General features: G+C 52.4%; 48 protein-coding genes and 3 tRNA genes (2 of these 51 only partly in view). 15 read left to right on the forward strand and 36 right to left on the reverse strand.

The window, feature by feature from the left end; translation table 11 throughout:
- Both Q8902_05505 and Q8902_05510 read right to left on the reverse strand, forming a co-directional pair.
- On the reverse strand, nt 1-603 hold the 5' portion of the coding sequence (locus Q8902_05505) for a hypothetical protein (GenBank protein MDP4199010.1). The gene continues 1,218 nt to the left of window position 1, outside the view; only the first 603 of its 1,821 coding nucleotides appear in the window; it begins with the start codon at nt 601-603; its stop codon lies off the left edge, out of view.
- 193 nt (nt 604-796) lie between these two features.
- Nucleotides 797-1,366: a hypothetical protein gene (locus Q8902_05510; GenBank protein ID MDP4199011.1), complete on the reverse strand. Its 570-nt coding sequence runs from the start codon at nt 1,364-1,366 to the stop codon at nt 797-799.
- A 141-nt stretch (nt 1,367-1,507) separates the two neighbouring features.
- Between Q8902_05510 and Q8902_05515 the strand changes: the two genes are divergently transcribed.
- Nucleotides 1,508-1,579: transfer RNA gene (locus tag Q8902_05515), tRNA-Cys, on the forward strand.
- A gap of 89 nt (nt 1,580-1,668) precedes the next feature.
- Here Q8902_05515 and Q8902_05520 read toward each other — a convergent pair.
- Both Q8902_05520 and Q8902_05525 read right to left on the reverse strand, forming a co-directional pair.
- A complete protein-coding gene (locus tag Q8902_05520; protein MDP4199012.1) occupies nt 1,669-2,601 on the reverse strand; it encodes a hypothetical protein in 933 nt (310 codons plus the stop codon).
- A 332-nt stretch (nt 2,602-2,933) separates the two neighbouring features.
- Nucleotides 2,934-3,695 (reverse strand): SDR family oxidoreductase, encoded by a 762-nt coding sequence (locus Q8902_05525; GenBank protein MDP4199013.1) that lies wholly within the window; start codon nt 3,693-3,695, stop codon nt 2,934-2,936.
- 72 nt (nt 3,696-3,767) lie between these two features.
- Here Q8902_05525 and Q8902_05530 point away from each other — a divergent pair, with 72 nt between their 5' ends.
- On the forward strand, nt 3,768-4,709 hold the full coding sequence (locus tag Q8902_05530; GenBank protein ID MDP4199014.1) for an ABC transporter ATP-binding protein: 942 nt from the start codon (nt 3,768-3,770) through the stop codon (nt 4,707-4,709).
- Complete coding sequence (locus Q8902_05535; protein ID MDP4199015.1) at nt 4,706-5,545, forward strand: ABC transporter permease subunit; 840 nt, start codon at nt 4,706-4,708, stop codon at nt 5,543-5,545. Before Q8902_05530 ends, Q8902_05535 begins: the two co-directional genes overlap by 4 nt.
- Before the next feature lie 2 nt (nt 5,546-5,547).
- On the opposite strand, the gene Q8902_05540 is transcribed toward Q8902_05535, so the two are convergent.
- From Q8902_05540 to crcB, 19 genes are all read right to left on the reverse strand, one after another.
- On the reverse strand, nt 5,548-8,949 hold the full coding sequence (locus Q8902_05540; protein ID MDP4199016.1) for a T9SS type A sorting domain-containing protein: 3,402 nt from the start codon (nt 8,947-8,949) through the stop codon (nt 5,548-5,550).
- Nucleotides 8,950-9,527: 578 nt separating this feature from the next.
- A complete protein-coding gene (locus tag Q8902_05545; GenBank protein ID MDP4199017.1) occupies nt 9,528-10,100 on the reverse strand; it encodes a cob(I)yrinic acid a,c-diamide adenosyltransferase in 573 nt (190 codons plus the stop codon).
- 43 nt (nt 10,101-10,143) lie between these two features.
- Nucleotides 10,144-10,374: a hypothetical protein gene (locus tag Q8902_05550; GenBank protein ID MDP4199018.1), complete on the reverse strand. Its 231-nt coding sequence runs from the start codon at nt 10,372-10,374 to the stop codon at nt 10,144-10,146.
- Entirely contained in the window at nt 10,371-10,607 is a 237-nt protein-coding gene (locus tag Q8902_05555; protein MDP4199019.1) for a hypothetical protein, read from the reverse strand. The genes Q8902_05550 and Q8902_05555 overlap by 4 nt, the downstream gene beginning before the upstream one ends.
- A gap of 14 nt (nt 10,608-10,621) precedes the next feature.
- On the reverse strand, nt 10,622-11,629 hold the full coding sequence (locus Q8902_05560) for a glycosyltransferase family 9 protein (protein ID MDP4199020.1): 1,008 nt from the start codon (nt 11,627-11,629) through the stop codon (nt 10,622-10,624).
- A 2-nt stretch (nt 11,630-11,631) separates the two neighbouring features.
- The gene (locus Q8902_05565; protein MDP4199021.1) at nt 11,632-12,459 is read right to left on the reverse strand and encodes a lysophospholipid acyltransferase family protein; all 828 of its coding nucleotides are present in this window, start codon (nt 12,457-12,459) and stop codon (nt 11,632-11,634) included.
- Nucleotides 12,460-12,462: 3 nt separating this feature from the next.
- Nucleotides 12,463-13,908, reverse strand: coding sequence for a GWxTD domain-containing protein (locus tag Q8902_05570; GenBank protein ID MDP4199022.1), 1,446 nt, complete (start codon nt 13,906-13,908; stop codon nt 12,463-12,465).
- Between the two features lie 97 nt (nt 13,909-14,005).
- Complete coding sequence (locus Q8902_05575) at nt 14,006-15,061, reverse strand: PorV/PorQ family protein (GenBank protein ID MDP4199023.1); 1,056 nt, start codon at nt 15,059-15,061, stop codon at nt 14,006-14,008.
- 36 nt (nt 15,062-15,097) lie between these two features.
- Nucleotides 15,098-19,165 (reverse strand): hypothetical protein, encoded by a 4,068-nt coding sequence (locus Q8902_05580; GenBank protein MDP4199024.1) that lies wholly within the window; start codon nt 19,163-19,165, stop codon nt 15,098-15,100.
- Between the two features lie 70 nt (nt 19,166-19,235).
- Nucleotides 19,236-22,244: a carboxypeptidase regulatory-like domain-containing protein gene (locus tag Q8902_05585; GenBank protein MDP4199025.1), complete on the reverse strand. Its 3,009-nt coding sequence runs from the start codon at nt 22,242-22,244 to the stop codon at nt 19,236-19,238.
- Nucleotides 22,245-22,378: 134 nt separating this feature from the next.
- Nucleotides 22,379-24,424, reverse strand: a complete 2,046-nt coding sequence (locus Q8902_05590; GenBank protein ID MDP4199026.1) for a T9SS type A sorting domain-containing protein — start codon at nt 24,422-24,424, stop codon at nt 22,379-22,381.
- Nucleotides 24,425-24,605: 181 nt separating this feature from the next.
- Nucleotides 24,606-25,193, reverse strand: a complete 588-nt coding sequence (gene yihA / locus Q8902_05595) for a ribosome biogenesis GTP-binding protein YihA/YsxC (protein MDP4199027.1) — start codon at nt 25,191-25,193, stop codon at nt 24,606-24,608.
- A 41-nt stretch (nt 25,194-25,234) separates the two neighbouring features.
- Nucleotides 25,235-25,678 (reverse strand): 50S ribosomal protein L9, encoded by a 444-nt coding sequence (rplI, locus tag Q8902_05600; protein MDP4199028.1) that lies wholly within the window; start codon nt 25,676-25,678, stop codon nt 25,235-25,237.
- A 24-nt stretch (nt 25,679-25,702) separates the two neighbouring features.
- Complete coding sequence (locus Q8902_05605; GenBank protein MDP4199029.1) at nt 25,703-26,257, reverse strand: single-stranded DNA-binding protein; 555 nt, start codon at nt 26,255-26,257, stop codon at nt 25,703-25,705.
- Between the two features lie 36 nt (nt 26,258-26,293).
- Nucleotides 26,294-26,686, reverse strand: coding sequence for a 30S ribosomal protein S6 (gene rpsF / locus Q8902_05610; GenBank protein MDP4199030.1), 393 nt, complete (start codon nt 26,684-26,686; stop codon nt 26,294-26,296).
- 126 nt (nt 26,687-26,812) lie between these two features.
- Nucleotides 26,813-28,762, reverse strand: coding sequence for a hypothetical protein (locus Q8902_05615; GenBank protein ID MDP4199031.1), 1,950 nt, complete (start codon nt 28,760-28,762; stop codon nt 26,813-26,815).
- 302 nt (nt 28,763-29,064) lie between these two features.
- The gene (locus tag Q8902_05620) at nt 29,065-31,656 is read right to left on the reverse strand and encodes a sodium-translocating pyrophosphatase (GenBank protein ID MDP4199032.1); all 2,592 of its coding nucleotides are present in this window, start codon (nt 31,654-31,656) and stop codon (nt 29,065-29,067) included.
- Between the two features lie 368 nt (nt 31,657-32,024).
- Complete coding sequence (locus tag Q8902_05625; protein ID MDP4199033.1) at nt 32,025-32,405, reverse strand: DUF190 domain-containing protein; 381 nt, start codon at nt 32,403-32,405, stop codon at nt 32,025-32,027.
- A gap of 41 nt (nt 32,406-32,446) precedes the next feature.
- Entirely contained in the window at nt 32,447-32,836 is a 390-nt protein-coding gene (gene crcB, locus Q8902_05630) for a fluoride efflux transporter CrcB (protein ID MDP4199034.1), read from the reverse strand.
- Nucleotides 32,837-32,997: 161 nt separating this feature from the next.
- On the opposite strand from crcB, the gene Q8902_05635 reads away from it, so the two are divergent.
- From Q8902_05635 to Q8902_05655, 5 genes are all read left to right on the forward strand, one after another.
- Complete coding sequence (locus Q8902_05635) at nt 32,998-34,071, forward strand: WD40 repeat domain-containing protein (GenBank protein MDP4199035.1); 1,074 nt, start codon at nt 32,998-33,000, stop codon at nt 34,069-34,071.
- 218 nt (nt 34,072-34,289) lie between these two features.
- Entirely contained in the window at nt 34,290-36,584 is a 2,295-nt protein-coding gene (locus Q8902_05640; protein ID MDP4199036.1) for a hypothetical protein, read from the forward strand.
- A 142-nt stretch (nt 36,585-36,726) separates the two neighbouring features.
- Complete coding sequence (glmS, locus tag Q8902_05645; GenBank protein MDP4199037.1) at nt 36,727-38,616, forward strand: glutamine--fructose-6-phosphate transaminase (isomerizing); 1,890 nt, start codon at nt 36,727-36,729, stop codon at nt 38,614-38,616.
- Nucleotides 38,613-39,116, forward strand: a complete 504-nt coding sequence (locus Q8902_05650; GenBank protein ID MDP4199038.1) for a GNAT family N-acetyltransferase — start codon at nt 38,613-38,615, stop codon at nt 39,114-39,116. Before glmS ends, Q8902_05650 begins: the two co-directional genes overlap by 4 nt.
- Nucleotides 39,117-39,203: 87 nt before the next feature.
- Nucleotides 39,204-39,857 (forward strand): hypothetical protein, encoded by a 654-nt coding sequence (locus Q8902_05655; protein MDP4199039.1) that lies wholly within the window; start codon nt 39,204-39,206, stop codon nt 39,855-39,857.
- Nucleotides 39,858-39,904: 47 nt separating this feature from the next.
- On the opposite strand, the gene pgeF is transcribed toward Q8902_05655, so the two are convergent.
- The 4 genes from pgeF to Q8902_05675 form a co-directional block, all read right to left on the reverse strand.
- Nucleotides 39,905-40,639 (reverse strand): peptidoglycan editing factor PgeF, encoded by a 735-nt coding sequence (gene pgeF, locus Q8902_05660; protein MDP4199040.1) that lies wholly within the window; start codon nt 40,637-40,639, stop codon nt 39,905-39,907.
- Between the two features lies 1 nt (nt 40,640).
- Complete coding sequence (locus Q8902_05665; protein ID MDP4199041.1) at nt 40,641-41,345, reverse strand: MtnX-like HAD-IB family phosphatase; 705 nt, start codon at nt 41,343-41,345, stop codon at nt 40,641-40,643.
- Nucleotide 41,346: 1 nt separating this feature from the next.
- Nucleotides 41,347-42,666: a Clp protease N-terminal domain-containing protein gene (locus tag Q8902_05670; protein MDP4199042.1), complete on the reverse strand. Its 1,320-nt coding sequence runs from the start codon at nt 42,664-42,666 to the stop codon at nt 41,347-41,349.
- A 275-nt stretch (nt 42,667-42,941) separates the two neighbouring features.
- Nucleotides 42,942-43,727 carry a hypothetical protein gene (locus Q8902_05675; protein ID MDP4199043.1) on the reverse strand — a complete coding sequence of 262 codons (786 nt, stop codon included), beginning with the start codon at nt 43,725-43,727 and terminating at the stop codon, nt 42,942-42,944.
- A gap of 240 nt (nt 43,728-43,967) precedes the next feature.
- Between Q8902_05675 and Q8902_05680 the strand changes: the two genes are divergently transcribed.
- The 3 genes from Q8902_05680 to Q8902_05690 all read left to right on the forward strand — a co-directional run bounded on the left by Q8902_05680 (nt 43,968) and on the right by Q8902_05690 (nt 44,823).
- On the forward strand, nt 43,968-44,177 hold the full coding sequence (locus tag Q8902_05680; GenBank protein MDP4199044.1) for a type II toxin-antitoxin system HicB family antitoxin: 210 nt from the start codon (nt 43,968-43,970) through the stop codon (nt 44,175-44,177).
- Complete coding sequence (locus Q8902_05685) at nt 44,170-44,385, forward strand: type II toxin-antitoxin system HicA family toxin (protein ID MDP4199045.1); 216 nt, start codon at nt 44,170-44,172, stop codon at nt 44,383-44,385. Before Q8902_05680 ends, Q8902_05685 begins: the two co-directional genes overlap by 8 nt.
- Before the next feature lie 90 nt (nt 44,386-44,475).
- Nucleotides 44,476-44,823: a hypothetical protein gene (locus Q8902_05690; protein MDP4199046.1), complete on the forward strand. Its 348-nt coding sequence runs from the start codon at nt 44,476-44,478 to the stop codon at nt 44,821-44,823.
- 6 nt (nt 44,824-44,829) lie between these two features.
- Here Q8902_05690 and Q8902_05695 read toward each other — a convergent pair whose 3' ends face one another.
- The 5 genes from Q8902_05695 to Q8902_05715 are packed head-to-tail and all read right to left on the reverse strand — an operon-like array spanning nt 44,830 to nt 46,793.
- Nucleotides 44,830-45,372, reverse strand: a complete 543-nt coding sequence (locus Q8902_05695; GenBank protein ID MDP4199047.1) for an HNH endonuclease signature motif containing protein — start codon at nt 45,370-45,372, stop codon at nt 44,830-44,832.
- A gap of 18 nt (nt 45,373-45,390) precedes the next feature.
- Nucleotides 45,391-45,807, reverse strand: a complete 417-nt coding sequence (locus Q8902_05700) for a hypothetical protein (GenBank protein ID MDP4199048.1) — start codon at nt 45,805-45,807, stop codon at nt 45,391-45,393.
- Complete coding sequence (locus tag Q8902_05705) at nt 45,804-46,142, reverse strand: hypothetical protein (GenBank protein ID MDP4199049.1); 339 nt, start codon at nt 46,140-46,142, stop codon at nt 45,804-45,806. The genes Q8902_05700 and Q8902_05705 overlap by 4 nt, the downstream gene beginning before the upstream one ends.
- Nucleotides 46,132-46,467, reverse strand: a complete 336-nt coding sequence (locus Q8902_05710) for a hypothetical protein (GenBank protein ID MDP4199050.1) — start codon at nt 46,465-46,467, stop codon at nt 46,132-46,134. Before Q8902_05710 ends, Q8902_05705 begins: the two co-directional genes overlap by 11 nt.
- Nucleotides 46,464-46,793, reverse strand: a complete 330-nt coding sequence (locus Q8902_05715; GenBank protein ID MDP4199051.1) for a hypothetical protein — start codon at nt 46,791-46,793, stop codon at nt 46,464-46,466. The genes Q8902_05710 and Q8902_05715 overlap by 4 nt, the downstream gene beginning before the upstream one ends.
- 251 nt (nt 46,794-47,044) lie before the next feature.
- Between Q8902_05715 and Q8902_05720 the strand changes: the two genes are divergently transcribed.
- A complete protein-coding gene (locus Q8902_05720) occupies nt 47,045-48,628 on the forward strand; it encodes an LptA/OstA family protein (protein MDP4199052.1) in 1,584 nt (527 codons plus the stop codon).
- A 4-nt stretch (nt 48,629-48,632) separates the two neighbouring features.
- Nucleotides 48,633-49,385, forward strand: coding sequence for an LPS export ABC transporter ATP-binding protein (gene lptB, locus Q8902_05725; GenBank protein ID MDP4199053.1), 753 nt, complete (start codon nt 48,633-48,635; stop codon nt 49,383-49,385).
- Nucleotides 49,386-49,517: 132 nt separating this feature from the next.
- Here the strand turns inward: lptB and Q8902_05730 are convergent, their stop codons facing one another.
- The 4 genes from Q8902_05730 to Q8902_05745 all read right to left on the reverse strand — a co-directional run bounded on the left by Q8902_05730 (nt 49,518) and on the right by Q8902_05745 (nt 56,990).
- Nucleotides 49,518-51,986: a M1 family metallopeptidase gene (locus Q8902_05730; GenBank protein MDP4199054.1), complete on the reverse strand. Its 2,469-nt coding sequence runs from the start codon at nt 51,984-51,986 to the stop codon at nt 49,518-49,520.
- 111 nt (nt 51,987-52,097) lie between these two features.
- Complete coding sequence (locus Q8902_05735) at nt 52,098-52,886, reverse strand: hypothetical protein (protein ID MDP4199055.1); 789 nt, start codon at nt 52,884-52,886, stop codon at nt 52,098-52,100.
- Between the two features lie 214 nt (nt 52,887-53,100).
- Nucleotides 53,101-56,799 (reverse strand): multifunctional oxoglutarate decarboxylase/oxoglutarate dehydrogenase thiamine pyrophosphate-binding subunit/dihydrolipoyllysine-residue succinyltransferase subunit, encoded by a 3,699-nt coding sequence (locus Q8902_05740; GenBank protein MDP4199056.1) that lies wholly within the window; start codon nt 56,797-56,799, stop codon nt 53,101-53,103.
- A gap of 118 nt (nt 56,800-56,917) precedes the next feature.
- Nucleotides 56,918-56,990: transfer RNA gene (locus tag Q8902_05745), tRNA-Thr, on the reverse strand.
- Between the two features lie 193 nt (nt 56,991-57,183).
- Here Q8902_05745 and Q8902_05750 point away from each other — a divergent pair.
- Nucleotides 57,184-57,255 (forward strand) — tRNA-Gly (locus Q8902_05750).
- A gap of 2 nt (nt 57,256-57,257) precedes the next feature.
- Nucleotides 57,258-57,671, forward strand: partial view of a glycosyltransferase family 9 protein gene (locus Q8902_05755; GenBank protein ID MDP4199057.1) — the 5' end (the start) only. 576 nt of this gene lie beyond the right edge of the window; only the first 414 of its 990 coding nucleotides appear in the window; its start codon is at nt 57,258-57,260; its stop codon lies beyond the right edge, outside the window.

Below are 57,671 nucleotides of genomic sequence, written 5' to 3' on the forward strand. Positions count from 1 at the left end.
AGGCACAAGCAGCAAACCGACTTGTCGAAAGATAGCGGTGACCGGTTGCCGGCGCATCAATCCCCGGACGGAAAGCAACGCAATTGCGGTCACGGGAAACAGAACGCCATCCGGCCGCGTGAGGCAAAGTGATGCAAGAACTAAACCTGTGAGGAGTAGCCGTTTCTGCTCAGGATACTTTGAATAAAACCAAAGATAAAATGCCGTCATGATGAGCATAGTGAAGAACGATGTCTCCAATCCGCCACTCGCCCAAATCGCGGAGTCATAATTCATGGCGAATAATCCGGCGGCAACCGGCAGCCAAATTACTCTTGGATTCTTTGCATGCTCGACAAACGATATTCGGAGCAAGAGCCCGAGCACACCGGCATAGCACAAGATTCCAAGCATTATGCTTGCATCTGCCGGATCGAATCCAAGCCACTGGACCGCCGCTAAGAGAAGAAGCCACAGAAAGTGAGTATACCCCTCGACCCGTTCGCCGACGTTGTAGACCAATCCCTTTCCTTCAACGAAGTTCTTGACGTAACGAAGCGTGATGAACGCGTCATCAGATATCCAACGCAGGTCGAACGCCCGATAGAGGCCAAGACCAAGCATGCTTATGCTTGCGATCGCAGGCCAAAAAGATTCAATGAGCCTTGACGTGGCTGGGGATTTTACGTCTTTCTTACGGCGAAGATCGGTGGACTTTGGATGAGAATCGTTCCGTGTGGGGCGTGTGGACATCGATTGGTACCGTCCGTGATGGGTTACATTTCAACTTGACCGACGGGCACAACAGCCACCTGCCCTATTTCCTTCCCATCTCCGGCTGGACCACGACTTTCGTAAGGTGTCCCCGCTGAATTTTTACGATTTGGACGGGCTTTTCATAGAGTTGCTCATCGGCCTTGAGTTCAACGGGCCCTTCATCGGTCACCGCAGTTCGAGCAGCGGAACGAGTGCCTTTGAGATGGATGGGTTCGATTGCAATCTCTTTCGAACTCGACTCTCGCAAGTGTCCGTGAAGCGTATGATGGTCGTCGCCATCCCGATAATGGACCTCTACCAAATGGCCAATGGACCTTGCAAATTGCCAATCATAAACGAGTGGTTCCTCGATGCCCGGAGACATGACATCGAGTCGATAATTGCCCTTGACGAGCCTCTCCGCATCGATAATAGTGGCAAGTTCTTTACTTACGGTCTCGCAATCCGAAATTGCAACGAGACGGTCACCATCGAGCAAGACTTCAATGACAGGATTCTGTTCCGTACCGCGAACCTCTATGCGGAGCAAGTGAAGACCTCGTTCTCTTGCTAAATGACCCGCTTTCGCGTTTAGAGTATCAGCAATCTTTTCCTTAAATGTGGTCGCCATGCAATGTAAAGTTTAGGCTGCAAAGATAAGCAGTTCTTGTGGAATCCCAAGAAATGTGCCGAAATGCTTCTGAATGCTTGCTCGTGGGAACCGAAAGTGTCAAGAACTCGTAGAATCGCACTCACAATCCGTGAGAAGCACGGTGCCGTGGCCAAGTGGTAAGGCGAAGGTCTGCAAAACCTTTATTCCCCGGTTCGATCCCGGGCGGCACCTCAGACTGAATGGTTGAATTCGAAAAATCCCCGAGCACGCTCGGGGATTTTTGCATTTTTCGAAGTAATTCGCGATGCATCGCGCGGACTTCAGACAGCGACGCCACCGTTGTGCTTTACGGTGTAAAGGCCAGGGGCACCAGCATTCGCACCCGCATTATCAGCGGGCTTTTGTACCAGGTCCTGACGTGTGCAATGGTAAAGGCCAGACTCATCTATTGGGAAGAAGTCCTTGTAGCCCTCCATGGTCGTAGTGAATTCGTTAAGATTACCCGCGCCAGGAATAAGAGCATAGTCGCGATTCTCCGTCAGTTCATCATATACTTGCATGGCACTGAGGGACTCGAATCGGTGACTCTTGAAAATGTTCAATACAGTCCGGACAAATAGATTGTCCTCACGATTGACAGTTAACTGATGCGATGAGATTATTCGGGTACCGTCACCCTTCTCCAGAGCTTCTCGCAGCTTAGTCTTGGGGCTTCTGTCCCGCAAGGTCCAGGTTTTGGAGCCTCGATCATATTCAATATAGTCCTGTCGAATATTGCGCAAGGTAATCGCAAATGATTTATATGGCATTTCCGTATCGATTCGCTCCATCAGACCCTGGGCAACAAGATGCTCATACAGCTCGCTTGACTTGACTGGGCGATTGGAGCGCTGAACATAGTATGACATCGCAATCAAAGCATCTTCTGAAATTTCAGGCTTTTTCAACGGACCGACTTTCTTTGCCGGACGGCCCGGCGAGCGGTGGGCAACCATATCCGGAGATCCAGCAGCAAGTTGTTCTCCATGTTCAAGTCCCAATTCCGTTATTCGGGGTAGCGACATCCAGCGTGGATCACCAGTAGAGCCATCGCCAATCAATGTCGAGAGCGCTTCTGTGATGCGGGTCGCTCGCGATTCCAATGCCGGCTTTCGCAAGTCGATCACGCGAAGTTCTTCTTTGATGACGCCCAACTCGGCGCGAAGACGCTCGATAGCATCTGTTAATCCGTCTCCCTTTGTGCGATAGTTCATAGTATTGGTTTCGGTGGTATTAGAGGTCGTGGGTATGCGCCGGTTGCCTGAAGCTTATCCAGGATCGGAGCGATGTACTTTAAGAAACATCAGCCAGATTGTCCTGTTGTCTTATTCCTCGGTACGCCTGAGAAATAGTCCGCCTTCCTGTTGTGGAAGTGCCATGGTTGGAATGACTGAGGTTGCTGTGAAATGGTAAAGAATAACTGGCAATACAGGTCTGCAAGGTTGCTTCAATAATCGCTTGACAGACCCCTGAGTTCGTCACTACCTGACACTTCTCCTCTTGCAAATGTTCCAGCAAAAATGAGCATTTATCCACTTTGGGTAAACTAATGCCGGGCCACGCCGCCATCCACATTTAAAGTCTGTCCGGTGATGATCGTGGAGGCATCTGAAGCCAAAAAGGACACGATGCGCGCAATATCCTCAGGGGTTTCCGGATGTTCAATCGATTGAGGTGGCAGTAAATGTTCCAAAATATTCCCTTGAGTCAATCGAGCGCCAGGAGGACGCTGTGTTGCGGTCAATCCAATGGTAATGGCATTTACGGTAATTCCGTATTTTCCAATCTCGCTGGCAAGCGCCCGTGTGAATCCCACAACACCCATTTTGCTGGTCACATAATGAACGAGGTATGGAGTGCCAAGCCAAATTGTATTACTGGAAAGATTGATGATGCGACCATATCCTTGTTGCTTCATGCTTGGAAGCACGGCCTTGGTTGCCAGGAAGAGACCAGTCAGATTAACATCCATAACCTGTTTCCACGACTCGAGCGAGAGCAACTCAAATGGCTCTTCATCATAGATGCCCGCATTGTTGACCAGAATATCAATTCGTCCGAATCTCTCTCTGACTTGAGCTGCCATTGCACGAGTCGAGGATTCGCTCGTCACGTCAAGATCGATGACAAGGGGCTCCCTCGCCCCGGGAATACTGCGAAGGTGTTCAACCGTTTCGATCGGTTCAACAATATCACCGAGGACGACCTGCGCCCCCGTGCGGGCAAATTCCGCCGCAAATGCGCGACCATTGCCGATTGCGGCTCCCGTTACAATAACGACCCTTCCCTCGTGAAGACCTGTATCCATTCTGAATGATTCTCGTATGCGGTGGCAAAGTTTAACGTAAATTTGAGTTCATCGTTTCGTATATCGTCTACGGTGCAATTGCCCATTATGGAAGCAGCAATCTCGACCATCGCACTCGTCAAGACCTTCGGGTCCGGCTCCAAGGCCGTCCACGCTCTGCAATCCGTCTCGTTAGCAGTCGGACGGGGCGAGATATTCGGGCTGCTTGGCCCGAATGGAGCAGGCAAAACCACGCTCATCAAGTGCGCGCTCGGAATCGTATTTCCATCCAAAGGCGCCGGGACGATCATGGGCTACCCGTTCGGGTCCGTCGCCGCGAAGGAGCACATTGGCTACTTGCCGGAGAACCACCGCTATCCCCCACACCTGACCGGCGGCCAGGTGCTCCGGTACTTTGGCAAGCTCTCCGGACTCCAGGAACCGGTGCTCTCCGAACGCATCAGCAACACGCTCAAGATCACGGGCATGTCCGATTGGCGTGACACAAAGGTCCGCAAATACTCCAAGGGCATGATGCAGCGCCTCGGATTGGCCCAGGCGCTCATCAACGATCCCGATCTGATCATGCTTGACGAACCGACCGATGGGGTCGATCCCGTCGGGCGCAAAGAGATTCGTGAGGTGCTGCTGCGCCTCAAGAGCGAAGGAAAGACCGTGTTCCTGAACTCGCATCTGCTCTCGGAAGTCGAGCGCATCAGCGATCGAGTTGCCATACTCGATCACGGCAAAGTTATCCGCGAAGGCCGGGTAGAAGAACTCACGCGTGCAGGCGAGACCTACGAACTGAAACTCGACCGGCTCGATGATGTGGTGCTCGAGCAGCTTCACGCCCGCATCACGAATGCCGAGGAGCGCGCGATTGAGATCGACTGCGCATCCAGCGATGATTTGAACCGCGCAATGGACACGCTTCGCGCGGCAGGCATCAACATCGCGAGCATGGCGCCCAAACGATCTTCGCTCGAAGATATCTTTGTCGATCTCATCCAGTCCAGCGACATAACACACCAATGAAATACTTAGCCATTATCGAAGATACCATCCGGGAAGGTCTTGCGAAGAAGACGATTCTTGGCATGTTCATCGTGTCCACTGTCGCGATTATCGTCGCCGCACTCCTATTCCAAATGGATGTGATTCAGCATGGACTGCTCGCGCCAGCGCAGGGACATGTCCGGACGGGTAACGGTGCGCCGACCAATATGCTGGGAGTGACGGTCCTCGACATGGTCTGGACTGGCGTCGCCAATCTTCTTCTTTGGGTCGTCGTCCTCGTCGGGGCCTTCGTAACGACCGGCTTCGTGACATCCATTATGGAGAAGGGCACCATCGATCTTCTGCTTTCAAAGCCGGTCCCGCGCTGGCTCTACATCGCCGGACGGTATTCTGGCTCCGTGCTGATCATCCTCGCTGAGGTTACATTTCTGATCCTCTGCCTGTGGCTTGTGGCAGGAATTTCTCTCGGCACATGGGACGCGGACTTCCTCTGGAGCATTCCGATTATCACGCTCGCCTTCGCCGGCATCTATGCCGTGATTACCCTTTTCGGCATCCTCACGCGAAGCAGTTGGTTCGCGCTCATACTCGCACTGGCGCTCTATCTCGTAACAGGGATCATTCTTCCCGCCGGCGCGTGGATCAATCGCCTGCTGACCGGCGAAACCGACCGGGGCGCCACGTATGTCATTGCCAAAATCCTGAACTACGCCGCTCCATCCCTGCTCTCCGGCTCACTCACATCAACGCTGGTACACCGGCCTGTTGAGCCCACGCCAATCCTGCTGACAGCCGGACTCTCGCTCGCCTATCTCGCGCTGGCAAGCTGGGCCTTCTCGAAAAAGGAATTCTAACGCTACTTCCTGACCATAAACCGCTTCATCGAAGCAAACCCGGCGCTCCGCGCTCGGAGGATGTAGACTCCACTCGCAAACCCCGAAACATCGAGCGAGAGCGTTGCCTCCGTTGTCATGCCGTGCGCGCGAACGATGCCAAGCGCATCCAAGACTTCGTACACAACCGGCGTTGACGTGCTGTTCTCGAAATTGATTCGAACCTCACTCTGCGCCGGATTGGGTATGATGCTCTCGATCGTAAACGACTGATAATCGATATAATGCGAAAGCAGTGAGTCCCCGCAAGCGGGATCGAGTGCGAACGTGATCGCCGGACTTGCACTGTCAATCGAAAGACAAGTTGTTTGAGATGAGATGGTTGGCTGCGTTACGCTGATGGATGTTCGCATCGTGTCCGTTACAAACGTCTGACAATCCACGTTTGCAATAACTGTATCGACCGAAAGGGCAAACCCTTGCGGAAGTGCGACTGAAATGTTGACACCAGAATAATCCGATTGGCCAATTACAGCCTGCGCTCCCACAATCGGCGATGACACCGAAAGGGGTGTCAGCAAGTCTGTTCGCATGTTCAGCCGGAAGGCAATAATATTGGCATACGCGATCGCGCTCGTGGCGTTTGCACGAACCGGAATTGTCACATGCTCTTGTTTGGAAGCGGAGAAGGCAGCTTGTACCAGATGCACATTCAACTGTGGCGGAGCGATTGCGCTTGCCGAAAGCGAATACGTTGTGTCGTGCTCCACTCCATCGGCTCCGTGATAATATGCTCTAACGATACAGGCATCCAATCCGGCACTTTGAGGGATGTAACTCACTCGCAGGTGGCCGCTGCCCGAACTTGGGATGGTATCGCCAATTCCCGACAAGACTCGGAACGGCACGCAAACGCCGGTCACCGAATCGATCACGATGCCTGTACAGGAAAGATTCGGAAGATCGATCTGGCCGGTATCTCCACCGCACGAGGCAACGACTTGTGGCATCGCGAGTGAGCCACCCGCAAGGGCGGCAGCATCCGCCAATGCGAACGCTTGCAGAGGAACAATGTCCCTTCCCGCGTTGGTCATGATGACGAGCGTGTCGTAGAACAGCCCCGGCGCTGGCGAGGCGAATGTGACGAGCACCGTATCGCGCGCGCCAACCGGGAGGGCGGCGGGGTCACCACCTACTACGCGGAAAGGTGGTGTCAAAACTGAGCCACTACAAGTCAGGGTGTCGCAGCCTGTGCTTTGAATCACCACCCCCAATGTCTTTGATGAGCAAGTCGAGACCGTATCGAAGAGGAGCCCGTTCGTGGATAATACCATCGCTGGTGTCCCACGCGAGATATGGACATTTAGAGTGACCGTCGTATCGAACGGCGAGGTGCCTACAACATGAATCCTAACCGCGAGCGCCGTATCGCCGACATGGAGCGGTGCAATACCAGAGCCTGGGATCACGCGAACACTGAGCGTGCTTGTTGAACCTGTATCCAGCCTGACAGGAAGTGAACTCAGCAGCGTGAGACTTGCTGGCAGAGAGATCGAATCAATCTCCATCGAATTGCATGTCGGGTTCTGTAGCGTCAAGGTCCCCGTGACTGAATCGCACATGCGTGTAGTAAGAGTGTCGCTCGCAATCACGAATGACCGCGAATCCGCAACCGCGGAGCCACGGGCGAGAAGAGTATCCGTATGATGCGCTGTACCATCAAAGGAAAAGATCACAATGCGTCCGCTATCCATTTCGGCTTGCGTGGGCTTATACGAAACCGGAAAATGTAGCGCAACCGTCCCGGTTGCGGGCGCGGTGAAACTCTTGACCTTCTTGAATGTAAAGCCCGATCCACTAATCGGTTGAAACACAATCGAATCCACCGTGACCGCCTCGCACCCATGCGCGCTCACGCTGAACGAATCGGTTACGAGACGTGGCTTGCACATTGACTGCACCCCGAAATCATAGAGCGGTTTCGCAGCCAAATTCAGCACGCCGGGATTATCGTGGATAACGAGAGTGAGATGGAATGTGGTGTCGATCTCTAGCCAGTCCTCGCGCCGCAGGCGGCCATGCACGGTGAGCGGGTATGTGCCGGGCTGCTTCGGCAAAATTGTAATCAACGCCGTGTCGCTCGGCTGCCCATCACCGATAAACCGATTGTGGAGCACGGTATAGTATCCGTTCGGGCCGATGCTATCGATCGCAACCGAATCGAGAAAATATCTCAAGCAACCGGCATTTGTAAGCGTAAACTGAAATCCCGCCGAATCGCACAGCTTCGTGATGAGCGTATCCTTCGGCGCGCCAAGATGCGCCACGGCGAGGCTCGGCCAGTCCGAGGCCGAGAGCGCGCCATCGCCGCCGTCGGTCGTCTTCCAAATATTGTGGTAAGCATCCATCGCAAACACCGTTGCGCCGGTGCCGACGGCGCACAACCGATGGTCGAGCAGCCCAGATGGACCCCCAACGGGTATCCATGTTTGGCCGTGATCTGTGGTGCGAATAAGTCCGCTATCAGGAACCGCTGCTCTTTCACGCTGCGCGTATACTGCTTTGCAACCGCCAGCCGTTATGCCGCCCGTGAGATAAGGCTGGCCCGGCACATGCTGGGCGCTCCACGTCGCGCCACCGTCTGTGGAGTGGCCGATCTCACCGCCGTTAACTTTGACGTATTGCCCGGGCTGAGCGTTGGGATCGAGGTACTCTTCCTCAGCCCGAAAGCACTCCAAATTATGTGGTAGCACGCACGCTGAAAAGGCAGCATGGAGCTTCGTTCCACGCGCCCAGGTTTGGCCCCCATTTGTGGTATAGATTGCGCCTGAATCGTCACCGTGCCCTCCGTCAGGACTTATGACTACCTCATCAAAGTTGCCTGTAACAGAACCTTGAAATCCGGCGGGTGGGCCAACTTTCGTTCCTATGGATTGCAACCACGTAGAACCACCATTAGACGAAAAATAAAGTACCGGATTACTGGCATAAAGTGTATCGTGCACCGAATACACGCCGGACGTATAGGTCATAAACGAAGGCGTTATTCTCTGCCAGGAGACTCCGCCGTTTGTTGTTTCAAAAATACCACCACCTTGAGAACCGTTCCATGCGTTAGTATTGCAAGCTGCATAGCCATGGAACGGACTGGTGAAGAACAAATCAGCAGTGTTCTCCGGCAACTGGCCAATTGCCGAAGACCAGGTCATTCCGCCGTTCGTGGATTTGTACAAATTTGGATACCCAGGATTGCCACTGCCTGGCGGGCCAGCTATGCCACCATAGTTATTATATACGAACCCAACACTATCGTTCAAGAAATAGGGACACATGGTCCCATTGAATCGCCCAACGATATTCCAATGCTGCGCAAAAGCAGTTGAGGACCAAAGGAGCAAGAGCACAGCAAAGATTGCCGTGCTCACGCGATTGTTGGAACGGTCAGGGTTCATTCTTGCGGGAGTCTCCGTATTTAAAACGCTCGAGATCCACTCCGGTTACAAAACTATTTTCAAATCGCCGTTACTGGGTCAGAATCGGATATAATGAAACGCTTGAGCTTCAGCGAACATTCGGGGCTTCGAGGCTCGCTCAAAGCGTGAATGTAGCGCACGCTTCAGCTTGCGCGAATATTCGGAGCGTCGAGGCTCGCGCAAGCGTGCGCTAATCCTCCGCGACATTTTGAAGAACCAAAGTTCGCGCAAGCTAAAGCGTGCGCTACACTTGCGATGCTCGCGCAAGCTCATAGGGCGCGCCACATTTTTTTTTCGATTATTTTGAGGAAGGGCTTGCATCCCGTCGTTTGATGTGCTATATTGGTTGTGGGGTTACAGGCACCCATTGCTCATTGACAAAAGACTCATCGCTGCTCATGGGAGCGGGGAGGGCGTTCATTAAATGACAACTCAAAAGAGAGAATTAAAGTACTACTTTAACTTCCGGCACCTATTGCAATAGGCAAGCTGAAAATACAGCGCGAAATGCCGCTGCTTTGCCGTAGGAATTAGACTTTTCTGGCGGCATCCGTAGCAGCCGCTCCTGCCCACTCGATGTCGCGCACGCCAGCAAGCTGGTTTGCGCGGCGGGCAAGGACGAAGAGCAAGTCCGAAAGGCGGTTCAGATAGATGATATCGTTGGGACCGATCTTCTCGCGTGTGGTAAGCGTAACGAGCAGCCGTTCGGCGCGGCGGCAGACGGTGCGGGCATGGTGCAGATGCGCAGCGAGCGGTGTGCCGCCCGGCAGTATGAACCGTTTGAGCGATGGCAATTGTGCATCGTGCTCATCGATCGCGAGTTCGAGCGCTCGAACTTGCGATTCCCCAATGCGGGGGACTTCGTAATCGGACCTGGTTTCGAGCGGAGTGGCAAGATCGCCGCCGAGCACGAACAACTCCTCCGATATGCGCTGTAACAAATCAACGAACAGCTCACCGGACGCTGCGCGGACTAAGCCAATGCACGAATTCAATTCGTCAACGGTGCCGTATGCTTCGATGCGGGGCGAGTCTTTTGGAACGCGGCCTCCGCCGAAGAGTCCGGTCGTTCCGTCATCGCCCGTCTTGGTGTAGATTTTCATCGGTCGTTATGTGTTCCATGAATACATGGGGCGCACGGTAAGATCATGGTTGCAGGGATTCATGTAACAGGCGTTTCAAGTATTCGATCTTCTCCCGAAGCGCAGCAATTTCCTGCGGCGCCACAGCTTTGGAGGCTGGCTTCTGGTAGTAGATTTCGAGAGCATTTAGTTCGATGAGCATGTCAGTCAGCATGGTTAGCGCCGTCTTGAGATTGCCCGAGCGCTTGCCGTGCTTGAATTGCTCGTCTTCAAGAAGCTCTGAGTATTCTTTCATGCACTCGGGACAATTTGAGGGACAAATGGTGATTGTAGGATAGCTCCATATCGCCGGTACAACGCGCGGCTGCGTTGGCGCTGATTAATGATGCGAGTAATCGGCGTACGCCGCCATTGCTTCTGCTCTATCTCAGCAGCGGCATAGACGACTGGTCCGACGGAAATGAGAAACAGGAAAAAGGCTAGCTCAGCAATGCGCTTGCGAAGCGGAATCGACTTCGATTGTATCACGAATTCCTTGAACGTCAACTATTTAACGATAATGCCGTGATCACTCGTTCGAAGACTACTTCCGGGGTAATCTCTTTCATGCAGGCATGAGTATAGACCGGACAAGCGTTACTACCATGGGATGCGCAGGGCCGGCACCAGAGGTCTGCCATCTCGATGACCTCTCCCCTGCCTTTTGGGGGTGCAAATCCGAATGCCGAAACCGTCGGACCAAAAATGGTTAGTACCCGAGTTCCAACAGCAATGGCAAGATGTGCCGGTGCGCTATCATTCGAAACCAAGAGGGATGCCGCGGCGATCGCGGCTCCAGATTGGGCAAAGCTCGTTTTGCCCGTTAGGTCCAACACATTCGACTCACCGGCCAGTGCACTAATGTCATCCGCGGCATTTCGTGAATCGGCGCCACCAATAATTATGATACCTATCTTGGCGGATGAAAGTGCTTGCGCAAGCGAAGCAAAACTTGATGCACCCCATTGTTTGGTGGCCCACACGCTTCCTGGCGCAAGTGCAACGCAGCGATCGAAGCGGGTAGCGAACTGGGAAGCTTCGGGAAATACGCCACAATCCAGACGAGGTAGGCTACTATGTTCCACATTTGCGAAAAGAGTAGTGAGCGGAAGAATGGCTCGTTCATATCGATTCGACCACCCGGCGTCGGCAACCGTATGCGTGAGTCCGGCGCTGCGCATTGGTACAAATCCGAGCTTTCGTATGGCGTCCACCCGTGAGACTAATAGTTGGCTTCTGCGAGATCCATGTAGGGCAATGATGGTATCAAAACCCATTATGTTCAACTCAGCTGCTTTCTTCAACACTCCGGACCGGCCAGAATCTGCGCCATACTTGTCGAAAATGATAACATCATCGACATCGGGGCATACTTTGACAATCGCCGCTGCTTCGGGTCGGACGAGATATGCTATGAACGCATCGGATTGGATGCGCTTAAGCTCACGCGCTAAGCCGAGAGAGACAATGACGTCGCCAACAAATGCCGTCTCGATAATTAATGCACGCATGTTCAATCCGACTTTGCATGCTTCCATCGTCGGTGCTGCCACAGCCAGAGTTCTGGCTTCTGACGAATCGCCTGCTCAAGCAATGTTGTGTGTCGAGCGGTAAGAGTCAGGATGTTCTCCTTCGTGGCACCGACGAGATCGGAAGATTCAACGAGGTGAAACAGGCACTCATAGCCGCGCCGAGTTCTGCGAACAGGTTGAAGAAACAGAATTGGCGCACCGGATCGCAACGCGAGGCGAGCCGTGCCTTCAAATGTAGGGACGTCACGTCCGAAAAAAGTGACGCGCATATCATTCGCCCCGGCTGTTTGATCGCCCAGAATTGCCAGGAACGCCCCACCTTGAAGCGCTTTGAAAATAGCGCGAACATCGCCAGCATTCAGCATCTTGTTGCCAAAGCGAGTTCGCATTCGCCCAAGAAATCGCTCAATAAACGATGAGCGCTGATTCTTGATGATTACGCTCAAATGGCGCTGAACCCGCAATCCACAGCCGATAGCAAGCCATTCCCAATTCCCGATGTGGCCTGATAAAAGAATTGCGCCTTTCGAACTCGAAAGTATCGGATTGATGCGATCAAGGTTACTGATTGTCAGTCCCGAGCGAAGGGCCTTCGCGCGTGCAAATCGAAGGTAGAGCATTTCCGCGAAGACAATCCCTAAGTTCGAAAAGCTTCGTCGAGCGATCGAACGAAGCTTCGAGGATTGCATCGTCGGAAAAGCTCGATGCAGGTTATCCAATGTTACATCGCGGCGCAGTCCTAGGAAATAGGCTAGTTGACCGAGAAGGGAGCCCAAAAGACGAAGTAACAGGAGCACAGCCCCAGACATCACTCAGTGAGTAAGGCGGTACGCCTCACGATTATACCAGTCTGGCTCGTAATTCTCGCCAACTACCGTAGAATGGACAAGAACGAAATTGCCTCCTCCTTGGCGGTCCACGAAAACGAACATGGGTCGCGTGCTGCCGGCAGTAAGTCGCATATTGGGAGTGGGGTCGTATTCCCAGACGATGTATGGCTTCGATTCTGTTCCCACCATATGGGTATCATCGAGGGCCGATGGCAAGCCATAGATGATGAACACCCGACCTCGTCCGCTCTTCCATCCCGCCGTCTTCATGTGCGTATATAGTTTATTGGCAGAATCGACCCGCGACATGAAGTCGTGATATGCGCCAAGAGGCTTCACAGCGTTGTGGGCGGCATCCTGTTTACGCCAAAAATCGTAGAGGAAATGCCGTTTTGCCTCGACATCCTTCAGGCTTTTCACGTTGCTATGATCCGTTTCCGAACCCATATAGAGCGACTGCGCAATCCGCTCGTCGGCTTCTGACTCGGACAATTTTGAGAAATCGCTGGCAGCAAATAAGATGCTTTCATCAACAGCAGACTGAGATGGGGCTTCCTCCGAGAGCTTCATCTCTGACACAAAATAGAATGGCTTTTCAATTTCCGCCACGACGGCATCTTCATGTCGGATGCGGATGCGAAGCTTATAGGAATCTCCCGCCAGCCCATCAATATCGAGTGCACCGACGACTGGAAGAGTCTCGCCGGCAATTGATAGTTTCACCGACCCGGTAAGTACCTCCCTACCTGTGCCATCGACCACACTGGATACGACTTCCATACTTTGGGAAGGATCAATCAGCGGACGGGGCACATATACTTCCGTGTAATAGTAGAGTTTTGTGTAATTTTCACCAAACACCGCAGATGGATTCGGAGTCAATATCTCTCCTGCCTTCTCGAATGGACTTGTCTTTCCGAGTGACTTCTTCGCGGAGGACGCCATTTCAATCCCACCGAGCGCGAAGTGAGAATTCTCACGAGACGGAAGAGAAAGCGGAATCAGAATTGTATCATAAATTGGCTTTCCATCTTTTGCGCCTCGCTGCCAAAGAAATGCCGCGTTTGTCGTCGGTGCATATGGGATAGTAAATCCAGCGGCGCCCAAAAGCTTATTCGCGCCTAAAGAATCAACCTGCGCCTTTGTGCCAGTATGGCGCAGAGTATCGTTAATATCCTTGTTCGCAATCAATGCTCCGTTTTGCCAGATTTCGGTGCGCGCCCGGACCAATGCTGTCCAATTGTTGCCACTTTGATGGAATGCCAGCGCACGCTCTAAGACACCATAGAAGATTTCGACTTCACAGCGGGTGCTGTCATATCTGAACGCTACCGCATCAGCTTCGACAGGCCCTTGCTGAGCGCGAGTAGCGGTGATGAGAACGGAAAGCGTCGCGAGGGCGAAAAGAATAGAGCGAGTTGAGATCATAATTATACAAAACGAGTCCCAATGTATCTCGCGAACAGAGAAAATGGTTTCAGCATCCCGCCTATCCAAACAACAAGGATAAGCGGGAATCGAACTCTTATTGGAAGGTGGCGCTAAGTGAAATCCGATGAATCGATCCGAGCGCCCTTGTCAAATTGATCGAATAATCAACGGTGCCGGAAAAGTCTTCGCTCTTGTAGTGGTATCCAGCACCCGCACCCAGACCAAGCTGATCCTGATTGAACGCATAGCCAAGCCGGAACGCCGCCATATCATTGTAGATATACTCACCACCAAGGTTGAATTGCTCCGGACCATCAGAATGCGTCGAAAAATCGAAGTCAACATTTAACTTCTGATTTTCAACATTCCCTTGAAATATGTCCGTTGCCGCGCCAATTCGAAAGATAAGTGGCAATGCAAAATTGGCCGTTCGGAGATCCGAAGAAAGCGGAGTGCTCTTTTGATTGACTCCGCTTCCATTGTTGATCAGGACTGACAATGAATTGCCGGTGAAATTCCGATCGGACCCCAAATTCGCCAGATCCATCGAGATCCTCATGTGATAGAAGTCGGTCTGGTATAAGGAGCCGGCATCGAATGCAAATCCGTCGGCAGCCATGTCTAAGATTGCACTTCGAAGGTACTTGACGGTCGCACCATAGGAAAAGCGATCCGTCAATGCACCCGCAAGAGTAAGCGCAAAGGATAGATCGTTCGCATTGAACGTTCCGGCATTCGCGTCGTTTTGAATGGTCGAATACGCCAAGCTGCCGTAATCGACAAGAGTCAGCGCGGCGCCAAGACGATATCGATCGCTGATCGGCATGGACATACCGATGAATTCATGGGAAATGTCAGCAAACCAGATGGTATGCGTTGCTTCAACATTGATACCTGGCAGCCGGGCGATACCCGCTGGATTCCAGTACAGCGATGAAATATCGTCCGCCAGTCCACTATAGGCACCGGCCATACCAGAAGCACGGGCTCCGACCCAGATCTTTGTGAAGACCGACCCGGAGGCCCCAACGTTTGTGAAATTCGCAGACGTCGTCCCCGTCGTGGAAGCTCCTTGCCCGAACGCTAGATTCGAAACGGCAAGGAACCCACAAAGCAACGCAACGGCCCGCATCATATTTCTACGGCTCATATTAGACGCTCGGTTCATGTTCAGTTCTCTTCCTTACTATTTTGAAATACCGACGACGACCGCGAATTTCGTGGTTGTTTCGCCGATGACGGCGTCATTATTATTCGGATCCTTGGCAATCACTCGAGCGATTAGAACTTGACTTCCAATACGCTGGCGGCCGGATGTCAGGAGATTCCATTCTTCGACCGAATTCCGGTCACCCGGTCCACGGTTGTAGAAGTATGTCGTTGTTGTTTGTGCCGGATTACCAGGATCTTGATAAACAGAATCCTGATAGCCATAATGCTCAAGGGTGTTGATCAGCGTTCCATCGAGCGCATAAATCTCGATCGTCGCGCGTGGTGGAAGCCGTGTAAAGAACAGTTTGGCATTGTCAGTAGATGTTTGTCCTAAATGCGTCACGACATACGGGTTCGGTACAACCTGGACCTGATCGAGCACATTTTGTGTGTACAAGCTTGCATTCGCTGCATCGACGGTGCTGCCGCCAGTCGTCAGGATCCGGAACTTCGCGCCAGGGAACGGCAGGTTCTTTGTGATCCCGCTGAAGGCAAGTGTCACTTTGTCGCCCGGCTGGAAATCACGTAGATGCGGGGTACCAAGCGTTGTGCGACCACCTGTTTGGAGGTCGGATTTTGCCTCGGGTGCATTGAATATGATCTCGGCACCGGCAACCTTCAAGCGATGGACAACGAGGTGGTTGTATCCACCATTCATGTTGCCACTTGTGTCAAATCCTCCGCTCACCGGCACGTCAATCGGCCAGTAGAAGGGGCCGACGGTCGTTGCGATAAGAGTTGGCGAGGTGTGATTTGTTGTAAATGGATTTGCATCATCATAATGATACGCATCCATTTCGTACCAGCCTGGATTGGGCACCTTCATAGTGTCAGGATCGGCAGGATGTGCATGGTTCGGATCGTTGAACCAAGGATATACGAAACCAGCAGAACCAAAGGTATCTTTATAGTAGAGACCATTGTATTCGATTGTATAATTGATGAGGCTGTCCTCAATATGGCGCAATTCTGCGGAAGGACATCCTGCGATGCGCACGTGTAACGGAAGCACCTGTGGACTAAATGTCACATTGTGCTTCGTATCGGTGATTGTTGGAGCCACGAAGGACACCTTTTGTGAAGGAGCAAGATCGTGTGGCACTGGAGCGACGGTCGCAGGAGTCTGTTGGAAGTTGTCAAATGACACTTCATACGCAACATTTCCCAGCGCGCCCATAAATGATGGTCGCGTGTTGCCTTTCGTCGCATTCGAAATCGCACCATAATTATCACTCAAGAGTGCGGTGCGGAGCGACATGCTCATAATCGACGTATCGACGCCAGCCGATGCCGATACTCCATCGAGCGAATAACCTGCGCTATCCTGCGTGAAAGTCAGGTCGGCAAGTACCCGAAAGGTCCGATCGATTGTTTGTTGCGGTGCGAACGCAGAGTTATCGGTTGTGAAGGCCGAAGAAAATGTCGTGTCAGGTAGAACCTGTCCCAGTTTCTGCTTAACGACGATCGGCAATCTTGGTGAAACCTGCGGGAAGTTATAACCTTCCGTTGAGGCTGGCGGATTATGCATACGCGCATACGTATTGTCTAGTCCGTTCTTCGTATCCGTTACATCCACCCACTCCTGGAGGTAGCTCTTGAATAGAGCAGCCGGCCCATATTCTGCCCACCGAGGCTGGAAGGCGACGTCGATTTCATCATTGGTGTAGACGGAAAGGAATCGTCCCGAATCGATAATATCGAGCCGCACATCCTCAAGCCCACCGGCCATGCAATTGTTCGCAAGATCGTTCGAGGCGTTATCAGCGAAATGCGCAATGAACGGTGGCTTTGAAGGGATCTCCTGCACAAAATTCTTGTCTGGAACGATCGCAGTGAAGAGTGGCCCGACCTGGTTGATCGAGTCAAACTCATCGTACGCTACGAGATAGTAATAATAGCGCACCCCATTCAACAAACCTTCGCTCCCGTTGATGACACCGTCGTGGTTGTCATCGCCCACATCAAGATAATGATGAGGAATATCATGTGGGGTGCTATTTTTGCGCCGATAATGCCAATGGCTAAAGTGTGCCTGCAATGAATCGATTCGCGTCCATTTATGCAAGGTTGAACTGTACAAGCCGAATGTATCGATGGCGAACACAGAGTCTGTTGCAAAATCGTAAAGCTGCCATTGCTTCAAAAGCACATCCGGATTAATGCCATCTGGACGAATCGTGCTATCATGATCGCTACGTGTCGAACGCCACAGTTGATAGCCAAGAAATGGCAGAGTGGTATCCAGCTTCGTCACACTGCGTCGGAGCTGTGGCACGAAGATCGTGTCCCGGGTAATGTTGTGCAATCCCGTTACGTAATCAAAACTCTTTTCAGCCGTCGAATCCCATGTGACGAGAACCGCACGGTCGAGAGACTTCGTCGTTATAGTTGGAAGTGAAGGCGGGACCGGCGACAGAAAGTGATCCACAACGGCGACATAATTGGTGTCAAAGGCTCCGTTGGTGTCCTTCGTGATTGTACTATCAAGTACCTTTGGTTCTCCAAAGACTTGATGTGCAAAATCGGTCAGTTGGAGCAAAGCACCAAAGTTGGCTCTGGCATCGGTCGGGCTGACTCGCGCGACTGTGAACGCCACCGTTGTCTCTACATGCTGCCCTGGTGGCAGGGTAAACGGTCCAGTGCCCATACACATACGCTGATCGTTCGCGGTCGCGGCAGCGACGTCGCGGGAGCCGGCGGATACGAAGTCATATCGGAGATCTTGCGTCGCAGGATCGTTGTTGATATTCCATGCTCGGAACGTCACAAGTCCCTGTTGATTTGTCTGGAAGAGACTCTTCGAGCCATAATAACCGTTCAGTGCAGCGCTATCGTCATTCGGAATGATATTGCCATTTGGCCCTTTGACAGGACTCTCAAGGAAACTCATTCCCAGCATTCCGTGTGCTTGGCCCTTATAAGGAGCGGTCCGATATTGATAAGCCATGTTCAATGCAGAAGGATGCGTATGATACGGCTCCCGAAGCTGTGCAAGATCGGAAACATTTGCATTTGTTGTGGCGACTGCGTCCGATACGTAGCTATTAAAATCATTTCCAGCCCCACCGTCTGCAGTACCAAGATCAACATCAAACGCGGGAGCGATCCAGCAGTCTAGCAGACTGTCTGAAGATGAGTTTATGATTCGATAGCGGACAAACACCATATCACGATATCGGCCAAAGCTCCAAGAATAAACGACCTCCTGCACATCGATCCCAAACGGATATCCTTGGCCTTCTCGAAACTCCGGATTATTTTTGGTGTCGGCGTCCGTGTAGAGATTCACAATGTCTTCCTCGGAAACAATTGCCGGCTTGGCCGTCGGCTTAATTTTTTGAAGCGTGGCCAAATCGCGCATGGATACATCAGAGATGTAATCGCCGAAATAGAAATTGCGGAAGAGTGTTTTACCGGTCGCAGTATCCCAAAGTGGCCACGCACAGTATGGTGGCGGCACGACGGTAGAGCTCCCAGAAATGAACTTACCGGTGGTCTTATCATATCGGGGACTGACGTAACTGATGTACTTAGAATCATAATTCGTCTGATCGGTTGCAGTCTTACCGCCACCATCCACAGCCGCTTTTTCGCCTTCGACGTACCAACCAGCACCCGAGTTCGGATTATATCCGAGATCACAGAGTTTGCGTCGCTTCCCCTGAATCTGCTTTTTGGTTGCGAACCAAATTCCGCCACCAAAAATGTAGCTATCGCCGGATCCACGTGGCCAGAAGAGGCCTTCATCATTTCCATTGCCGGCGTAAAATAGCATCCCACTATTGGTATAGTAGAACGACATGTTGCTATAGACATTGAGCTGACGCCGGAAACTCAGCGGCGTCGAACTTCCCTTTTTGCCTTTCGGGACCAGACGCGCCGAAGAATCCGATGATGTGCATAGCACGAGCGTGAAAACCGCCAGAAGTCCAGCAAGCATAGAGCTTGCCGACCAAAGCGATGTCAGTCTGCGGATGCGCATGCTGTCAAGCGGCACGCCTGCGCTGAGGGCCGGTGCGCCCAATTGAGTGCGAATTGTCATACAGGTCTTTCGATTCTAAACTTTTCTTTTTCGTTAAAGCGGGAATTCAATCGTGTTGAGCGACGCTCCGTCAAAACCGAACGATCACGTTGAAATATGCGCGGCGAGGAATTTGATAGAAAAGATGCCGCGAGAGATTGTCATTGCGAAGCCGAGTGAAAGATGCTTGCTGATCGGCAACGGTGACAACGTCGCTCACATTGCCAATTTTATCATGCTGGGCGATTCTTGCATTATAAAGTGGCTTGCCGAATTGATCGAACGGTCCATTCACCGGGTCGTTCACGTAATCAATCGTACTGCCCCAGACGCCGAGAGAACCGTCATTATCACCCTGACCCGTCGTCGGAAACACCTCCAAAGGAGTAGTGCGATTGAACACGTTGGATATTTCAAGTTGGAGATCCATCGACAGGGACTTGAAACTCGGTCCGAGCAAGTCCTCGAATGGAATAGTGCGTGTCAACGTGGCATCCGTCTGGAAGTAATCTGGCTCGCGATCGCCATTGAAATCACCAATTTGCGCGCCACGGAGATCGTATCGCGTATACGGCACTCCGGACTGATATTCTGTTGTAGCAGCAAGCGAGAATTCCTCCAGGAGCTTCGAACCAAAGAGCGTCGGACCTTCGCCTTTATTGTAATTCAGGTTGAAGATGAGCTGCGCCACATGAGGCTTATCGAAACTAAGCGGGAACGGCTGGAGCGGAAGTACTGCCTGCTCCGAATTCGGATCGGCATTGATCAGCTGTGCATAGTTCTCTGTCGCGGAGGTCGATGTTCCTTTCGCGGATGAATACGTGTACTGGAGTTTGACCGAGTAATTATCTGACATTCGTTTCTCGAGGATGACTTCGATCGCGCGAGAGTTGCCGTATTGATCGTCTGAATAGAGTAAATAGCCAGTTGCGAGCAACGGACTGGAAATGCGTTGAAGACCAGCATCATTGCGAAGGTCCTTATAAATGCCGTGAATTGAAAGTGAAACGACGTCTGAAACCTGCGTAGAGAATCCAACGCCGACTTCCCTGGTGCGTTCCGCTTTCAAGCCACCATTGCCAATGAGATTATTCCCACGCAGCAAAGCCAATCGAAGCAATGCATCGTTACCGGCTGCGTTCTGCAATGCAGAATAAAGATTCGGTTGCTTGAAATACCAGTTGTACCCAAAATCGAACGTCGTTTGGTCCGTGACGGCATAGGTGATAGCCAAACGCGGCGACAACTGCGTTTGCAGCGGCGTTGCTGTTGTGCCCGTACCGATCGGATCATAGATATTATTGATCGTCTTGGTCCCGGGCTGATACATGTCAAATCGAAGCCCTGGGTTGAATGTAATGTCACTGAACTCCATCTTATCCGAAACGTTGATCGCCCCGGTATACGGATGAACGTAAAAGGAGTCCTTGAAAGGATTCGCATCCCACGGGAGCCCGTTAGAATATTGAAAGAGTGACATATAATTGCCTTCGACTCCGCCTGATAGATAGTGCGATCCGATTTGCACCGAATACTGACCCTTAAATTGGCTCTGTCCGGTATTTTCCTGGCTGATCCCATAGACATTTCCTACCGTAGGAAATATGCCAGGAAGCCCGTAGGCGTTATTGGTTGTATACGTAATCGGTGGTCCTTCAATATGACCAGTGAAGGGATTCACTCCGGGCACGGAATTTCCGTATGGCTGAGTCGGATTCGCTGGATTCGGAATCTGTTGCGAAACTTGCGTGAAGATATCGATGATCCCGTCGCCGCCCTTTATGACACTCTGATCCTGATCGTTCCATGTGTAATTATCCGCGATGGACATGAACTTCGGTGAGTGAAGCGCATCGACGGGCTGGGATTGATCGTACTTGCCAGTCTGCGAATTGATGATGCTATACGCCCCGGTCAATTCGAGAACTCCATCGCCGATCTGACCGCGAGCATTAAAATCATAGACATTATTGACTGTGTTCGAAGCAGGAAGGTAGTAAGGATCTAAATAGAGGAAGCTCGCATCGTTAATGAGATCGGTTTCCGAACTCAGTTCCGCATCAGCCGACATATTAAAGCCGAAAGCATCGAATGTCAATTTGGCACTTCCATAGCGGCGCCATCGGCTATCGTGTGGGAGTTGACCAACATTGTTCCCCAGCGGATCGGTAACTCCAAGTCCATCATTGACAAGAGTCGGATCCGTAAAAACATTATAATACTTGAAGGAATTAAGTTTTGCGGTCACAGCATATTTTACCGCGTCCGTCACAAGTGGTCCGCTAACGGAGACTTCATAGAGGTTATCCCCTGCCGGCATCTGTTTAAAGCCGTTGGAAGACGTACCAAACAACGCCGGGATCTCGGTTCGATAGTGAGCCGACACATCCAGCGTATTGGTCCCCTGTTTGGTCTGCGTATTGACCATACCACCGGTAAATCCACCTTTCGAGGCATCGGCATTGCCTGTTACAACGTCAACTTCGGAGATAGCCAGACGCGAAATTGATTGCTGGAGTGTGCTCGTGCGCCCAGTCAAGGGATCGCTGATTTCGACATTGTTAATCTTAATAGCGTTCTGAGTACCACGGCTGCCATGGACTGAGAATCCGCCATTCGAATTGTCCTGGACCAATCCGGGAGTCAGCAAAATAACTTGATCGAGCCGCTGTCGTGAAGGCATGCTCATGAGGACTGACGGGGCGAACTTGGTCGAAATGTCAGTTTTCGTCTTGTCTACTTGTTTATCACTGGTGACGATAATAGTGACATTCTTGGAACCGAGCTTGAAGTTGAGTGAGGTCGTAATGTCGGACTGAACCTTTACATGGTAAGCCGTATCCGGTACGTAACCGGCGTACTTTGCTACCACGGTGTAATTCTCGCTCGGGGGGAGATTGATGATTGTCGCAACCCCGTTCTCTTTGCTGTACGCCCCCTGCTTGGTTTCGAGAACCTGCACGCTAGCATGGAGGAGCGGCTCGCCAGTCTTAGCGTCGACCAACTTCGCGCTGATCTTACCGTACTGCGCCTCGGCCGTTCGAGCGGTGCAAAGACCGACAATTGCCAGTGCCCCAAAGAGTAGAATTCTATGTCTCATACCAGTTTGAAATTTCCGTTTCACGAGTCTTCGCATTATGATCCTCGTTCTTTGTCGCTATTTGATTCGAAGCAAGAACACATGAAGGCACTCGGAGTCGCGGCCATTTCGCCGCGACTCCCTTTCGAAGCCAATTATTGGAGATACACTACTTTTTCGGTCGCCACAGATGCACCGTTGCTAACAGTAACGAAATACACACCCGGCGCGAGTCCTAACAGATTTGGGTTGAGCGTATAGCTTCCATTGGATGTAGCCCCAAGCTTGTGAGCATCGATGCTGAAGCATTCACGACCCAGTGCATCTCGAACATCGAGGACGGTGCTACCGGATGTTATCGACGACCAGGAAATGGTCGTCGAGCCACTAAATGGATTCGGGCTCGCAGCGATTTGAGCGCTGGCAGTTGGGACTGCAGACACCGCCGCAGGGGCGGTAGTAACCGTAGCATGCCCAAAGTTGATAATATCGAAGCCTGGCGTCACACCATTTTGAACGACCCAGCCTGCTGCGGAGTCAATCGATGTGAGCAGGTGATACGTCGGGGCACCTGATGATATCGGGTTATAGTAGGATGTTTGCGGATAGCGGTAATCATACTTCTGACCAGTACCACTATTGACTAACCAAGGGGTCGGTGTTCCCCATGTCAAACCACCATCCTGGCTTTCTGAATAATAAATGCTTCCGTAGGCCAGCGTGTCAAACGTGGAGCCGTCGTCAGTTACGAGGGCGCTGTCGCCGTTCGCATAGGTCTGATAGACGACAGCAAGACGCCCCGACTTCGGGGTAAGGGCAATGGCCGGGAAGTTAATCATCTCGCCCTGAATGTGAACTTGACTACCAGCCGGAAGATGCATGACATTCGGGATTGGATTGTCTACGGTTGTGGTCGTATCAGCATGGGCTATTACCGTGCTATCGCCTGTCAGCATATTCTTATAATAGAGAATTGCCGAATTCGGGTAGTACGTAATGGACGGTGCATTGCTGAAATTCCAGATCGAACGCTCGAGTACGAACTTTGGCGTCTCGCCGTCAAACCAAAAATCAAAATTATCGGTCGGCGCAAACTGATTAAGAAGTTGATCCGTGTTCGGATCAACAGCCGAGACTACATCAGGATCCGCAGTCCAAGTCGCGCCGCCGTCTGTGGATTCCGAATAAAAGATAGTAAGTGTCGGATCGTCCGGCGAAGTTGGATACCCGCCGGAGCTCGCAAGGCACTCCCAGGCGACTCCAATCCTTCCGGTGGCAGAAACCTGAATGCGATAGGCACCTCCGTAAGTCAGTCCGTCACCGGTTGCTCCAGAATAATCACCTGGTTTCGAAAGCCATTGGGACTGACTGGTATTCTGCCCGAGAAAATATGCGCTATCTTTAGATGGCGTCAATGCAAATTTTCCGAACTGCAATTGATCAGAGGCGTTGCCATTCGAAGTAGGAGAAATTGACGCAAGCGCGTAAATAGTGTCATTCGTGGGATTTATCGCGAGGACCGGCCAAATAATATCAAGATTTCCAGTGCCGTCCGCGTTGATGCGGCTTGCAAGGCATTGAGAGAAATTGCCCGCTCCAGGCTGCCCCTTCTCAATATAAAGGGCGGTATAGAGATTGCCGTTGCCTCCGGGATAGTAGCGGTGGGCGATAATAATCGGCACCCACACATCACCGCGTTTCATCAGCGTCATATCGGCATATCCCTGACGGGCGCTCGAGAGCAAGACCGGATTGTTCCAATGAACACCTCCATCGCTGCTGAAGAGATAGAAGCAGCGGCGTCCGGTATCGGCAGTAAATCCTGGGCCGGCAGCGGTCGCCGTATCAGACGCGGAAAGATCCAAATTCGCGGTGACGACGGCATGAACGTTCATTGGATTCGAGGGATCAACCTGAATATTGTGGAGTGAGCGCCCATTCGATTGCTGCACCCACGTGCCCTGGATTGGCAGAGTATTAATTCCTGGAATCGAAATGGAAGCCGGAAGCGGGTCCATCGGAACGGAGTGATACGATGCGGACTGCCCAACAAAATGACCGCCAGGGGCAGCGCTCTCGTTCGGAATGGAAATTCGTGAAGCTCGAGACGATTGGAGTACCCGAGACTGCTGGGAGTAGCCAGCGACGGAGCAAACGAGCACAATCGCAATGGATGAGATACTTAGTAACGACTTCTTCATAGACTTTCTCGACGGTTGTTGAAAATCACTCTTCGGCTGGTCGGAATGCGACACGCGAACGGCGCGGCAGCCTTAGTCCTGCAAAAATACGGCAATTTTTGTCCGGACATGGAAAAGCTGGTCAAAAAGTCCGGATCGCGATTACTTATTTCTCAGACGAGCACAAGAACCCATGAATAGATCACTCGTCGCTCGATAATGCCGATTTTTTTATGAATTCTCGTAGCGGAGCGATCCCTCGTCCAAGCCGGCTCGATGTTGCCAGCACGGACCGCTCAGAACCGAACTCGGAAGTAATTGCTGATTTCAGCGATGCAAGATCTCTCTGTTTTGCATGATCGGATTTGGTGAGAACCACAAAAAATGGTACTGAGTTTTCCTGCAGCCACTGCATGGCCTCGCGATCACTGGACATGAGCGAATGGCGGGCATCGATCAACACGCCAACGGCACGAAGCCGCGTATTGGTCAGAAGGTACGATTCAATGAGCCTTGCCCATTTCGCCCGTTCCGTCTTCGCTCGACGAGCATACCCATACCCAGGCATATCGACCAGATAGTATTCCTTCCCGATCAGAAAATAATTCAGTACCTGGGTTTTTCCGGGAGTCCCGCTAGTCCGGGCGAGTTGCTTCCGATTCGTCAGCGCGTTAATCAGCGAGGATTTACCTACGTTCGATCGGCCTGTCAGTGCAACCTCTGCCAGACCATCCGCAGGGCAGTCCTCAAGTTGAGCGACGGAGCGGACGAACGAAGCACTCAGAGACATATCAGGCCTATGGGACCTATAGGCCCGGACGAAATCAATGGTTACTCAGCAATCACGTTCACACGGATTTTTCCAACGACGCCGTGCTTGAGATGGACTGCCACCTCGTGCACACCTAGCGTGCGAATCGGATCCGCGAGGACGATGGCACGGCGGTCGATTTCATAGCCCTGGTTACCAATGCTATCCGAAATCATCTGACCGGTAACCGAACCGTACAATCGGTCTTCCTCACCAACTCGCATCGGGATCGTGACTGTCACTCCTTCGAGTTTTTGTGCGAATTCGGTCGCACTCATTCGTTCGCGTTCGATGACACGCGCTCGGAGCCGCATTTCGTGCTCGATCTTCTTGAGCGCGCCGGATGTGGCCACATAAGCTAGTCCGCGGGGAACGAGATAATTTCGTGCAAACCCATCGCGCACTGTAACCGCATCGCCTGGATTACCTAATTTCGTAACTTCTTCTCTTAGAATGACTTTCATCGTTGCTCCTAATTCAAACTTCAACTATGCGTGCTTTGATTTCAGCTTGATCTCGATACCGATCGGTGCTTCCGCCACCTCGGCGAATAAGACTTCTTCAGCGCTTCCCTCGTCGAAACCTGCGGCAATGCGAGATTCCATTGACGGCTCCGAAGAATGTGGTTCACTGTGCGGAGATCCAATTTCAAAGTCGTCCGTTAAATCGACGAACTCCTGCGCGAACTCCGGATGCTCTTGCTTGTTCAGAAATTGTATTCGGTGCGCTTTGATCTCAACAACCGTCCGAGCAGTTGCATCGTCTCCATGCCATGTGCGGCTTTGGAGCTCACCATCAACAAGAACCGCACTCCCTTTGCGAAGCTTAGCCATGCAGCTATCCGCGAGTTTGCTCCAGGCGACTACGCCCACATAGCAGACATCCTCGGACCACTGGTTGCTTGCATCTCGATACCGATGGTTCGATGCAAGACAAAAATTGATCACCGAAATCCCGTTCGTCGTCTTGCGAATTGCCGGATCCTTGGTTAGGTTACCAGCGATCATCACATGATTGACCTCGGGCATTTTGAGACATGCCATAGCGATTGCTCTCCTCGCTTTCCCTTCCTTGGGGAATTACATCGTGGATCCACCCGCTGCGAGCGCCGCTGCTTCCCGACGCGCATGGACTTCTTCCGCTCGCTTGATCATGGCGATTCGACCCTTGATGGCCGATTCGGGCGTGACCAACGTCAGCCAGCGAATAATATTATCGTCGAGATCATACATTCGCTCTAAACGAGTGATCATTCCACCCGGCGCGGTAAAATGTGCCGAAACGTAAAAACCTTGCGTTTCACGACCAATTTCATACGCGAGCTTTCTGCGTCCCCATCGCTCCATTTCGATGACTGCGCCACCATTCTTGGCGATGAAGTCCTCAATTTTGGAAATGGTCGCGTCAATTTGCTCGTCCTGTAGTGATCCTTTGACGATAACGGTCGATTCGTATCTCTTATTCTCTGCCATTAATTTTTCCTATGGATACCGAAGCAGCCCCACAAGAAGCTGTGGAGCAGGAAACCACGAGATGGATTCACGTGGCGGGGCTAAACAATAATTGGGGAAAGAGGTTTCAGGACACAGAGCAATTCACTATGGCACAAAGAAACTTGCGCCGATTCGCAGGCCCGCCGGAATGCCCTGATAGAATGGGGATTGGTGGTCGAAAGCGTCTCGCCAGGAGAACCGCATTAGTCCAAGGGTGACATCGGTGTGGGTCAGTAGCACAGTAACTCCAAGCGTTGTCTGAATGTCCCAGTGCAGGTCTCCTGATGGGTGGGGATCGCTACCCAAAAATGACTTCTCGAAATTTATGGGTTCAGTCGTTATAGCGAAATGTGGCGAAAAATGGTACCGCAGGACATACCCGAGTTCCGCAGAGAGAGAATAGTCCAACTCCACTCCATTAGCAAATCCGGGATTACGTTCTCCACTACTATTCCTATCCCAAAGGACTTGGAGTGATCCCCCATAGAGTCGATTTGCGAATTGGGTAAATTCGAAATTGATTGGGGTAATAGAAAAGCTCATACCAGTGCCGATGTGTGCACTCTTGATCTCAGCAGCCGCCGGTACTTTCCATGCCTCGCCTTTGAAGGGCATCGGTTCTCTGGTGCCGATCAATTCGGAGAACCACTCGCCCAAGTCCCAGCTATCAGACCAGCCAGCCGAGAAGCCAAAATCATTCTTAATCCAGCCGGTTGTCGTAAACCGCGGGATTTCAGCACGAAGCCAAAGCCTGCGATCGATGATGCCTTCAATTTGAAAGAACGATATCAGATTCCGGGTTTCCCCAATATGCGTGCCGAACACGAACTCCCGTTCGAAGGGAGTCACGCGAAGATCGAAGTCGTCGGCAAACTGAAAGACCAGTGAATAGCCAAGCCGAAGTAATGGCGCAGTCGAGTGATCAGCATATTCGCGGATACCGTAATTCGCAATCAAAGCGGGTGTAACAGGTCCGACTGTCGGGACTGGAACGTCCAGATTAAGCACAAGACTATAGTCACGCGCTGTCCCATCTCCTGTTGGAGCCGTTTGGTGGAAATCAACTCCGGCATGAAGCAATGGACGCCATTCGCGTTCATCCTCCCGCAACTTCCGCTCACGCGCCTGACTCTTCCAGCCTACAAAGAACTCATCGAGGTAGCGTTGCCAGGATCTTGCCTCGTACCCCGTATCGATGCGATGATCCCGTTGCTCATGGAGAACATTTTCGCACAGTACTATTAGTAATTCCTCCAGGGCATCCGCAGCGCGCAACGCTCCTTGTGAAAGGCAACTATCATCGACCTGGTAAGGATTCTTAGCTGAAGAGCAATCCACTCCATAAGCGATTTCTCTCCAGTACTCGGCGTCACGATGATCTGTGAACTTATGGTGCCATGGACCGAAATAGAACCGCTCTGCCGAGGGATGAAGAAAGAACGGAATGATCGCCGTCGGCTGCCAGAACCGGCAATAGACGATACGGCCGAGAGAATCGCGTTCAACATGTGCTTCGGAGTACGAATCGGCAACGGAATGCATCAAGCCGTAGACATCATGATCGCCAGCGCGAGCTGCGAGCGCATTGTTCAAGACCTGTTGAAACATCGAGGTAATGAATGCAACGCAACGTGGATATGCCGAGTCGTACAGCATATGAGGGTAGCCACGAATCGGGTCTGTCGTCGTGTCCCAATACACGTCGCTGGATCGCGCAAGGAAATGGAAACACTGGGAATTGCCTTCGAATTGTCGTGAAAGCACCATATCAAGATTTCCGCTCCGAACGATCGGCAAAGAATTCAGCGGATCGGCGACAGCATTCTTACCCCACCGTCGCGGCTGATCCAGTATGCGATATGCAATAAGCGCATCGAGCGCGTCTTTGCCAGAGAACGTCCGACCAGCTATCGCAGAAAGCCGCTCGATGTTCGCTCGCGAAAGTAGATGCCGATAGGCAGTAGCCTCGATGACATTATGGCCATTAGCCGTGAATCCGGCGCATCGGGCAGTTACTAGACTACTCAGAAGCACGGCAAATCGAAGGCTCCGCATGAGCTGTTGGCAAGCGAGCGGCGTGCCAACGACACTACCTTATGGGTTCTCGAATAGAGCCCGCGCTGCAACTCCCTGATTGGTACGAAGTGCAAAACATTGACGTACGCGAGACATCCGGCTTGGGGATCCATCGTATTTCGCGGACGCCCGCGTGCAGATTGCCACCATCAATTCTATCCAACAGCCTTCGGTCCTCATTCCAGAAGTAGATATCGACTGGTCCGGATTTATCCAAAGGAAAGGACGTGCGATATCGCACGTCCTTTTGAAAAACAATTCAACATAGAGTCGCCTGAATGTTATTCCATTCCGATACGCATGCGATAGAATGAACGCCACACGAAGGTCGCTGAGATCAGAAAGAACACGAGAGCCAGAACTCGACTAATTCCCGGACCGGTCTCCACAGTAAGCTTGACTGCTAACTCGACTGCGAGCAATCCGAACAACGTGGTAAACTTGATGACGGGATTGAGAGCAACCGACGACGTGTCCTTGAAGGGATCGCCAACGGTGTCCCCGACGACGGTGGCATCATGCAGTGGCGTCCCCTTCTGTTTCAATTCGACTTCGACAATTTTTTTCGCATTGTCCCATGCGCCACCGGCATTCGCCATGAAGATCGCCTGGTACAAGCCAAAGATTGCGATCGAAATCAAATAGCCAATAAAAAAGTATGGCTCGACGAATGCAAATGCAAGCGTTGCGAAAAAGACAGCGAGGAAGATATTGAACATCCCCTTCTGTGCGTACTTCGTACAAATCTCGACAACCTTCTTGCTATCCTTGACAGAGGCCTTTTCAGTGCTTTCGAGATTGATATTGGCCTTGATGAACTCCACTGCACGGTATGCGCCCGTTGTCACCGCCTGCATGGAGGCACCGGTGAACCAATAGATCATCGCTCCGCCAGTGATCAGTCCAAGCACAAATGGTGCATGCAACAGCGAAAGATACTCGGTATTTACCGTGAGTCCATTCGTGAGTGCCATGATGATCGAGAAGATCATCGTCGTGGCACCAACGACCGCCGTACCAATCAATACCGGTTTCGCGCTTGCCTTGAACGTATTGCCTGCACCGTCGTTCTCTTCGAGCATGTGCTTGGCCTTTTCGAACTGAACATTGACATTGAAATCGCGCTTCAATTCCTGCTCGATATTCGGAACTTGCTCGATGAGCGAAAGCTCGTATACCGACTGCGCATTGTCCGTCACAGGACCATAGGAATCAACGGCGATGGTCACAGGGCCCATGCCGAGGAATCCAAATGCAACGAGTCCGAATGCAAACACTGCGGGTGCAAGCATAAGCGGGGTCATCGTGTTCGGCAACATTCCACCAAGGCCGTGCAAGCTGACTGTGTAGCCGAGCGCCATCAGGATTACCATGGTGAGCCCCAGCCAATAGGCCGAGAAATTCCCGGCTACCAGCCCTGAGAGAATATTGAGTGATGGACCGCCCTCACGTGAAGACGTGACGACCTCTTTTACGTGAGTGGATTTTACCGAGGTGAATATCTTCACCATTTCCGGAATGATCGCACCGGCAAGCGTGCCACATGAGATAATCGTCGCAAGTTTCCACCACAATGTCGTGTTGCCACCCAGACTCGGGATCATCACCGATGAAACAACGAACGTGAGTCCGATCGAAATGATCGAAGTCAGCCATACCAATGATGTGAGTGGTGCCTCGAAATTCATCTCGTCGGCCTTGCCATATTTCGCTTTGGCCCAAATGCCATTGAGAAAGTAGGCACCGGCGCTGGAAACAAGCATCATGATGCGCATCGCGAAGATCCAGACGAGGAGCTGTACCTGAGCAGTAGGATCCTTAACCGCCAGCAAAATAAACGTGATAAGCGCAACACCAGTCACGCCGTATGTCTCGAATCCGTCAGCAGATGGCCCGACAGAATCTCCGGCATTATCGCCAGTGCAATCGGCAATAACGCCAGGGTTACGCGCATCGTCTTCTTTGATCTTGAAGACGATCTTCATGAGGTCGGCTCCGATGTCAGCGATTTTAGTAAAGATACCACCGGCAATTCTCAGTGCTGCAGCACCAAGGGATTCACCGATCGCGAATCCGATGAAGCAGGGTCCCGCATAATAAGCTGGGACAAAGAGCAGAATACAGAGCATGATAAGCAGCTCGACGGAGATCAGCAACATGCCAATCGACATACCGGCTTCGAGCGGAATTGCAAAGATCGGATACGGCTTGCCGCCCAATCCGGCAAAGGCCGTGCGCGAATTGGCGAAGGTATTGACGCGAATGCCAAACCAGGCCACGCCGTAACTGCCGAGAATACCGACAATACTAAAGAGCAGGATGATCGTGACTGTTTGACCCACCGGGTGTCCGGGCGTAGGAGCGAGTACGCCGAAATAAAGGCCAATTACAATGGCGATGAAAATCCAGAGAACGGCGATAAACTTTCCTTGAGTAATAAGGTAGGTTTTACACGTCTCGTAGATCAATTCCGAAATTTCGCGCATGGAGCGATGCACCGGTAGCTTCTTAAGATGCATGTAAATCATGAGGCCGAAGATAAGTCCCGCCGCACAAAAGAGGAGGCCAATGAGCAACAGGTTGTGTCCACTCATGCCGAGAAATTGAACGCTCGAAAGATCGGGTAGAACCAGGTTCGCCTCCCCACCCGGTTCGTTGGTCGGAGCAAGCTTTTGGGCTGGCGTTTCCCCGTGACCTGCCAACTCTGCGCCGGGCTGCCCTTGCGCTGGTGCCGGTTGCTGCGTGACGACAGGGGCCTTTGCAGATGTTGTGTCGGTCTGCTGCGCCGAGAGCGGCGAACTGAATGCCATTAGCATCAACGCCAGCACGCTGAACAGGGTGGTGCGGATCGTAGAAGTAACTCGAGATTTCATGCGGTCCTTACAGTAACGTTCGTGAATGTGCGACTTGCACGGTACAATAAGCTACAAAAATACGCATATTTTGCCCGCAAGAATCAAAAAGGAGCCTGAACTTCATTCCTGCTTACTTAAGCTTTCGAGATTCTAGCGCCCAAGATTCGTTTTTAGCGTATTTCAAATTCAACTTCGTTGAAGTTTCCAAATCAATTTTGCAATTCGAGCCGAAAGAATTCACAAAGCCATTACCTCAATCCAATTCACTGCATGCCTTCCATCACTGCACAAGATTCTTCTTTCAGAATTGGGATGCGATCGAATAGGGAAATACGACTTTGACTTGTGGATTGAACAGCGCCAAACCATCTCATTTGGCATGAGTCCTACTTCCCCTTAGGATGCCGATAAATCACAACTTCGACCGGCTCAATTGTTACCATGCCGCCGGTGACGATCTCGTCGATCTCGGGCAGGATCGCGCGAATCCGGGACTCGCGATCAATCACTTCGACGATGATTGGAAGGTCGCTCGAAAGATATTCACTCAGGATGCTCCGCCGCTTCGCGCTCGCTCCGAATCCGGCAATCGCACGCTCGACGGTTGTGCCGGCCATACCACGCTCGCGAAAGTCATTCAGCAGCGCTTCCCACAGCGGCTTACCCTTCCATTCCCCTTCTTCGGCGCGATCGGACTCGCCGATGAAGATGCGCATCGTCACGAATGGATCGTTTGAATCGGCGGGTTTAACATCTGTTCCTTTCACCTGGATTACGCTGATTATGTTTTGATTTCGCTAATGGACTTCTATAGTATTGCTTCCGCGACAGCAAATCCTACCATACATGCCGCCGGGGCGAGCACCATTGTGCCACCCATGTAAAATGCCGCCGTCAAGTATTGACGCTCGGTCATTAGTGAAATGAACTCATAGCTGAACGTGCTCATCGTTGTATAAGCACCGCAGAAGCCTGTTGTGAGCATGAGGCGAACGTGCGGCGTCGAAGCAACACCAGTCAGATACCGCATCAGGAATCCAAGCAGAAGCGAGCCCGTGACATTGATAATGAACGTCGGCCATGGAAAGTCAGGTGGAGCGAAAGACCACCGCGAGAGCCACATGCCAATAGCATAGCGGCCCGTGGTGCCACACACGGCGCCGACAGCGAGGAATGCTAATGTTCGTAAACTAAACACTGGTATGCTTTGAATGCCTCAGTAGCTTCGAAAACGGCGATCTGCTATCTTTTGTCTCTTTTCTTCCCGATTAACGTGTAACTATTTGGTTCGAAATGGATTATTAGGAAGAACGGTTAACGGAGTAACACCCGAGGATGAGCTTTATTCTTCTCAAAACGATGAGATCAGCACAACTAAGCGTCTCGCATCGCACGGGGTACCTCGCACTCCTTTCGTTGCTCGCGCTCGGAGCCCTCACGGCGGGATGCAGCCAGTCAACAACCTTAACGACTGAACCAAGTATAACTCAGACCAGCCATGTTCACATCGATATTAGTGGTTCTTTCAGTGGATCCATGTGCGGTCGAAACGTTGTGGCATTCAGTCCTGATGGGTCGAAAATCGCTCTCTTCCCATCATACTGTACTCCCGTGGTTATTTTCGATGTCAGCGCCGGAAAGCCGCTGGAAACAGATTGGCCATTCTCTAGTGAACCAATGGGCAACATCTCTCTCCAATTTAGCCGTGACGGCAACACGTTTCTGGCATACGGACAACGCTCTGGTATTGCTGGTGAAGGTGCGAACGTGAGTTGCTGGAAGAGCGACGGTACTTCGCTAGGGGGGCTCAATTCCAATCACTCAAATTACATTTATTCTGCAACCCTGACGCCGGACGGTGCCTCGGTCATCATCGCGGATGTTTCCGGCGTATATAAATACGATATTGCCTCGCGCACTATCACGGCAAGATTCGCAGTTCCTGGATCCGTTAAGGTTGACGGTGTCACTGCAAATGGTACCCGGTTGGTTGTATCAAGCTCGGACACCGTCTACATTTGGGACATGGCCTCGAATCGGGCAGTTTCTAGCTTCAAAATATTAAGCGTTCGTGAAGGAGAAACTGGAATTCTTTCCCCAGACGGGGCAATCATTGCCTTCACATATCCTTCGCTGAACTTTTATAGCCTCACCTCTGGCACGGCTATAAACCCTGCCCCAATCATAGGCTACAATTTTGTCGGCATCCATCCAGACAACGCTCGATTCTTGGCATGGCACACCGGCCAGGGGAATGGTCCCGGCTTATTCAGCATCAGTGACGGTTCTGCCTCGCAGCTATTCGATGCGCCGGACAGTCTCGGATATCATTTCGGCGCCGCTATCAGTGCGAATGGGAAGTTGGCTGCGTCAGTCTATGGGAGTGGGAATGGATACGATGGAAGTGTGCTACGAATTTGGGACGTAAAATAATCTAGGAGCTTCGTTCTTTCAGCCAACCACCGCGAGAACGCCGATGGCATAGCGGCTTAGGTGCTACATAAGGCGCAATCCGCGAGGGATGCGAGAGTAGTCCTTCATAATTCATATTTTCCCCTTCCGCGATGTAACTTCCGGACCTTTGAAGGGTTCTTGGTAGGGGCGGTATTGAGGGTTTCGCCCACCGATTGATTTATTTCATTCCCAAGACCATGAAATCAGCACATTCCCGAGTCTCGTTTCGGACTGGTATTTATACCTGTTATATCTTACTGACGGTTGCGGCGTTTGCATCCGGTTGCCGCCGCGCGCCCACGACTCCGCCAGAGACATCTTACATCTCAACGACGATCGCCGGTCAGATCACCGATGAATCGGGTGCTCCACTCGCAGGAGTATCGGTCACTGCCGGGCCGTTAGGATCAACTGTCGCAATGACTGATGCCAACGGACTATACTCCCTGCATAATGTTAGTGCCCAGGCCGACCACGCCTTTATCATTACACGGAAACCGGGCTACTTCAACGGCGCGCGGGCTGGTATTCCAAGTATGAACGGCGTCACATACCTGAATCTCTCGATGGCGAGCAGCGCCACGATCGGAACTATAGATGCTGCGTCGGGCGGGACCGTAGCGCTTCCATCCGGCGGAAGCATCAGCCTGCGATCCGGCGGTGTCGTGACCTCCTCCGGTTCGGCCTATACAGGCATGGTCTCCATCAGCGCGAAGCATCTCGATCCGACGAGCGCGAATTTTTCGAAGCTGTTCGCAGGCGATCTCAAGGGTCAGCACAGCGATGGCACTTCAGCAGAACTGGAATCGTATGGTGTGATCCTGGCGGAGTTACATGGCTCGAATGGGGAAATGCTGCAGCCAGCATCCGGCAGCCCCGCCACGTTGACGATGCCAATTGCGGCTACGCAACAAGCTTCCGCGCCAGCCACGATCCCACTATGGTATTTCAATGAAACGATCGGCCTTTGGAAGGAAGAAGGTAGCGCTACGAAGCAAGGCACAATCTACGTCGGGACCGTTAATCACTTCTCTTCGTGGAATTGCGATTGGAGTGGACCATGGGGTCAGGTGAAAGGCCAGATCCTTTGCAGTGGTGTGCCGATTCCAACCGTAGTCGTGAATTTGGGTGCGCCTGGTGAGCAAGTAATCACTGATGGTGGCGGATTCTTTACTGCCAGAGTGCCTGCTGACCCTGCGCGAATCCCTATTGCGATTCAAGTGATTGGAACTGATAATCATGGTCTTTTCTACATGCTTCATCCGATTCCCGTCAATGTACCTGCAAACGGGACAGTAGATATGGGACAAATTACACTCGATTCGCACTGTCCGAGTTATTTAGCTGGGACATTGGAGAATTGTAGCAATCGGCCGACTCCTGGGATGGTCATGGCCAATTACAGTGGCGGGATGAGTTACGTCTATACCGCCGACGGTAATTTCAGGATTACGGCGCCTGCGGGCACAGCCGTTATTTTGTCTGCAACAGCGAGCACGGGAGATATCGCGCAGCCGCAATCCATGACGGCCGGCCTCGAAGGCATCATAACATCGACACCAAATCTGGTCGCGTGCAGCAGCCAGACAAGCGATATTAATCTTGATATTTCGGGCACATATACGGGTAAGGCTCTCGCATTTAGCCCGGACGGTTCCAAACTTGCAACCATCGCTTCGAATGGGACAGATGTCGTCTTGCTCGATGCCACGACCGGCAACACGCTTGTGACACTTCCTGCTGCGTTTTCTAAGTATGCGTATTCTCCATCGATTCAGTTTAGCGGTAACGGGAATACGATCCTGACTACTGCGGGGTATTATGGCGGATTTGACTGCTGGAAGCTCGATGGGACCCGTCTGACGCCTTCGACAGTAAGTTCAATCTCTGCTGTGCCCTCGATTGATGGCGCATCTGTAATTGGAAGCGACCAAGCTCACGGCGTCTTCAAGTATGATATCGGAACACATTCATTTGCGGCAACTTATTCCGTCCCTTCGACCAGAGGGCCGGGCATGGTAATGGGTCTCATGCCTTCTGGGACCCAGTTTGTCGTGTCCTCTGCCAATACAGTGTATCTCTGGGATATGAATACAAACCAAGCTGTATCAAGCTTCCTGACGTCAAGTAACGTTCAAGACAGCATGGCACAAGGGAGTGCCCTCTCGCCAGACGGCAGTATTATCTGCCTGAGTGCATCGAGCATGAAATTCTTTGGAATCGCTACAGGCACGGCGATCAACACATCGACGATCAGCCAGTCGTATGGCCAATCCTTCGGTATACTTCCTGACAATTCCCGATTCATCGCGCAGTATCGATCCGGCCTGGGCAATACCGTCGGCTTGTTCAACATTACTAATGGTATTCCGTCGTATTTATTCGATGCGCCGAGCAGCTTCGGGAATTCATCCGCAGTGGCGATCTCTCATAACGGAAAGCTCGCAGCGGCGGTCTATGCAAACAACTTGCGCATTTGGAGCGTGAAATAATCTTAGGGTATTGCCATCGTCCATCCTGTGGAAACGCAGGAATGATCGGGTATCGGAGTTTTTCCGGTACCCGATTCTTTTTTAGGAGCCGGAACATCGAACAAGATTGTTCGTCTCAACGGAATCACCAGAACACCAGATTATGTGTGGAATTGTCGGATATATCGGTAATCGCGAAGCAACCCCAATCCTCCTCTCAGGCTTGAAACGCCTGGAATATCGCGGCTATGATTCGGCCGGTCTGGCCTTGCTCGAAGATCTGCCTCGAGCAATCTCCAGCAATGGACACGGTACGGAACTTGTCACCGCCACGCGACTCGTAATCGAAAAGTGCAAGGGCAAGGTCGCGGACCTTGAAGAACTTTCGGCGCGCAATCCTCACCATTCCACGGTTGGCATTGGCCACACGCGCTGGGCGACCCATGGTGTGCCGAGCGATGCGAACGCTCATCCGCACAGCGATCAGAATGAAAAAATCGCTCTTATCCATAATGGGATCATTGAGAATTACTCCCAAATCAAGCGGCGACTAATAGATCGAGGCCATACCTTCCGGACCGAGACGGATACGGAGGTTCTGGCACATCTCATCGGAGAATTCTTCGAACAAAATCATAATTTGACGGAGGCTGTAAGGCTTTCGCTCAATGAAGTCATCGGGACATATGGAATCGCCGTTGTGGCTGCCGACGATCCGAATGAAATCGTCGTTGCTCGCAAAGGCTCCCCACTCGTCATCGGAGTCGGCGCGGACCATGAGTATTTCGTCGCCAGCGATGCTGCAGCAATCATTGCACACACGCGGCAAGTGATCTATCTTTCGGATAACGAGATGGCGACCATCTCTCGAAGTGGAATCAAGACCCGCACGATTTCGAATATCGAGATCACGAAGCCCATCGAGCACATCGAGATGGAGCTCGAGGCGATTGAAAAAGGCGGATACGATCACTTCATGTTGAAAGAGATCCACGAGCAACCCCGCACAATCACCGATGGCATGCGTGGCCGCCTCATCGAAGAAGAAGGCAATGTAGTACTCGGAGGACTACAAAATCATTTACGAGAACTACGCCGCGCGAAACGCCTCATCATCACTGCCTGCGGTACGAGCTTCCATGCCGGACTCATCGGCAAATACATGATCGAGCAATACGCGCGAATTCCGGTTGATATTGAATATGCCAGTGAATTTCGATATCGCAATCCCATCGTCGGCGATGACGACGTCATGTTCGCGATCAGTCAATCCGGAGAGACCGCCGACACACTCGCCGCGCTTCGTGAAGCGAAACGCAAGGGTGCACTCGGCCTTGGCATGGTCAATGTCGTTGGTTCGACAATCGCACGGGAATCCGATGCCGGTGTTTATGTCCATGCCGGTCCGGAGATTGGCGTCGCATCAACAAAGGCGTTCACCTCGCAGTTGACCGCGTTCGCGCTAATAACGATCATGCTTGGCCGCATGCGCCATTTATCCGTAGTCGATGGCCGCGCGATGATCCGTGAGTTACTCTCCTTGCCAGAGAAGGTGCAGCGCACCCTCGAACGCACGGAAGCACAGGTCAAAGAGATTGCGGAGATTTACAAGGATGCAACGAACTTCCTTTATCTCGGTCGCGGGTATAATTATCCAGTCGCGCTCGAAGGCGCTTTGAAGTTAAAGGAGATTTCCTATATCCACGCGGAAGGCTATCCCGCCGCCGAGATGAAGCACGGTCCTATTGCGCTCATCGATGAGAATATGCCGGTCGTCTTTGTCGCGCCGCATGATGATGTCTATGAGAAGATCCTTTCGAACATTCAGGAAGTTCGTGCCCGCAAAGGTGTCGTGATCGCCATTGCGACGGAAGGCGATGAGCATATCAAGGAACTGGCCGAGCATGTGATATTCATTCCCGAAACCCTCTCGATGCTCACACCCATCCTCTCCGTCGTACCATTGCAACTACTCGCGTATTATATTGCAGCGGCTCGTGGCTGCAATGTCGATCAACCTCGAAATCTGGCAAAGTCGGTAACGGTGGAATGATCGATCTGGAGATTCGTGAATTTGGAGAGCATGATTCAATCTCCGAACTCACCCAGTTGGTGCGAATAGCATACAAACGGCTTGGCGATATGGGCCTCCAGTTCTGGGGCACCTGGCAGACGGACGATGTCACGCGGGATCGAATCTCAGATGCAGATCAGACTCTAATTGCACTCCGAAATCGCGAGATGATTGCAACGATCTCACTCTATCCATCTAGACCAGAAAGCAGATGCGAGTACTACCGGCAAGCGTGGTGCTTCGGACAGTTCGCCGTAAAACCAGACTTGCAGCGGACCGGCATTGGCTCTCACCTTCTCAACCTGGTCGAGGAACGCGCCAGAATGAAAGGTGCATCTTACATAGCTCTCGATACGGCTGAGACAGCATATCATCTGATTGAATACTATGAGAAGAGAGGCTACTCCTTCGTTCAGCACCAGCAGTGGGATCGTGTGAACTATCGAAGCGTCGTGATGAGCAAGAATCTGCAGCTATAAAACAGTTTGCAGAAAGCTCAGCCATTCGCGACTGGAACGCGATTCGCTACATGATGGGACAACATAAAACGCTTAGGAGTTTCCATCATGAAGTCATATCGACTATTATCACAGAACGCATCACTTAACCTCTGCTCATGGGCATTGCTTGGACTAATCGCCGCTGGAATTGCATCCTGCAGTTCGGCGCCATATACAACGACCTCGACTATGTATTCATCGGCCGCGACGGCATACCTAACACCGCCATCATGGGCACCGGCTGCAACGGGTATCAATCAGGTCCGCTATTATTACTTGCCGGATTGCGATTCATATTATGATGCCAGCACTCAACAATTTACCTATTTCTCACAAGGAAGTTGGATTTCGAGTACTGGTACCCCTCCTGCATGCGCCACGAGCGATCTCAGTACCTCATATATCGTGCTGCTGAACCGAAATACTGTAAATCCCTGGCTCAATGCGTCATATTATCGGAAAAATTACCCGATCCACTCATATGATGAGTATGGCAATATCGTCGTGTCTAATCATTTGATCCCCGACATGCCGACCAACTACACCATTCTGCCTCGGGCCTTCAATGAGAATGCAAACTCGCTCGTAGTCATCGAGCAACCGGTTTATAATGGCAATTACGGCTATGTCACACGAGAGATTCCGATGAGTTCCATTGCCACCTATATGCCGCCGGAATCCAAAACTTTCAATTATGGTAGTGGTTATCGAAGTCGCTGAGCATTCGCCACCTAATCGCATCTGCGTCATTAACAGGCAATGAGGGTTCAAGCGCGTCGCAGAATGGCCGCGAGCATCCTTCCAGCTCGCGGTCCATCGCGGCGATAGGAATGCAGCCGTTCATCCGAAATCGTACAGAGCTCAGAGATTTCGATTTGCTCCGCTGGTATTCCAGCAAAAAGAAGCTGTTCATGATTTGCTCCTTTGACATCCAGCATGTATTTCCCATTCTCGAGTTCAGTCGAGTGCTTGCTTTCGAACAGCGTTGCTACGTCAACACCAACCTCGTACTTCTCTTTTGAAGCGCTTGCACCGATGAAGGCATGAAGGTTTTTGGGTTCCGATCCTAATTCAACCATCCTCCGAACTGCTGCGAGTGCGATCATTTGCTCGGTTCCACGCCAACCGGCATGGACAGCAGCGATGACTCTTGTTACAGGATCATATAACAGAACCGGCGTGCAATCCGCGACCGTCACTCCAAGGAGAACGTTGGCTTCGTACGTGATCAATGCATCCGATTCCTTCACGACACCTTCATCACCACGGACAAGATTCACATTGGCTGAGTGAACTTGATTCTGATAGACCGCTCTCGCACCAAGAGGTACACCCATCGTTTCGAAGAACCTGCGGCGATTCTCATCCACATTCGCCTGGTCATCGCCAACATGGCTGCTCAGGTTCATGCCATATGGATTGGGCGATACGCCACCCAGCCGCGTTGATTGCGCAGCGATGATTTCTGGAAATTGGTCGAAAATAGTCGGGCGAATGATCATCTCACTCCATCATTATCAATTCTTTGCGTCTTCGGTGCGCCTGCTCACGGCGATACTTGGGGCGCTCCTTCAAGTAGGTCGAGAGAATCGCTTTCACCTCGTGAAAATCCTCAAATGGATGATGCGGGATACCGTGCTCCCCACACTGGCGCTTCAGATCGCGCGTGGCAAACACCACGTCTGCCATCAGCGCCGGACACCAATCGGAGTAGCCATCCCCGATATAAACAATCGTGTCCGCATCGTCGCTCGTGGTCAGCAGTCCGGCGCATTTGCATGAAGCGCAACGCGGACAGCCTTCCCGCTGATTTTGAAAAGTGACGGCAAGTGTCCCATCCTCATTGCAGTCAATCTTGTTCGTCCACACCGGGATCGGGAGCCGATGCTGGGCAAGAATCGAATCAATGTAGAAGGAGAACCCATCGCTCGTAATCCTCAGATCGACGCTTTGCGCCGAGCAGAACGCTACGAATTCCCGAAAGCCATCACGCAGATGCTGTTCGGCAACTAATGCCATCACATGTTCGGGATTTGCTCCCGTCATCGTCGCACACGCAATGCGTAGGCATTCGGCGGCAGTCTTTTCGCCACGGTCGAACTCCCTCCATACCTCGAAAGCTGCTGGTGTCCCGAACCGTGCTAAAATTTGCGAACCAACATCACGAGTCGTGATCGTTTCGTCGAAGTCGGAGTATACTTTGTACATACTAGACCGTCGCTTGCTCCCGCCGGAGTGCCTCACGCTCGATCTCGAGCGTACGGATTCGGCGCTCGATCTGATCGAGTTCGACTGGCATCGAATCGATTTCGATGCGGAGCTTGCTGGCGGCCTCATCGATCAGATCGATCGCTTTGTCCGGCAAGAACCGATCGGCTATATAGCGATCGGAGAGCTGCGCAGCAGCGATGAGCGCCGCATCGCGAATGCGGACGCCATGATGCACTTCATATTTCTCCTGAAGGCCACGCAGGATCGAGATCGTGTCTTCAACCGATGGTTCGCCAACGAAGACTGGCTGGAAGCGGCGTTCGAGTGCAGCATCCTTCTCGATATGCTTATGATATTCGTCGAGCGTTGTGGCGCCGATGGTGTGCAGTTCGCCACGGGCTAAAGCAGGCTTCAGGATATTCGCGGCATCCATGGCGCCTTGTGTCGCGCCTGCGCCAATGAGGGTGTGAAGCTCGTCGATAAACAGGATGATCTCCCCTGCCGACTCCTGCACCTCCTTCACGATTGCTTTCAGCCGCTCCTCGAACTGCCCTCGAAAGCTCGTCCCGGCGACGAGCGTCCCCATATCGAGCGCGACGATCCGCTTGCTTTTCAGTCCCTCTGGCACATCGCCTGAGGCGATGCGGTTCGCGATGCCTTCGACAATCGCGGTCTTCCCCACTCCCGGATCGCCAATCAGGACCGGATTATTTTTCGTCCGTCTGGCGAGCACTTGCATCACGCGGCGCACTTCTTCCTCACGTCCGATCACCGGGTCGAGCTTTCCTTTCCGGGCAAGTTCGGTCAGATCCCGCCCGTATTTTTCGAGCGACTGGTAACGCTCCTCGGCATTAGGGTCGGTCACGCGTTGGGTGCCACGCACGGATTGCAGCGCGGTCAGAATCCCATTCTTGGTGATTCCCTGCTCTTTCAAGAGCTTCGCAACCGGAGAACCTCCATCGATCGCGGCCAGCAGCAAATGCTCCGTCGAGACATACTCATCTTTCAATGCTTCGGCCTCTTGTCGCGCTTGGTCGAAGAGTTTATTCAAATTGTTCGATGCAAACTGCTGACCGCCCGTCGCGCCACCCACTTTGGGAAGCTTTTCGAGCAACCCGGTGGCGCGGATGCGGAGTTGATCGATATTCACACCCATCTTCCGGAGCACGCTGGTGGCCGCGCCTTCCGGATCCTGCACGAGCGCGGCGAGCAAATGCTCCGGCTCCACTTGCGTATTACCATAGTTGCCGGCGATCTCGATCGCGGCCTGCAGCGCCTCTTGCGCCTTAACGGTGAGCTTATTCGGATTGATTGCCATAACTTTCTCTTATACGGCACAACAAAAGTTGTGTTATAGGAGTCCGCCATATCGTAAAGAAATGGTGCCCGAAGTTAAAGTAATACTTTAGCTACCCTAAAATGCATTGTCATTTAATGAACGCCCAGTCCGATTGTAAAATGTCATTCGCGCGAACGCTGCTTTTGCAAAACCCTACCGTAGGTACGAATGGCGTAGGGGCGAATGGCATTCGCCCTTCGGCCATAAACGGGCTAACGCCATTAGCCCCTACATTGCCTATCATGGTCATGCTCCTATACCTCCGCATTCCTCGCAACGTCCGGATATCCGCGTGGGATATTGCGCCAGCGCTTGCTCCACTGCACTTCCTCGAACGTCGTCATGATCTTCCAGACCGAGGCCGCGTGCGCGCTGATCACGCCTAACGGTCCGCGGCCCTTGCGGTAGGGCGCGATGTCCGAGCGCATCTCCTGCGAGAAGATCACGATCGTGCACCGCGTTCTTGCGTAGAGATCGAGTAGCCCTTCGGCAAGGTGCTGACGTTGCGACACGGTGAGAGCGGCGAACTCGAACGAATTGATAATGATCACGTCCGAATGGTGCAGTGCTACATCCTCCTTTATCCGCCACGGCGCACAGGTCGAGACGGGACAATCGAGCACGCGAAGATTTTGCGGGTTCGGGTCCGGCACGCCTTCCACGAAGCCCGCGGGGACGCCGCGCGCAAAATATGACGGTTCGAAATAGTCTTTGTAGTTCGGTGGCAGCAGGATTCCGCGCGTCAGCATGGCGTGCGCCAGTGTGCGCCGCATGAGCGCAGTGCTGGCGTAGGTATTCACCAGCAGCACCTGTTTGTTTTGGAATTTCTGCGCGATGTGGACCGCCATCTCGCTCGCCATTTCGACCGAACCACGAATATCGCGGTTCATCACGATCGTAAAGCTCTCGCTTCGGGCTTCTAACATCTCGCTTAAGCCCTGCATCTTGCAGAGCACTTCGCAGTCCGGCTCCGGCGCGCCGCGAAATACTTCCGCCATATCCAGTGTCCTCGGTTTCGGAATATCGACTATGATTGCCATAACGTTTCCTCTTGAATGAAATATCAAAAGTATTTGACTTTTGGCAGGTGCCTATCACCTTGCCTTCTAATATACTTACTGAATTTGTCCAAGTCAAGAGCTTGGCGAAGAATTAATCAAACAGGCACCTATTTTCTTTTGGCAAATCGCCCGTGCGTCGGGCGTCGGACTCCCGGCACGCGATCTGTAGTTTTGAATTATTTTAGAACGTCCGGGCGTTGCATTGAACGAGGAGCAAATATGCATCAGCTTAGCTACGTTGTTTGGAAAGAGGACGACCAATACGTCTCGCATTGTCTGAATGTCGAGGTCGCCTCATGCGGAGACACGCGTGAAGAAGCCATCGATAATTTGAAGGAGGCGGTCGCACTCTACTTCGAGGATGGCGATGATCTGGAATTCTCCCATGTCGAGTCCGTCGAGACCGGCACGGCGATGATCGATGCCTGAGCGATTTTCGTCCGTCGAAGTTGCCCGCGCCTTAGAGCGAATCGGTTTTCGAAAACGGTCGCAACGAGGGTCACATACCAAATATGCCGATCGTTCTGGCCGTACGGTTATTGTCCCAGCCAATCGCAAGGTCCTTCCTGCCGGCACGTTTCGAAGCATATTGAATCAGGCTGGACTATCACTCGAAGAATTTAAGAAGCATTTGTAAGACGAATTGCGATGTTATCCCGCCCACTGTGGCGCGCATCAGAACCTAACTTAAAACGGTTCAGGTTTACGCTCCGTGAGCGTTCTCGAAATGGCCGTCGAAAAGGCGAAGGGAACAGATTTCATCAATTTTTACAAACTCCCGAATATGGAAAAAGACAACCAACTCGGCGAACTCAACCGCATCTTTACCGGCGTTGATATTAAGGAGAGCGGCCACATCCATTTTGAATATGATCCTTTCGCCGAATCCGGCAAGGAGATTCGCATGTCAATCGCTCCTCATCACACCCGCACGGCGGACGCGATTAATTTTTATCTAAGCGCCGAAGAGGCTGCTACCCTCGCACGCGCACTCAACTCGATGCATAAGCACTGGTTGGACAACATTGTTTTCCATGCGGCCAAACGTAGCGTCGATAACAAACAAATCGAATAGTTTTTCCTACGGCTTTCCACCTGGTATAGGGCCGCCCATTACCTGCCTAAGCCTCGTACGATCACCTTGCTTCCACGCCTCAATCAACTGTCGGCCTTTGTCGCTTATATTGACCGCGTATGTCACGATCTGCCACTTATTATTTGCCTTCTGATCAAAAGACGCTAATCCGGCTGCGATTAACCTTCCAAAGTGTAGTAGGCCGTCGCCAGTAACCACTAAGTCATCCTTCTTGAGAGGCTCTAAAAACAGAAGCCGATCAATTGCTTCCAAATCGAAGGCCCGCGTAATGGCAACGAGCATGGCCTTCCATGTATAAATCGATTCAACTTTGTAAGTGCCGCGATGATAAAGAGCATGGCACGTTGGACAAAGTGCAATGAGATTTGCTGGATCGTTACCGCCGCCGGCAGATACTTCATCGATATGGTGCATGTCGAGAGCGAGAATGCCGCGACAAGTTGGAACGGCGCATCGGTAACCCGATTCCGTCAACAATATATCGCGCGTTTTGGACGGGAGATTCTTCCGCTCGCGAGGTTTCGCCATCCTCTTTTTGGCCATTAGTCACTTTTTGGTTTTCGCGTCACCCAAAATTGATTCGATCGTGGACTTCGGAAGACCACGAACGAGATCGCTCCACTCAAAGAATACTGTCCAATCTTGGTCATTTTCCACGACTTTCTCGCGAAGAAGATTGGCTACCATAAGCGGCTTAAGATGATGGTGCAGCGCCTGCTGACTATTGTAACCGAATTTCGTTTGAAGGTCCGCCTTCGTTTTTGGGTCCTCGCACTCTTTCATAATCTTCCGAGCGTCCTTAGTTTTGAGATGCCGTTGAACGTACTCCTTCACGACCTTCTCATTTGAAATACTTTGAATCGTTTCGATCGCGCTCAGCCGATCTTTGATTCCTACTAATTCCATCTGTAGCGTGTCGGAAGTTACTTCAAGGCCATCCTTCTTTTTTTGCTTATCGTTCATGATTTGCTCCCCCTCGTGACTTTGGCATCGATCTCACCAACGAGGCCAAAGTCAGCTAAATCAAATAACCTGACACGCTTCTTGTCATCAGTGAGCTCCATTAAGCCCATAGCGGAGCATTGATTGGCGAGCACAATAAGTGCGTTAGGACTCATTTTGCATGCTTTTCGTACCTGATCCATCGTGGCGGTTCCGTCAAGCAGCTGATATGCAGCGCGCGATTTCGGATCAGGGAGTGCTGCTTCCAGAAGTGCCTTCACCGGCGCATGCGCAGAAGCACGAATCCAATTGCGGATTTCAACCAAGACTTCGAGAAGTTTTTCTTCACTCTGCATCGCTCTCGAAAAAGTTTGGTGGTATTGAAATAGCCAACTCTGGCATCTTTGTATCACCCAAGAGCAGCTTCGCTTCGCGCATCTTGCCGACCATGGTGCTTAAGTTGCCTTTATGGAAGGAAGTCTCACTGTGAATCTGCGCTTGCGTGCGCGTCCCATCCATCAAAAAAATGGTTTTCTGCTTCGCGGCACTCGAACCAACAATCTCCCGCAAGGCAGCTCGCTGCTTGGCGTCACGTTGAGCGATCTTGTCCTCAGCGAGAAGTGCCAAGAGATCGTGAATCTTCCGCACGGTTTCGAGGAGTTCAGTTGTATCGTTATTCATTTGGTTGCCCCCTTTAGGTCGAAGAAATTCGGCGGAAGTTTGGTGCGAAGTTTCGGATATTTTTCGTCAGAGCCGATGAGCGAGTTAGTTTTTAGATTTTTAACAAGACGACTTAACTGTCCTTGATCAATCTCGGCTTCCTTAACAATATTCGCTTGGGTACGGGACCCATCCATTAACAAGATAGCATTGCAACTCTTCTGGCTTTTGCCTGCGACTGCGAGAATACCATCTCGAAATTTCTCATCTCGTTTTGCGATTGCAGGCTCCGCCATGGCTTCCAGCAGGTCGCGTATCTCCGTCAGCAATTCAATTTCTCGTGACATATTCAAAAATAAACTGGATTCGGCAGAGAGTGTCGGGGTTCGCGGGACGAACTTGCGCTCAGGGTCGAAGTTTAGAACGCTTTATCCAACAGGCCGGCGAATTCGGGAGTTCGGGTAAATTGTCTGAACTGGGATGGGTGGGATGCGTTGGATGGATGGGATGGCATGTCAATGGCGCCGCCCGGCACCACGCGGATCATCCCCTTCGGATTGATTGCCACAACTCGTCGGTTTTGCCTCTCACTAATACGATGAAAGCTCTATCGCGCGCCATCCTTCTTGTTCTCACGCTCGCCAGCGTGCAGGTGGGCCGTGCGCAGGACCGCGGACAGATTCAGATTACTGGCGATAGTCTCGTCGCTGGCGACATCAACGGCCAGCCGGTCGAGCAAATCATCGGACACTTCCAATTTGTGCAAGGGCCGCTCTATGGCTCCGCCGACAAGGCAATAAAGTACACGAACGGTCATCGCGTGGATTTGATCGGCAACGTCGCGATCCATCAGGATACCCTCTCGCTCTATGCGCCTCGCGCCACGTACAATGATTCAACGCACCTCGGTCATGCCGATGGCGGCGTGCGGCTGTTCGATCGCGACATCGAGCTGACTGCCTCCGAAGGCGACTACGACATGGACAATCAGATCGCGCGGTTTCGGCGGCACGTGACGATCACACAAGGCAAGACCACGAGCGTTTCGGATTCGCTGGTGTATTATCGGGCTACCCAAACCACGATTTTGCTTGGCCATGCAGAGGCGAAAAGTGATTCCGGCTCCCTCTCCGGTGATACCATTATTTACTTGAAGGCGCTGGACGAAACAACGGTCAAAGGCAATGTGCATCTTGCGAACGACTCGCTTCGGCTCTCCTCGGATTGGCTTCTCGATGCGCGGGCGCAGGGCCAGATGCGCGCGCGCGGGCATGTCGCGGTTGAAGATATCCCGAATCAGACGACCGTCTTTGGCGATACACTTGCCCGCTTCGCCAAGCTAAATTACATGATCGTGCCCCGCCGACCTCTGCTTGAAATGCTGGATAGCTCGCAAGTCCGCGACAGCACCGGCAAGATGGTCACGCACTTTGACACGACGTTCCTCCGGGCCGATACGATGAAGATCTTCCAAGGCGATTCGGCTCGATTTGTGGCGATCGATAGCGTTCGTCTCCTGCGTTTGGGCTTTAGTCTGATTGGCGGGACGCTTGTCTACGATCAGGCGCGCGAAGTCATTACCGTCTCGCACTCTGCTCGCCAGCGTGTCTGGAACGACTCGACCGAGATCAACGCCGATAGCATCGCGATGACAATGCGCGACCGTCACATTCAGCGCATTTATGCCTTGCGTCATGCCTTCGCCACAAGCCCGGTTGATTCGTTTCCGAACTCGGGCCGGATCCATCAACTCGAGGGTGACAGCATGGTGCTCATCGTCACCCGGGATACCGCGCGGCAACTTTATGATCTCGGCAACGCCTTATCCATTTACTTTCTCATCAGCGATGGCAAGCCGGACGGCGTGAATCGATCGAGCGGCGATACGATCCGCATGGACTTCAAGGGCAAGTCCGTCGAGCGGCTCGCGATTCTCTCCGGCACTGAAGGCGAGTACTTTCCCGAGCGATTCGTCGGCAAGCGCGCCAAGTCATTCCGGCTTGCTGATTACGAACGGCATACTCAATTGCGACCACGCCGGGAAGAATTTGTCCTGCCATGGGAATTGCCAGCGGCACCTCCGCCAACGCCACGAGCAAAGCCGCAACTGCCTAAGACACCAAAGCCGGGACAACCGGAACCAACGCCAAAGCCGCCCGTTCAACGAAAGTCTGCAAGCTGACCTCATGCAAGAATTACGCTCCGAGCACCTCAAGAAGATTTACGGCAAGCGGACGGTCGTCCGGGATTCCAGTGTCTACGTCGTCCCCGGCGAAATCGTCGGGTTGCTCGGCCCAAATGGTGCTGGCAAGACCACGACGTTCTACATGATCACCGGCCTCATCAAGCCGAATGAAGGCCGCGTGCTGCTGAACGGCGAGGACATCACTGCCCTGCCGATGTATGCCCGTGCGCGCAAAGGCATTGGCTATTTGCCACAGGAGGCATCGGTGTTCCGCAAGATGTCGGTCGAAGAGAATCTGCTCGCAGTGCTTGAACTCATGCCGCTATCGAGGAAAGAGCGCCAATCGCGGTGCGAGGAATTGCTGGAGGAGTTGAACATCGCGAATATTCGTAAATCGCCGGGCTATGCACTTTCCGGCGGCGAGCGGCGCCGATGTGAGATCGCTCGGTCGCTCGCGACCAACCCAGGTTATATCCTGCTCGATGAGCCATTCGCCGGAATCGACCCGATCACGGTCGAAGAGATCATGCAGATCGTCATTCGGCTCAAAGGCCGTGGCATCGGTGTGCTCATCACGGATCACAACGTGCATGAGACGCTCTCGATCACCGATCGCGCGTACATCCTGATTGATGGTACCATCTATCGCGCCGGAAGCGCCGATGAACTGGCTGAGGATGAGGAGATTCGGCGGCTGTATCTCGGCGAAACGTTTAAGTTGGAGCGATACCGGGATCGAGTTGATAGTCAGTAGTTGATTGTTGATAGTGGATAGTGGATAGTGCATGGTCAAAGAACGGGATCCTCCCGTATTATTCTATCCACTATCAACTATCCACTATCCACCATCCACTAATTATGTAACAATCTCCCCATCGAAACTCATTTATTGGCTCTCACCAAGACGCTTCCGCATTTTCGTGAGCGCTGCATCGTAGGTTGCTTTCATCTCCGGGCGAGTCATGCCTTGGGATTCCAACTCGTGCAGCGTCATCATATTGCCCATATCCGCCAATTTGTTGATCGCGGTGCCGCGGATACCGTTGTCACCGTTGTTTGTCAAATTCCACAGCGAGCGATACACAAGTCCTGAATCAACGGAGACCATGCCGCTGATCGCACCGATGAGGTTCGTCCGCGTCCACTTCGGCATGTCGTGCTGATTGATGAGTAGGATCAACTCATTAAGGGATTCCGGAGTCTTCGTTGCTTCAAGTACGCTTATTGCAGATTGCCGTATGCGATCGCGCGGCGAGTTAATCTTTAAGAAGTTCAACGCGTAACCATACGCTTTGGAATGATCGTAAAGCCAGAGAGCATTTAATGCACTGCCTACGACACTATAGCTGGAGTCATGCTCGATCAAACCCATGAGGACTGGCTCGCCCATCTGTTGTGGCGCATGCGATGGAATCAGCATCGCGGCCTGTGCGCGCAAATCGGAGCGGTGGTCCTCCGTTGCAATCTCCATCAAGATCGGAGCGATGTCATGTGCGGAATCCGCAAATCTCGCGAGCGAAGCGAGCGCATGCTGGCGAACGGCCCAGAAGGTATCGGACACTGTCGTTTGACGTAGCGCCTCGAACGCGGCAGCGGAATACCCGACATTCTCAGGTGTCAGATTGAGCGCAGCCTGTGAACGCTCGATCGCCCATCTGGCGTGAGTTAGCTGATAGACCCACTCATCAGCAGTTTTATGAAAGCGTAACTCTTTGATGATGGTGTTGCCCTTATCGAATATCACCATGACGGGCTTTTGGGGCACGGAGAAGGTATAGGTTTGCGCTGAATCCTGCATCCGGACTGTCTCTTGCCTAACGGTACCATCTGGCATCGTAAATTCAATATCGATCGGAGTCTTGAATATTCCCGTCAGAGAATCGTGGGCTTGCGTCTGCGCGACATTCATATGCACTTGGTGCGCAACATCGTCGTAGGTGTATGCCACATCAAAGATGGGATGTCCGCTCTTGAAGACCCACTCGTCGAAGAACCATTTCATGTTCTGTCCGGTGGCCTCTTCGATCGATCGCATCAAGTCCTGGGTCTCGACAGGTTGAAACTGATGAACCATGAGATAGTGGTGAATGGATGCCCACCATGCAGTATCACCAAGAATATGACGCAACATATTGAGCGTCGCGGCACCGCGCGGATACGTGTTTACGGAGTACGCGTTTGTCGCCACAATGGGCCTCTTCCCCATACTGGTCTCGGCGCCGATCCCGGCATTTGCAGCACCCTGCATTTCCTCTTCGAATTCGTCCTGCCCATCCTGGTATTGGCGGAACATTCCTTCAAAGTATGTCGCAAATGATTCATTGAGCCACATATGAAGCCAGCCGCGGCAGGTGACGACATCGCCAAACCACTGATGTGCAAGCTCGTGGGCGATGAGGCCTTCGGAGCTGAAATCGATTCCAGACCGCTTATCGAACATGACGTAATCGTTCAGCGTCGTGGCCGAGACGTTCTCCATTCCGCCGTAAGTAAAATCGGCGATGGCAATCTGCGCGTATTTTTCCCAGGCGTACTCAAAGCCGGTCTTGCTTGAAAAGAACTCGAGCATTCTTGGAGTAAGTCCGAAGATTCGATGCGCCTCGCTGGACCAACCCGGGTAGACCCAGTATTGCACTTCCTTGCCGCGCCACATGTCGGTCGGGACTTCATAATGGCCGATACCAAGCATGATGAGGTAAGTCGAGTATGGTTTATCTTCTTTCCAGTGCCAGGTAACTGAACCATCTTTATTCTTATCCTTGCCGACGAGATGACCGTTTGAAAGCGCTTTTTGGTCCGAGCGGACCGTAACGTACATTTCGGTCGTGGTCTTATCATTGGGATAGTCGTATGTCGGGAGCCAATAGCGATTATCCTCGCCTTCGCCTTGTGTCCAAATTTGCTCGGGACGTTGTGTGTAAAATGTATCCGGTGCCATGAAATACATTCCCTTCTTCGGCATACCGGAGTATTGAATGCCGATCGTGATCGGCTGGCCGATCGGCATCGCATGACCAAACCGCATCGTCAGCTTATTATCCGCAGTATCGAAGCGAACCGCAGTCTGCTTGCTCTTGCCTTCTTGCAGCCACACCTTCTCGATGTTTAGTCCATTTTCATCGAAGACGATCGTGTCCACCGGTCCGCGCTGCGGAAGTATTGTAAGTGTGTGCAACACAGTGCCCATTACCTTCTTTGCCGGCTCATCGAACGAAATATGCATTTCGATGTGCGAAATATCCGTCGCGTGAGTGCGGGATTGCTCCGGTGGATCCCAGCCTGTGAACTGAGCGCGAGCGAGCAATGGAAGAACAACAATGGCGAGTACAATCGAAAAATAGCGAAGTAGCTTCATGCAATTTGAAATAATAGAACTGCAAATTTACCTTATCTTTCACCTCCTCCCCTAAAAAGCGAAGGGACACACTGTCCGTGTGTCCCTTCAGAACGAGAGATGTTGTTTCCCCTAACCATGTCTGTGGCGCCGGCGATCTCCCTCTCCGATCGGCTTCAAGACTGCAATTTGGTTGGCATTCAGGATGGTCTGAAGCTGAGCTTCGAACTGCGCCCGACGCGCCTGTGGCGTCAGCGTCGTATCCGCTTGAAGGCTGGCTTGCAGGTCTTCAATCAGGGTGATCTGGGTCGCGGTAAGTGTGTCACCGGCAGCCGCGAGCACCTGTTCCATCCTGGCAAGCACGATGCTATCGCGGACGGCGGGAGCCATTGACTGCAGGCTATCCAAGTCATGATTATTGTGTTGACGCCCCGAAAGCGGTCCACGTCCATAATGTTCAGGAGGAACAGCCGGAGGCATCAACGCTTTGAGTTGTACGAGCTGTGCAGGCGTTAAGATATTTGCGAGACCATTCTGCAGCGCGACCTGATATTGCTGCCGCAGTGCCCGAACTGAGTCGCGATTCAGTGTCCCCGAGGCTTTCATCGTCGTAATCTGTTTTTGAATTGCGAGCCGGAGTGAATCCTGCAATGCCTGAATTGCGATAACCTGGGTGTCGCTCAGACCAAGCTGCTCCTGCAGATATTGTACTGGGAAGCATGCCGGCGATGGAGTCCGGTCCGTATCACCCAACGGTTGCGTGTTAAAAAATGCGCTGGCTGAGTAACTGACCGGCGTCGAAGTTGCCGGCGCCGAGTTGGGGCTTGAACATGCTGTGATTAGAACAGGCGTGAGTCCAAGTAAAGCGAACAGAATCCGTTGAGTATACGCGCGGGCATACTCTGCGATGAATAACTTCATTACAGACCTCGTCTAATTAATAACGTTCGTTGTGACTCGATTGACAGACCTCGCGCTGCTTCTTCAGCACAGGGTCGGCAGGCTACACAATCGGGCGGCTTCGCGACGACCTTGCGATTAGTTGACCTTCAGTGATAGAACGCCTTCAGGCACGACTTATCACAAGCATTTTTCTGAGTATGAAGTTAATTCCACTTCACGATTGGCGATCGAATCACATTAGATGGAGCGCCTGACTTACGGTCGCCTTCTGCTCCAATTCATGTACCGCAAAATAGCCGGTTGCCGGACTGGCACTCGCGTCGCGACCGACGTACCGAACCGCTAGATTTGGAAATAGCCCTTCAAGTCGTGGGCGGATGAATGTCCAGGCTCCCATATTCTTCGGCTCTTCCTGGCACCATACGATCTCACGCGCATTTGGATAGTCCTCGACGATCCGTTGAAGCGCCTCACCCGGGATGGGATATAGTTGTTCGAGTCGCACGAGCGCAACCGTTTCGTTATCTCCGCGAGCCTCGAGCAAATCGTAGTAGACTTTGCCGCTACATACAACGACTCGCTTTACCTCCGTGTGGTCTTTCAGGCCCGCATCGTCAATCACCGGAAGGAAACCGCCAGTTGTAAAATCATCAATCGTCGATCCCGCGGCTGGCAGACGAAGTAAACTCTTCGGGGTCATAACGATCAGCGGAATTCGCTCCACTTGAGTTGCCTGACGACGGAGTAGGTGAAAATACTGCGCCGGGTTTGTCGGATTCGCAACCTGAAGATTATTCTCCGCGCAGAGTTGCAGGAAGCGTTCGAGTCGTGCACTCGAATGCTCCGGGCCTTGCCCTTCATATCCATGCGGCAGCAACATGACCAGCCTAGACTTCTGCTTCCATTTTTCCTCTGCCGCGGCGATAAACTGATCGATAATCGTCTGCGCGCCATTAGCGAAATCGCCAAACTGGGCTTCCCAGATTACGAGATCATTTTCGGCAATAACCGAATATCCATACTCGAAGCCAAGCACGCCCTCTTCAGAAAGAGAGCTGTCGTACACCTCGAACAAAGCCTTCGCGCCATTCAAATGTGCGAGCGGAATCCACTTCTCGCCGGATTCAATGTCATACATCGCGGCGTGGCGCTGGCTAAAGGTGCCACGACCGGAGTCTTGTCCGCTCAAGCGGACGTGCGTGCCTTCGAGGACGAGCGAGCCAAAGGCGAGCGCTTCGCCAAAAGCCCAATCGGCATTCGATTCTCCCGCACCCATCTTGGCTCGCCTGGCAAGTTGGCTCACCATCTTCGGGTTCAAGTGGAATGCCTGTGGTACGATCGAAATCTGTTGGGTGATCTCATCGAGTATCGCTCGATCCATACCGGTGGCGATACTAACCGAGCCGTCTCGCTCCGGTGTCGTTTCGGGAAGCGATTCAGTCTTCCTCAACCCGGCAACAACAACTTTCGCGCGCTGTAACGCCTCATTATAGCGACGGATCCGCTCTGCGACCAAGTCCTTGACTTCTTGCTCGGTGACGACTCTCTCCTTCACGAGCCGCTGTGCATAAATCGTGCGGACACCCGGGTGAGCTTTAACACGCGAGTACATGAGAGGCTGCGTATAGCTCGGCTCGTCTGATTCGTTATGTCCCAGACGACGAAAGCCGATGACATCGAGGACAATATCCTTGTGATAGGTCCGGCGATACTCGAGTGCAAGCAACAGGGTGCGATAGGCCGCATCGGGATCGTCACCGTTGATATGGAAAATCGGCGATTGGGTCATTCGCGCAATATCTGTCGAATAGACCGTTGATCGGCCTTCGGCAGGATTCGTCGTAAAGCCAATCTGATTATTGACGACAATATGAATCGTCCCACCGACGCCGTAACCAGATAGCTGTGCGAGATTGAGCGTTTCCATAACGATGCCTTGACCGGCAAAGGCGGCATCGCCATGTATCAGCACCGGAAGAATCTTCTCCCAACTCAACGTTTGAATGTTGAATGCTGAGGATGCCTTTCTTTCATCATTCATCATCCCTAACTCATCATTCCCCCGGAGCGCGTCCTGCTTGGCACGGACCATTCCTTCAACGACGGGATCGACGGCCTCGAGATGGCTCGGATTATTTGCGAGCGTGAGTTTGACCGTTCGCGACTGAGTCTGGCGTTCGCCAGTCGCGCCCTGATGATATTTTACATCGCCTTCATCCGCAGGAAAATTTGGATGGACCGAGCCTTCGAAGGATGTGAAAATGCGCTCGCAATAATGGCCAATCACATTCGCGATCACGTTTAACCGGCCACGGTGCGACGACCCGAAGACAATTTCTTCAACACCATCGCCGGCGGCTTGCTCGATCAGTTGATCGAGTAATGGAATCAGCGTTTCGCAGCCTTCGACAGAGAATCGCTTTTGGCCGAGATAATTGGTGTGTAGGAACCGCTCGAACTGCTCGGCGGAAATTAGCTTCCAAAGAATCTGCTTGCGAACCTCTGGCTCGACTGGCTGTGCGGCGCTCTCCACGCGCTGCTGGATCCATAGCTTCTCTTCCCGGCTCTGGATGTGCCGGTATTCCACGCCGACCGTTCCGCAATAGGCCTGCCGGAGTGCATCGATGATTGTTCGCAGCGTCGCAATGCCGAGTCCAGATAAAGTACCGGCATCGAATTCGCGGTCCAGATCCCAGATTGTCAGACCATATGTCTCGATGTCGAGTTCAGGATTATAACTGACCTTCACCGCATGGAGCGGATCCAGATCGGCGATGAGATGTCCACGCACGCGGTAGGCATTAATCATTTCGAGTACGCCGGCCTGCTTGCGCAATTGGAGCCGCTCTCGTGCCTGCGAGGAGAGGAGCGCAGGGTTTGTGTCGATCCCCCAGTGGAAAGGTCGTACCGGAATTTCTATGTCCCCAAATATTCGAGCATAGAACTGGTCCTTACCAAGTAATAGCTCATGGATGCGTGCCAGCATTGCGCCGGATTCCGCACCCTGAATGAGACGGTGATCGTAGGTATTAGAGATTTGGACGACCTTACTCACGCCCAGAAGCGTCAACGCTTCGGGCGTCATCGCCTGATACTCAGCAGGATATTCAATCGCACCTGTCGCGATAATCATCGACTGCCCGGACATGAGTCGCGGCACGGAGCCAACGGTCCCAAGCGTGCCGGGATTCGTTATAGAGATCGTGGTGCCTTCGAAGTCCGCAATTTCAAGCTTGCCAGTTCGAGCTCGTGTGACTACATCATCATAGGCCCGAAGAAATTCCGAGAATGTGAGCGTGCTCGCACGCTTGACGTTTGGCACCAGCAACGTTCGGCTTCCATCCTGCCGCTGGACATCAACAGCAACTCCTAAGTTTATGTCTGCTCGTTTGATTCTTGCAGGTCCCTCTGCGGAAAGCTTCAAAGCATCGTTCATCTGCGCAAACCCGTCCATCGCTCGGATGATCGCCCATGCAATAATATGTGTGTAAGAGACTTTGGATAAACCTCGTAGCACTCTGTAATCATTGATGACGCGTCGATTTTCCTCGAGCACCTTTACCGGAACCAACCGAACGGATGTTGCCGTCGGCACGGTAAGACTCTGCTCCATATTCTCGACGAGTTTTTTCGCGCCGCCGCGAAGCAGTTCAGCACCGCCTGTGAGTGTGGCGGGGGCAGCCATGGGACTGATCGGACCGGCAGGACTGATGGGTTCAACTGTCTGAGTAGGAGTTTTTCCGTTTGAACTCGCCCCGCCAATCAGTTCTTCGAAATAGCTGCTCCAGCTTTCATCGACAAATGACGGATTGGATTGATAGCGATCGAGAAGTGTTTCGACGTAGCTGGCGTTTGCGCCAAAATCCTGTGCGATCCTGGCTGAGATGTTTTTGTTGTTGTTTTGCATTCCGATAGATTCTATAGAATCCATTGACTCTATACGATCTTTCGTACCAAACGTTGCGGACAATCGGGGACGGCAGTAAATGGAACGCCATAAAAATAGGCCCCTGCGCGGAGGACCGGAGTGCGCAAGAGCCTTGTCCCAGAGCCACCCACCGGACTTGAACCGGTGACCTGCTGATTACGAATCAGCTGCTCTACCAACTGAGCTAGGGTGGCATCGTGTAAGGCCGCCTCTTATGAGGCGCGCGTGTAACACCTTGCCTTTCATACGCGGTTCCTCTCGAAGTGCTTTAACTGCTGAGTGCTAAAAGCTACGTCCTGAGATCAGTAATCACTTTTGCGAAACGATTTCCTGCCAACACATCTTTGCACTCAGCACTAAGGACTCAGCACTTAGTACGTGCTTGCTGCGGGAGTAATTCAGCGGTAGAATGCCAGCTTCCCAAGCTGGACGTCGCGGGTTCGATCCCCGTCTCCCGCTCATTGAAAGTTCTCATCGTTCGTACCGACCGCTTGGGCGATCTCGTCCTGACGCTGCCTATGGCGTCTGAACTCAAGCGAGCGAATCCCAACGTCTCCGTCTCCTTCCTCGTCCACAACTACACCCGACCCATAGCCGAGCGGTGCCCGGCGATCGACAAAGTGATTTCGTTCGAAGCTACAAATAGCCTGTGGCAAAATATCAGACTCTTTCGCGCCAGTGGTTGCGAGGTCGCAGTGTTTCCGAGTCCTCGATGGCCATTAGTCCTTGCGGCCTTTCTCGCCCGAATTCCAGTCCGGATTGGCACAGGCTATCGTTGGTATTCTCCACTTTTCAATCGGCGCATTCGAGCGCATCGGCGCCTAGGCGGCCTCCATGAGGCAGTGCACAACCTGCGAATGCTTCGATCGATCGGT

This window comes from Bacteroidota bacterium, assembly GCA_030706745.1.
Classification (GTDB): domain Bacteria; phylum Bacteroidota; class Ignavibacteria; order Palsa-1295; family Palsa-1295; genus PALSA-1295.

Coding starts and splice junctions, on each gene's coding strand:
- Q8902_05560 (MDP4199020.1), bottom strand. CDS start 11,629: ATGCGTGCATTAATTATCGAGACGGCATTTGTTGGCGACGTCATTGTC.
- Q8902_05680 (MDP4199044.1), top strand. CDS start 43,968: ATGCATCAGCTTAGCTACGTTGTTTGGAAAGAGGACGACCAATACGTC.
- Q8902_05730 (MDP4199054.1), bottom strand. CDS start 51,986: ATGAAGCTACTTCGCTATTTTTCGATTGTACTCGCCATTGTTGTTCTT.
- Q8902_05620 (MDP4199032.1), bottom strand. CDS start 31,656: ATGAAATCTCGAGTTACTTCTACGATCCGCACCACCCTGTTCAGCGTG.
- pgeF (MDP4199040.1), bottom strand. CDS start 40,639: ATGATCATTCGCCCGACTATTTTCGACCAATTTCCAGAAATCATCGCT.
- Q8902_05665 (MDP4199041.1), bottom strand. CDS start 41,345: ATGTACAAAGTATACTCCGACTTCGACGAAACGATCACGACTCGTGAT.
- Q8902_05715 (MDP4199051.1), bottom strand. CDS start 46,793: ATGTCACGAGAAATTGAATTGCTGACGGAGATACGCGACCTGCTGGAA.
- Q8902_05690 (MDP4199046.1), top strand. CDS start 44,476: ATGGCCGTCGAAAAGGCGAAGGGAACAGATTTCATCAATTTTTACAAA.
- Q8902_05615 (MDP4199031.1), bottom strand. CDS start 28,762: ATGCGGAGCCTTCGATTTGCCGTGCTTCTGAGTAGTCTAGTAACTGCC.
- Q8902_05640 (MDP4199036.1), top strand. CDS start 34,290: ATGAAATCAGCACATTCCCGAGTCTCGTTTCGGACTGGTATTTATACC.
- Q8902_05635 (MDP4199035.1), top strand. CDS start 32,998: ATGAGATCAGCACAACTAAGCGTCTCGCATCGCACGGGGTACCTCGCA.
- Q8902_05575 (MDP4199023.1), bottom strand. CDS start 15,061: ATGAGCCGTAGAAATATGATGCGGGCCGTTGCGTTGCTTTGTGGGTTC.
- Q8902_05520 (MDP4199012.1), bottom strand. CDS start 2,601: ATGAACTATCGCACAAAGGGAGACGGATTAACAGATGCTATCGAGCGT.
- glmS (MDP4199037.1), top strand. CDS start 36,727: ATGTGTGGAATTGTCGGATATATCGGTAATCGCGAAGCAACCCCAATC.
- Q8902_05525 (MDP4199013.1), bottom strand. CDS start 3,695: ATGGATACAGGTCTTCACGAGGGAAGGGTCGTTATTGTAACGGGAGCC.
- Q8902_05580 (MDP4199024.1), bottom strand. CDS start 19,165: ATGACAATTCGCACTCAATTGGGCGCACCGGCCCTCAGCGCAGGCGTG.
- Q8902_05585 (MDP4199025.1), bottom strand. CDS start 22,244: ATGAGACATAGAATTCTACTCTTTGGGGCACTGGCAATTGTCGGTCTT.
- Q8902_05720 (MDP4199052.1), top strand. CDS start 47,045: ATGAAAGCTCTATCGCGCGCCATCCTTCTTGTTCTCACGCTCGCCAGC.
- Q8902_05700 (MDP4199048.1), bottom strand. CDS start 45,807: ATGAACGATAAGCAAAAAAAGAAGGATGGCCTTGAAGTAACTTCCGAC.
- Q8902_05565 (MDP4199021.1), bottom strand. CDS start 12,459: ATGTCTGGGGCTGTGCTCCTGTTACTTCGTCTTTTGGGCTCCCTTCTC.
- Q8902_05655 (MDP4199039.1), top strand. CDS start 39,204: ATGAAGTCATATCGACTATTATCACAGAACGCATCACTTAACCTCTGC.
- Q8902_05685 (MDP4199045.1), top strand. CDS start 44,170: ATGCCTGAGCGATTTTCGTCCGTCGAAGTTGCCCGCGCCTTAGAGCGA.
- Q8902_05650 (MDP4199038.1), top strand. CDS start 38,613: ATGATCGATCTGGAGATTCGTGAATTTGGAGAGCATGATTCAATCTCC.
- Q8902_05550 (MDP4199018.1), bottom strand. CDS start 10,374: ATGAAAGAATACTCAGAGCTTCTTGAAGACGAGCAATTCAAGCACGGC.
- Q8902_05535 (MDP4199015.1), top strand. CDS start 4,706: ATGAAATACTTAGCCATTATCGAAGATACCATCCGGGAAGGTCTTGCG.
- lptB (MDP4199053.1), top strand. CDS start 48,633: ATGCAAGAATTACGCTCCGAGCACCTCAAGAAGATTTACGGCAAGCGG.
- Q8902_05670 (MDP4199042.1), bottom strand. CDS start 42,666: ATGGCAATCAATCCGAATAAGCTCACCGTTAAGGCGCAAGAGGCGCTG.
- rpsF (MDP4199030.1), bottom strand. CDS start 26,686: ATGGCAGAGAATAAGAGATACGAATCGACCGTTATCGTCAAAGGATCA.
- Q8902_05705 (MDP4199049.1), bottom strand. CDS start 46,142: ATGCAGAGTGAAGAAAAACTTCTCGAAGTCTTGGTTGAAATCCGCAAT.
- rplI (MDP4199028.1), bottom strand. CDS start 25,678: ATGAAAGTCATTCTAAGAGAAGAAGTTACGAAATTAGGTAATCCAGGC.
- Q8902_05740 (MDP4199056.1), bottom strand. CDS start 56,799: ATGGATTCTATAGAATCTATCGGAATGCAAAACAACAACAAAAACATC.
- Q8902_05675 (MDP4199043.1), bottom strand. CDS start 43,727: ATGGCAATCATAGTCGATATTCCGAAACCGAGGACACTGGATATGGCG.
- Q8902_05545 (MDP4199017.1), bottom strand. CDS start 10,100: ATGAAAATCTACACCAAGACGGGCGATGACGGAACGACCGGACTCTTC.
- yihA (MDP4199027.1), bottom strand. CDS start 25,193: ATGTCTCTGAGTGCTTCGTTCGTCCGCTCCGTCGCTCAACTTGAGGAC.
- Q8902_05590 (MDP4199026.1), bottom strand. CDS start 24,424: ATGAAGAAGTCGTTACTAAGTATCTCATCCATTGCGATTGTGCTCGTT.
- Q8902_05570 (MDP4199022.1), bottom strand. CDS start 13,908: ATGATCTCAACTCGCTCTATTCTTTTCGCCCTCGCGACGCTTTCCGTT.
- Q8902_05735 (MDP4199055.1), bottom strand. CDS start 52,886: ATGAAGTTATTCATCGCAGAGTATGCCCGCGCGTATACTCAACGGATT.
- Q8902_05695 (MDP4199047.1), bottom strand. CDS start 45,372: ATGGCGAAACCTCGCGAGCGGAAGAATCTCCCGTCCAAAACGCGCGAT.
- Q8902_05605 (MDP4199029.1), bottom strand. CDS start 26,257: ATGGCATGTCTCAAAATGCCCGAGGTCAATCATGTGATGATCGCTGGT.
- Q8902_05510 (MDP4199011.1), bottom strand. CDS start 1,366: ATGGCGACCACATTTAAGGAAAAGATTGCTGATACTCTAAACGCGAAA.
- Q8902_05710 (MDP4199050.1), bottom strand. CDS start 46,467: ATGAATAACGATACAACTGAACTCCTCGAAACCGTGCGGAAGATTCAC.